Raw genomic sequence first — 56,494 nt, forward strand, 5'->3', positions numbered from 1 at the left:
GGGTTATCCAAAGCGGTCAACAGCTTTTTTTCACATCAGGGTCATTTTTCTTGCGCTGACCTGACATATCCCGCGTCTAGGCTTCCCGGCTCACCTCCACAGGGGGCTCCTCCTCCACCTGATCACTATAGTGACGCGCGAGCATAGCGCAGGCGATCAACTGGATCTGGTGGAAGAGCATGACGGGCAACAGGATGACGCCGACCTGCGCCGCCGGGAACAGGACGCCCGCCATCGGCACGCCCGAAGCCAGGCTCTTCTTCGATCCGCAAAATTGCAGGACGATCGCATCCGCACGGGGCAGTCGCATGAGACGCGCGATCCCGAGCGTCAGCATCAGCACCACACCCAGCAGCAACAGGCAGATCAGCAACAGCCGGCCAAGATCGCCCGGAGACACTCGCGTCCACAGTCCTTCGACCACTGCCGCACCAAAGGCGGTATAGACGACCAGCAGGATCGAGCCGCGATCGACCAGCGTCAGCATGGCCTTATGCCGCCCGACCAAGTCGCCAATCCAGGGACGTAGCAAATGGCCGATGACGAACGGCGCGAGCAATTGCAGCACGATCCCTTCGACCGATGCGAGCGATATGCCGCCGCTGCCGTTCCCCTGCATCAGCACCGCAACGAAAGCCGGCGTCACCACGATGCCGAGCAGGTTCGAAAAGGACGCGCTGCAAATAGCCGCCGCGACATTGCCCCGTGCGATCGCCGTGAACGCGATGGACGACTGGACGGTCGACGGTAGCAGAGTCAGAAAGAGGATGCCGGCCGCCATAGACGGGTCGACACCGGGCAGTCGCGACAGGCCCAGCCCGAGCATCGGAAACAGACCGAACGTTACCGCCAACACCGCCAGGTGCAGCGGCCAATTGCGCACCCCCTGCCAAATCGCCTCGCGGGAGAGCTTGGCGCCATGCAGGAAGAACAGGAGTATGATGCCCGCATCCGCCATATAGCCGGCGAACACCGCAAAGCTGCCGCGCGCCGGGAAGAGGGTCGCCAGCAGCACGGTGCCCAACAGGCTCAGAACGAAAGGCTCGAAAACGGAAAACAGGCGCTTCAGCATCGGCGCTCCTATGACGGTGGAGCATGGGGTCAGACGGCCAGGCCGTTATCCCAGCAATCCGCGCCAGATAGGGTAGATTCGCTCGCCCTGCCATCCGCGATGGCTTGTGTTCGCCGTTGGAGCGCGAAGAAGCCGTTATTGGGATAAAAGCTATCGCCGCTGCAACGAACAGCACGAATCAAAACGGGGGGAGCGATGCCCGTATCGCTCAACCCCCGTCCCGATCGTCCGCCGGTGCCGGTCTTTCCGGCGGCTTCCACTCCCGATTATTGATTCGTCTTTATATTGGCTGACGACGTCTGCATTCCGTAGGGGAAATCAGGGCCAAAAAAAAGGCCGGTCTTGCGACCGGCCGGAAGTTTTTAGGAGAGGATGCCTGAAAGGCTCGTTCCTTTTGCGCCGCAGCAACGATTGATGCAATTGCAAGCTCGGCAAATGCACTTGCAGAAACTGCAATCACGTGCGTTCTCAGGGCGCAATCCGGCATGGCAGGGGAATGGCGGTGCTGTGCTTGATCTCTTCCATCGCAAACGCCGCGCTGACATCGACCAGTCGGACGCGGTCGATCAGCCGCTTATAGACCCGGTCATAGGCCTTGATGTCGGCCACACGGATCTTGAGCAAATAATCGATCTCGCCCGCCATCCGATAGAATTCAACGACCTCTGGCATATCGCTGACGGCACGGGCGAATTCGTCGAGCCAAGCGGCGCTATGCTCGGCGGTGCGGACACTGACGAAGACCGTCATACCGGCCTCCAGCTTTTCCGGGTCGAGCAGCGCAACGCGGCGCAGGATGATACCCTCTTCCTCCAACCGTCGGATGCGTCGCCAACAGGCATTCTGCGAGAGGTTCACGCGCGCGGCAATCTCCGCGACCGACAGATCGGCGTCGGTTTGCAGCTGAGCCAGAATCGCCATGTCAATTTTATCGATCATAAGCCGATATTATGGTATTTTTCCTCATACACCACCCGATATCACACCAGCTTTGGTATGATTTACCGTCATGGATGGCATATCCTTCGCTTGAGAAGGGATTTTATCATGATGGCGATCGCACCGGCACGGCCAAGCGAACAATCTGCGAGCCAGGCTTTGGGTATTACCGTGGCAGATCGCCCCGTCGATTACGGGTTCGTCGCCACCGCCCTCGCCGTGCTCGATCGTGATCGTCGCCGTTGCCCGGAAACGCCGCTGCTGACCCTGGCCCTGCCGGCTGCGCCGATGGTCGACCTTTATATGAAGGACGAGTCCGCGCATCCGACCGGCAGCCTGAAGCACCGCCTGGCGCGCTCTTTGTTCACCAGCGGGATCGTCGCCGGCGTGATCCGGCAGGGCCGGCCGCTGGTCGAAGCGTCATCGGGGTCGACGGCGGTGTCGGAGGCCTATTTCGCGCGGCTGCTCGCCCTGCCCTTCCATGCGGTCATGCCGGCCACCACCGCACGCGCGAAGATCCACGCGATCGAGGCGCAGGGCGGCCAATGTCATCTGGTCGAGCCCCATCGGCTTTATGACGAAGCCCGCGATCTCGCCGATGCACTGGGCGGCGTGTATCTCGACCAGTTCACCAATGCCTCCCCCGCGACCGACTGGCGCTGCGACAATATCGCCTCGGCCATCCTGGCGCAGATGGCGGGCGAGCCGCATGCGATACCCGAATGGATCGTGGCGGGTGCCGGGACCGGCGGGACCGCCGCGACGATCGGCCGGCATTGTCGTTATCGCGGGGTCGCCACCCGGCTTTGCGTTGCCGATGTCGAGTATAGCGCCTTTTACCAGGGCTATCGCGACAATGATGCCGCGGCGCGCTGCCCCCTCCCCTCGCGGATCGAAGGCGTCGGGCGGCCCCGCGTCGAGCCGTCCTTCCTGCCGGGTACGATCGACCGGATGATGAAGCTGCCCGATGCGGTGTCGATCGCGGGAATGCGCGTGGCCAGCGATCTGCTGGGCCGGCCGGTCGGGCCGTCGACGGGCGCGAATTTCGTCGCCGCCGCGCTGCTCGCGCTCGACATGACGGCCGAAGACCGGGCCGGATCGATCGCCACGCTGATCTGCGATCACGGTGCACGCTATGCCGATTGCCACCATGATCGGCGCTGGCTGACCGCACAGGGGCTTGCCGAAAGCGTCGACGTTGCCGAGATGAGGCTGCGAACCATGTTGCTCAAGGACGCCGAATGACGACCAATCCCCTTCTGGCTGATACCGACCTTCCCGATTTTGCCGCCGTTCGGCCCGAACATCTGGTACCCGCGGTCGAGACGCTGATCGCCGACGCACGCGCCGCCGCCGATCGCATCGGCGGATCGAACGCCAGCGATTTTGAGAGTGTCGTGCTGGCCAGCGAGCGCGCCGGCTTTGCAATCGCGCGCGGCTGGTCGCCGGCCAGCCATCTCCATTCGGTCGCCGACACCCCCGAACTCCGCGCCGCCTATGCCCAGGCGCAGGCGATGCTCGCCGAATATGGCATGGAGGCCGGACAGGATCCGCGCATGTTCGCCGCCTTCAACGGCGTCGATCTGGCGCCCTTGAGCGAAGCCGAGGCGCGTAGCGTCGCGCTGACCCGCCGCGATTTCCGCCTGTCAGGCGTGGCGCTGGATGAGGAGGCCAAGGCCCGCTTCCGCGCGATCGGGGTCGAGCTCAATCGCCTGTCCACCGAATTCGGCAATGCCGTGCTCGATTCGACCGAAGCCTGGAGCGAGCATATCACCGACGAGGCGATGCTTGCCGGGCTGACCGACAATGCCAAGGCGATCCTGGCCACCTATGCCGCCGAAAAGGAATTGGAGGGCTGGCTGGTCACGCTGCGCGAGCCCAGCGTTCAGGCGATCCTGACCCAGGCGGACAATCGCGAGCTGCGTGCCCGCGTCGCGCGCGCCTATGCCACTCGCGCCTCCGACCAGGCCGCCGATCCGCAGCATGACAATTCGGCGCGGATCGAACAGATTTTGGCGCTGCGTCACGAGGCCGCGCAGTTGCTCGGCTTCTCCGACGCCGCCGCGCGTTCGGTCGAGACCAAGATGGCGCAGTCGGCGGACGAGGCCCTGGCCTTCCTGTCGGACTTGGCGACCCGTGCGCGTCCGCTGGCCGAGCGCGAGATCGAGGACGCCACCGCCTATGCCAGCGCCAAGTTCGGCATCGCCAAGCTGGAACCCTGGGACATGGGCTACGTCGCCGAGCATATGCGGCGCGAGCGCTTCGGCGTCGATCGCGAGGCGATCCGCGCCTACTTCCCCCTGCCCCGCGTGATGGAGGGCACGGTCGCGCTGATCGAGCGCCTTTATGGCGTGCGGCTGGTCGAGCGAGCGGACGTGTCGGTGTGGAATGCCGATGTCCGCTATTATGATGTGCAGGACAAGGACGGCGCGGTCATCGCCGGCGTCTATTGCGACTTCCATGCCCGGGCCGGCAAGCGGGGCGGCGCCTGGATGGATGTCTGCCGTCCGCGCTTCCGCGATGCGGATCGCTTCCATCGGCCCATCGCCTATCTGGTCTGCAATTTCCCCCCGGTGACGGGCGACAAGCCTGCGCTGCTGTCGCACAGCGATGTCGTCACGCTGCTGCACGAGTTCGGCCATGTGCTGCATCATCTGCTGACCGAGGTCGATCTGCCCTCGATCGGCGGGATTTCGGGCGTCGAGTGGGATGCGGTCGAGCTGCCCAGCCAGTTCATGGAGAATTTTGCCTGGGATCGCGACACGCTGACCGCGTTGTCGGCGCATGTCGACACCGGCGAGCCGCTGCCCGAGGCCCTGTTCGCCAAGATGCTGGCTGCACGCCGCTTCCAGGCCGGCTTGTTCCTGCTCCGTCAGATCGAATTCGCGACCTTCGATCTGAAGTTGCACCGCGATTTCGATCCGGCACAGGGCAGCCGCGTCATGGACGTCCTGAACGCGGTTCGCGCCGAAGTGGCGGTCATCCACCCGCCGGCATGGAATCGCTTCCCGCACAGCTTCAGCCATATCTTCGCCGGTGGCTATTCGGCGGGCTATTACAGCTATTTGTGGGCCGAACTTCTGTCTGCCGATGCCTTTGCCGCCTTCGCGGAAGAAGGCCAGGCGGCGGGCGATCGTTTCCGTCGCGAGGTTCTGGCACGCGGGGCCAGCCGTCCGGCGGCAGAGAATTTCCAGGCCTTCCGTGGTCGCGCGCCCAAGCCGGATGCGCTGTTGCGCCATCACGGCCTGGCAGCCTGATGATTCCGTCGGATGGAGCTTCACGGCTCCATCCGACAGGGACGGCGCAAGCTAAGAACAAAATATTCCTTATTATAACCCAGTTTATACAGAAAGACGGCCGCCGACTTCCCTTCTGTACCAGCCATTAACTCTCCCTGGCCCATCTGGACCGCAGGAGGATGAGCCGTGAGCGGATCGGAACAGATTGATTTTGAACAGAGACTGGCCGCGTTCGACTATAGCGCGCAAAGCTATGTCACCTTCCCGATGGTTAAGCGGGCCATTGAGCGCCATGCCCCCGCCGCACTGACCGCACTGTATCGCCATATTGCCGGTACATCGCAGATCCGCGGCCTGTTCGCCTCGCAGGCGCGGATGGATCATGCCCGCGACAAGCAGATGGAGCATTGGCGCAAGCTGTTCTCGCGCCCGCTCGACCGCGACTATGCCGCCGCCTCGACCCATATCGGTCAGATCCATGCCAAGATCGGCTTGGCACCGACCTGGTATATCAGCGGCTATGCGCGGATGCTGGAATATGTCCTGCCCAAGCTGATCCTGGGGCGATTGCTCTGGCCCTTCGGTGGCCGCCGCCGGGCGCGTGCCGCGACCGCGCTGGTCAAGGCGTCGCTGATCGACATGGACATCGCGCTGGCCGCCTATTTCGAGGCCGAACAGGCCGGCCGCCGCGCCGTGATCCAGCGGTGCGAGGCGGTGTTCGACCGTATGGCCCAGGGCGACCTCACCGCCTCGCTCGACGGCCTGCCCGCCGAATATCAGGCGCTGGCCGACAGTTTCGAGGCGATGCGCACCCAGATGTGCGCGACGCTGGGCGTGGTGACCCATTCGGGGGAGCAGATTCGCGTCGGCTCGGGCGATATCCGCCAGGCCTCCGACGATCTATCGGACCGCACCAAGCAGCAGGCCGCTTCGCTCGAGGAAACCGCCGCCGCCATGCAGCAGATCACGACCACCGTTCGCCAGACCGCCGATGGCGCGTCACAGGCCAATCGGATTGTCGGCGAGGCCCGCAACGAGGCCGAGGAATCGGGCGAGATCGTCCGCCGCGCAGTCGAGGCGATGAGCGGGATCGAACGCGCCTCCACGGAGATCAGCGAGATCATCTCGGTCATCGACGGGATTTCGTTCCAGACCAATCTCCTGGCGCTGAACGCCGGGGTGGAGGCCGCTCGCGCCGGTGAGGCCGGCAAGGGCTTCGCCGTGGTGGCGAGCGAAGTGCGTGCGCTGGCGCAGCGGTCGGCGGAAGCTGCCAAGGACGTGAAGACGCGGATCATGGCCTCGTCCGATCAGGTCGCCGCCGGCGTCGAGCTGGTCAACGAGACCGGGGAGGCGCTGCAGCGGATCATCGGCCGGATCGGCGAGATCAGCGATCTGGTTTCGCGCATCGCCGCCTCCGCCGGCCAGCAGTCGATCGGGTTGCAGCAGGTCAATACCGCCATGTCCGAGATGGACAGCGTGACCCAACGCAACGCCGCGATGGTCGAACAGGCCACCGCCGCCGCCCGCAGCCTGGCGCAGGAAGCCGAGGTGCTGGCCCGTGAAGTGGCGCGATTCCAATTGGCTGACAGAGGCGGTGATCCGGGCAATCCGGTCCATCGCCTGCAAAGACGCCTCGCCGCCGCCTGAGCCATGCCAGCCATGCCGCGCCCCGGTGAAAGCCGGGGCGTTTGGCATTTATCGCTTCCTGGAGGACCACGTTCACTATTCCTCCCCTGGCAAGGGGAGTGGCAGGTCGAAGGCCAGACGGAGGAGTGTCACGGCTGGCGATCCAAGGTCTCGATCACGCCTAGCCGATCATGGTCCCGCCCCGCAAAGGATAGAGCCTCAGGCAGGATACGCAAAAATCCGCCCACCGGCATGGCCGTGGCGGTCGTGACATCATCGCTATCGAAAGGATGGTGGAGCCGAGGGGGATCGAACCCCTGACCTTCGCAATGCCATTGCGACGCTCTCCCAGCTGAGCTACGGCCCCATCGATATAAGCGAGACTCCGGCGGGAGCGGGTCTGGCTGCCAGCGTATCAGATCACGCTGCATGTCCGGCGGAATGGTGGAGCCGAGGGGGATCGAACCCCTGACCTTCGCAATGCCATTGCGACGCTCTCCCAGCTGAGCTACGGCCCCATTCCGCTGTGGAGGCAGCCCAGTAGCGGGGCCGCCGGGGCTCGGCAAGCACTTTTTTCAAGCGCCTGCCGAACCCCGTCAGACGATCAGTGCTCGTCTTCCTCGCTGGACGTTTCCACGCCCAGATCGTCGTCGCCACCCAGATCGACTTCATCGTCGGGCGAGGGTTCTTCGTCCTCACCGGTGATGTCCAGATCTTCGTCGTCACCGCCCGCCAGATCGCTGTCGGCTTCCTTGTTCTCGGGCTTGTTCTGCTCGAAGGGCAGAGGCTGCTTCGACTTCAGGATGGGTTCGGGCTCCCACTGCGTCCCGCAATTGATGCAGGTGACGGGGTCGTCCTTTTCGAGGTCGTAAAAGCGCGTCGCGCATTTCGGGCACGTACGCTTCGTGCCCCATTCCGGCTTGATCATGCCGTTCATCACCTTTCGGATTGGGTTTTCCGCCGGAGCGAAAAGTGGGCGCGCCTTGCCACAGCGCAAGCCCCCTGTCAAAAGCCCGCGCCATCTATGGCGCATTCCCTTCCCCAGCCTCGCACCGTGCGAGCCGCCGCCGCTCTTCGCGGCACCATCGTCGTTCCCGGCGACAAATCGATCAGCCACCGCTCGCTGATGCTCTCCGCGCTCGCGGTCGGTGAAAGCCGCGTCGAGGGGCTGCTGGAGGGCGAGGACGTACTCGCCACCGCCGCCGCGATGCGTGCGATGGGTGCCGACATCGTCCGGCAGGATGATGGCGTATGGGTCATCCACGGCGTCGGCGTGGGCGGACTGCTCCAGCCCGAGACCGCGCTCGACATGGGCAATTCCGGCACCTCGACGCGTCTTTTGATGGGCCTGGTCGCCAGCCACCCGATTACCGCGACCTTTATCGGCGACGCCTCGCTGTCCAAGCGCCCGATGGGCCGTGTCATCGAACCGCTGTCGCAAATGGGCGCGCAGTTCCAGGATACGCCGGGCGGCCGCCTGCCGCTGATGGTGCGCGGGATCAGCCCGGCGGTGCCGATCCGCTACACCCTGCCCGTTGCCTCGGCGCAGGTGAAGTCGGCGATCCTGCTGGCGGGCCTCAACACGCCGGGCGAGACGACCGTCATCGAGCCCATCGCGACACGTGACCATAGCGAGCGGATGCTGGCGGGCTTCGGCGCCGACCTGACCGTCACCCCCTCCCCCGAAGGTCGGATCATCACGATTCGCGGTGAGGCCGAGTTGAAATCGCAGAATATCATTGTGCCGGGCGATCCCTCCTCGGCCGCCTTTTGGCTGGTCGCCGGCTCTATCGTGCCGGGTGCGGATGTGACCATCACCAATGTCGGCATGAACCCGACCCGCACCGGCATCATCGCCGCGCTGAAGATGATGGGCGCCGACATCACCGAACTCGATTCGCGGATCGTCGGTGGCGAGCCGGTTGCCGACCTACGCGTCCGCCACGCCCTCCTCTCGGCGATCGAGGTTCCGCCCGAACTGACACCGAGCATGATCGACGAATATCCCGTGCTGTTCGTCGCGGCGGCCTATGCCAGCGGCACGACCATCGCGCGGGGCGCGGAGGAACTGCGCGTCAAGGAATCGGACCGCATCACCGCCATGGCGGAGGCGCTCGGCGCGTGTGGCGTCCCCTGCCAGGAATATGAGGACGGCATGGCCGTCACCGGCACCGGCGGCGAACCCATTCCTGGCGGTGCGACCATCGCCACCCTCCTCGACCACCGCATCGCCATGAGCATGACCATCGCCGCACTCCACGCGCGCGAGCCCATCACGCTGGACGATGCAGCCCCGGTCGCGACCAGCTATCCGGTCTTCTTCGACACGCTCGAGAAGCTGGGAGCTTTCGCATGATCATCGCGGTCGACGGCCCGGCGGCGAGCGGCAAGGGCACCATCGCCCGCGCGCTCGCCCGGCATTATGGGCTGCCGCATCTCGACACCGGCCTCCTCTATCGCGCGGTCGCAGCGACGGTCCGCCAGATGCATCTTGACCCCACCAAAGAGGCCGATGCCGTCGCGGCGTGCAGCTTCGACGATAGCCTGCTCGCCGATCCGGCCCTGCGCGATGACGAGACGGGCAAGCTCGCCTCGGTCGTCTCGGCGCATCCGCTGGTCCGCGCGGCGCTGCTCCAGCGGCAGAAGCGTTTCGCCAACCAGCCGGGCGGCGCGATCCTCGACGGGCGGGACATCGGCACGGTCATCGCCCCCGATGCCGATGCCAAGCTGTTCGTGAAGGCCAGCCCGCAGGTCCGCGCCCGGCGGCGGCATAACGAACTGGCGGCCAACGGTTCGACCGTGACCTTCGAACAGGTGCTCGCCGATATCCGCGCCCGCGACGAACGCGACAGCGGGCGGGCGACAGCGCCCCTGACCCAGGCAGCGGATGCCGCGGCGCTGGACACCTCCAGCCTGACGATCGACGCGGCGGTCGCCCGCGCGATCCAGTTCGTCGATGCGCAAGTGGCGGCAAAGGCGCGTCCCTAAGATTCCTCCCCTTGCAGGGGAGGAATAGTCAGCGCCTCCCTTACCTTGCGCAAAACCGCCTTTTCCGCTATAGAGCCCCCGCTCGCGGACCCTGTTCCGCGGAGAGGCTGACGCGCGGGCCCATTCCCTCGCGTCCTTTCCGCATTTGTGCGGACCGCCGCTTTTCCGTGTTTCAGTCACATCTTCGAGCCTGGTGGCGTCGACATGGGGTCGGCGCGGCCATCGACGAAGGCGGAGCCGAATATCCGACCGGAGGCGAAAAACTCTCAGGAACTTAACCCTTTTATGGCAACCAACCCCCAGCCCACGCGCGACGATTTCGCGGCGATGCTCGATGACATGTTCGGCGGTGCCGACAGCTTCGAGGGTCGCGTCGTGCATGGCACCGTCACCGCGATCGAAAACGACATGGCCGTCATCGACGTCGGTCTGAAGTCGGAAGGCCGTGTGCCCCTCCGCGAATTCGCTGCCCCCGGCCAGAAGGCCGACCTGAAGGTCGGTGACGAGGTCGAGGTCTATGTCGACCGCGTCGAGAACATGCACGGCGAAGCGATGCTCAGCCGCGACCGCGCGCGCCGCGAGGCCGCCTGGGACAAGCTGGAGCTCGAATTCTCGAAGTCGGCCCGCGTCGAAGGCGTGATCTTCGGCCGCGTGAAGGGTGGCTTCACCGTCGACCTGAACGGCGCCGTGGCGTTCCTGCCCGGCTCGCAGGTCGATATCCGCCCCGTCCGCGACGTCACCCCGCTGATGGACATCCCGCAGCCGTTCCAGATCCTGAAGATGGACCGCAAGCGCGGCAACATCGTCGTGTCGCGTCGCGCGGTCCTGGAAGAGACCCGCGCCGAGCAGCGTTCGGGCCTGATCCAGAGCCTGGCCGAGGGTCAGATCATCGATGGCGTCGTCAAGAACATCACCGATTACGGCGCGTTCGTTGACCTGGGCGGCATCGACGGCCTGCTGCACGTCACCGACCTGTCGTACAAGCGCGTCAATCATCCATCGGAGATGATCGCGATCGGCGACACCGTGCGCGTCCAGATCATCCGCATCAACAAGGACACGCAGCGCATCTCGCTCGGCATGAAGCAGCTCGAGAGCGATCCGTGGGATGGCGCCGGCGCCAAGTACCCGGTCGGAGCCAAGCTGTCGGGCCGCGTCACGAACATCACCGAGTACGGTGCGTTCGTCGAGCTGGAGCCGGGCATCGAAGGCCTGGTCCACGTGTCGGAAATGTCCTGGACCAAGAAGAACGTCCATCCGGGCAAGATCGTCTCGACCTCGCAGGAAGTCGATGTCGTGGTCTTGGAAGTCGATCAGGAAAAGCGCCGCATCAGCCTCGGCCTCAAGCAGGCTCAGGCCAATCCGTGGGAAGCGTTCGCCGCTGCCCATCCGATCGGCTCGACCGTCGAGGGCGAAGTCAAGAACGCGACCGAGTTCGGCCTGTTCATCGGCCTGGACAACGATGTCGACGGCATGGTCCACATGTCGGACATCGCCTGGGGCGTGTCGGGTGAGGATGCCCTCAACCTGCACCGCAAGGGCGAAGTCGTTCAGGCCGTGGTTCTGGACATCGACCCCGAGAAGGAGCGTATCTCGCTCGGCATGAAGCAGCTCGAGCGCGGCGGCCCCGTCGCCGGCGGCGTGGCTGCGGCTGGCGATCGCCTGAACAAGAACCAGGTCGTCACCGTGACCGTCCTCGAAGTCCGCGACGCTGGCCTCGAAGTCCAGGCGGGCGACGATGGTGCGACCGGCTTCATCAAGCGCACCGATCTGGGTCGCGACCGTGACGAGCAGCGCCCCGAGCGCTTCCAGGTCGGCCAGAAGTTCGACGCGATGGTCACCGGCTTCGATCGTTCGAAGAAGCCGACCTTCTCGGTCAAGGCGATGCAGATCGCCGAAGAGAAGCAGGCGGTGGCTCAGTATGGTTCGTCCGATTCGGGCGCATCGCTGGGCGACATTCTGGGCGAGGCGCTGAAGGCCCGCACGCAGAAGTAAGGTCCTGGAACCGGGGCATGTTTTTCGCTGACATGTCCCGGTTCTGTCCATATTGGGCTGACAGAAGCTTGATCGTATAATAAAACTACTTTCAGCAGCGAGAAACACAGGTTAGGAACGGCAGGTCTATAGCTTGGGACTAGACGATGATCCGTTCGGAACTGGTGCAAAAAATTGGTCAGCATAATCCGGGGCTTAACCCGCGTGAGATCGAGCTGATCGTCACGATCTTCTTTGACGAAATCACCAAGCGACTGGCGGCGAACGGCCGCGTCGAACTTCGCGGTTTTGGTGCCTTTTCCACCCGCGCCCGCGACGCCCGTACGGGCCGCAATCCGCGCACCGGCGAGACGGTCGACGTCGTTGCCAAGCGCGTTCCCTATTTCAAGCCCGGCAAGGAAATGCGTGCGCGCCTGAACGTCGAGGGCTGACGTACCAGTCCTTTGGCACAGGAAAGTGCGACGTCCGCCTTGTGACGGGGCAGCAAGATCGCTCTTTGCTTGACCTTCGCGGCATCCTCGTCTCTTCCTGTCCTCGTGCGCGGACGTGGCGAAACCGGTAGACGCTGCCGACTTAAAATCGGCTTCCTATGGAGTGCGGGTTCGAGTCCCGCCGTCCGCACCATCCTGCTCGGTACCGCCCTGCTTTCCGTTGCGGCCTGCGGGCGACGGGCCGATACGGGCCCGGTCGTCGTCAGCGCCGTCGAGCAAGGCGATCCGGCACCGCGCATGGTGGGCGCAATGCCGGGGCCGGGCGATGGCGACGTGCCGCACCGGCTGTTGCGTGACTCCCTTGCACAAGGGTTGGTCCGCTTCGATGCCAGCGGCCAGATCGAACCGGGCCTGGCCGAACGCTGGATCGTCATTGATGACGGCGGCAGCTATATTTTCCGACTGCGCGACACCAAGTGGAATGACGGGACACCCGTCACGGCCGAGCAGGTGGTCGCTATTCTTCGTCGGATGGTGTCCAACCGATCGGGCAATCCACTGGCGCTATTTCTGACGGCGATCGATGAGATCGTCGTCATGACGCCGCAGGTGATCGAAGTACGTCTGTCGCGCCCTCGACCCGACCTGCTGAAACTGTTCGCCCAGCCCGAAATGGCGATCATTGATCGCACCCGCCATGGTACGGGGCCGTTCCGGATCATCCGCTCGGGGCCGCCGCTGATGCTGCGGCCCATTCCCGATCCCCGCCGCGCCGACCCCGATGAGGACGCCGGGCCGTCGCCGGAAGAGGATGTCGCGCTCTTTTCCGAGCCGGCGGCGCGCGCCCTGCTCCGCTTTTCGCGTGGCCGATCCGACGCGATGCTGGGCGGCCGGTTCGCCAACTGGCCGCTGCTCGACCCATTGAAGATCAGCCCCGCGGCGATCCGCGTCGATCCCGCCGCCGGCCTGTTCGGTTTCGCGATCGCCAATCGCGAGGGTTTTCTGAGCGACCCTGCCAACCGTCAGGCTCTGTCGGCGCTGTTCGATCGACAGGCGATCCTGAACGCCATTGCACCCAATTGGGACGCGACCGACCGGCTGCTGCCCGATACGCTCGATTCGGATGCGCCGCCTCAGGTGCCCAACTGGGCTTTGCTGACCCTGGACGCGCGGCGTGCAGCGGCTCGGGCTCGCGTCGTCACCTGGGGTCAGCCAGTCGTGATGCGCATCGCCCTGCCGCGCGGACCGGGCGCGAACCTGCTCTATGGCCAGATCGGCGCGGCGTTGATGTCCGTCGGGATCATCCCGGAACGCGTTGCGATGGATGCCCCCGCCGACCTGCGCCTGGTCGATGCCGTCGCGCCCTTCGACAGTGCCCGCTGGTATCTGGCGATGGCCTGCGCCCCTTGCGGTGACGACGCCCACGCGGCGATCGACAAGGCGAGACTGGCCCCCACGCTGGCCGAACGCAGCGCCGCCATCGCCGCCGCCGATGCGGCGGTCAACAGCGACGTCCCCTTCATCCCGCTCGCTCGGCCCTTGCGCTGGTCGCTCGTCACCAACCGGCTGCGGCAATATCAGGCGAACAGCCGGGCGTGGCATCCATTGAACCGGCTGCGCACCGACACCAATTGATCGGGATGGCAAAGGCATCCCCTATCGATCCCACGGCGTTCGACGCGTTACCGCTCGACAAGAGCATCGCCGCCAGCCGTCAGCGGATCGAGGCGATGGAAAAGCTGCTCGAAGGCGTGGTCGTTCTGCCCGGCATCAACCGTCCGATCGGGCTGGACGTCATGCTGGGGTTGATCCCCATTGTCGGCGACATCGCGGCGGCGGCGCTGGGCAGCTATATCATCTGGGAAGCGCGCAATCTGGGCCTGTCCAAATTCCATATGGCGCGGATGATGGCCAATGTCGGCTTCGACGCGGTGCTGGGCTTCATCCCGCTCGTGGGAGACGCGGCCGACATCATGTTCCGGTCCAACACCCGCAACCTGCGGATCATCCGCAAGCATCTCGACAAGCATCACCCTTCCACCGTGACGGTGGAGGGATAATCCACCGCGATCAGCGACCGCCGCGCCAGATCTTGATCGGCGCGTTCGGCTGAAGCCCACCCTGATGCGCCGGGCAGCGGGTGTAGCGGAACGCCTTGTTGAGGCAGATCCAGATTTCGTCGAGCCAGTCCTCGCGCGTCGCCGTCACGCGCATCATGTCCGCGCTCATGCCCCGGTTTGCTGCTGCGATGGCGCCCGCCAGATCGGCCGCGGTCAAGCCATGGCGGCGCGACAGAGCATTCATGTCGGGAAAGCGCAGGCCATGATACAGGGCATTGGACTGCCGGAAGTAGCGCCCCGGGCTATAGCCGGGCATGCAGGTGCCATGCTTGGCCCATTCATGCTGCATCAACTGTGCGGACGGCGTGGCGCACATATGACGGCGGACCACGGCGGCGGGCAGGATGCCGGTCGGTTTGCAATATTGCGGCCAGTCCTTTCCCTCGCCATCGGGCCATAACCCGTGCAGGGTGAAGCCGAAACGATTACCGGTGCCGCACTGGAAACGGCTATCCCCCTTGGGATCGCGGCAATATTGCGGGCTCCAGGTGATCGCCAGTGTGTAGCTGCCGATCGGCAGCACGCGCGTCGGCTGGCTGGCGCTAGGCAGGTCGGGGCGGATCCTCGGGATGGCGCCGGGCGCCCGGCATTCCAGGGTCTGCGCACCCGCCAGTTGCGGCGCGGCCAGCATCGCCAGCCCGATCAACACCGTCTTCATGCTTCGTCCACCTCCGCCATCGCACGATACCAGGCCAGTGCGTTGGGCCGCATCAGCATGACCACGGCGACCAGCGACGCCGCCGCCTGCACCGCCGTCAATACGCCGAACAGTCCCTCGGCCACCGCGCCGACCGAAATCTGATACAGGAACCCGCTGAGGTTCAACACGGTCATTACGACCAGCAGCCCCAGACCCAAGCGGCTCGCCCGCCGCGTCGTCAGCAGCGTGGCGAGCAGGAACAGACCGATCAACAGGCCATTGGCGAACACCGCCACGCCCACCCCGGCCTGCGCTACCGTGTCGCCCCAGCCCAGCACCGCCAGTATCACCAGCAGGACGATGGCGAACAGCGACAGGCGCTCGCCCAGGATCACCGATTTCGGTCGCACGCGTGCCTTCCCCTCTGTCTTCAAAACCCGTCGCCGCTCAGGCGGTGGCGAAATCCAGTCCGATATCCGCCGCCGGCGCCGACTGGGTCAAGCGGCCGACACTGACATAGGTCACGCCCACCTCGGCGATCGCGCGAATGGTATCGAGCCGAACGCCGCCTGACGCCTCGGTCGGCACGCGACCGGCGACCAGCGCCACGCCCTCGGCCAGCCGCGCCGGGCCCATATTGTCGAGCAGCAAATGCGTCGCACCGGCAGCCAGCGCCGGTTCGATCTGATCGAGCGAATCCACCTCGACGATGATGCGGGCGATGCCGGCCGCCTTAGCCGCTGCAACCGCAGGGCCGATACCGCCTGCGACCGCGACATGATTGTCCTTGATCATCGCCGCATCCCACAGGCCCATGCGGTGGTTCTGCGCCCCGCCCATGCGGGTGGCGTATTTCTCCAGCAGGCGAAGACCGGGGATCGTCTTGCGGGTATCGAGCAGGGTCGCCCCCGTCCCAGCAATCGCCGCGACATAGGCCGCTGTCATCGTCGCGATGCCCGACAGATGCTGCACGGTGTTGAGCGCGGACCGCTCGGCGGTCAGCATCGCGCGCGCCTGGCCCGACAGGCGGAGCAATTCGGTGCCTGCCGGAACACTCGCCCCGTCCTCGACCAGACGTTCGATCACGACATCCGGATCGAGCCGGCGGAAGAACGCGTCGGCGATGGGCAGCCCGGCGACGGTGATCGCATCGCGGCTGGCCATGGTGCCGACGAAGCGCGCCTCAACCGGGATCACGGCCGCCGAGGTGATGTCCCCGCCCGGCCCCAGATCCTCGGCCAGCGTCGCGGTGACGAAGGCGTCGAGGTCGAAGCCCTGGATCACGCGCGCACTGGGCCCAAATCGCCCTTGCCGACCGTGGCGCTCGCCAGCGTCAGCATGGCGTCGAGGCTCTTCTTGGCCTGAAGCCGCAAGCCTTCCTCGATCTCGACGCGCGGGGTCAGATCGCGGAGCGCCAGATACAGCTTCTCCATCGTGTTCAGCGCCATGTACGGACAGATGTTGCAGTTGCAGTTACCGTCCGCACCGGGGGCGCCGATGAAGGTCTTGCCGGGCATCGCCTTTTGCATCTGGTGGATGATGTGCGGCTCGGTCGCGACGATCAGCGTGTCGCCGGGAACGGTCTGCGCGAACTCCAGGATGCCGCGGGTCGATCCGACATAATCGGCATGATCCAAGATCACCGCCGGGCATTCGGGATGCGCGGCGATCGGCGCATCAGGATGCTGGGCGCGCAGCTTGAGCAACTCGGTCTCGCTGAACGCCTCGTGCACGATGCACACGCCCGGCCACAACAGCATGTCGCGACCGGTCTTGCGCAACAGATAGCCGCCCAGATTGCGGTCGGGGCCGAAGATGATCTTCTGCGCGGGGTCGATCTGCGCCAGGATCTGCTCGGCCGACGAGGAGGTGACGATGATGTCGGACAGTGCCTTCACCTCGGTCGAGCAGTTGATGTACGTCAGCGCGATGTGATCCGGGTGCTGGGCGCGGAACTCGGCGAATTGCTCAGGCGGGCAGCTATCCTCCAGACTGCATCCGGCGGCCATGTCGGGCAGCACGACGATCTTGTCCGGCGACAGGATCTTCGCCGTCTCCGCCATGAAGCGCACGCCGCAAAAGGCGATGACGTCGGCATCGGTCGCCTGCGCCTTGCGGCTGAGGTCCAGGCTATCGCCGACGAAATCGGCCAGATCCTGAATCTCGGGCTTCTGATAATAATGGGCGAGGATGACGGCGTTGCGTTCCTTGCGGAGCCGATCGATCTCAGCGCGCAGGTCGAGGCCCGTCAGATTCGTCTGGATGGTCATGATCCCTCCCCTAGGGGCAAGGCGATGCCCCGACAATCGGGGACATGCCTATGGACGCGGCAATACGCCTAGCCCGCGTTGCCCAAAACCTCATCGACGCGACGGGTCGTGTCCCAACGTTCGTCATCGGCCGCCTCGTCGGCGAAGCGGACCTTGACTGTCGCCTCCACGCCGACCGCGCGCAGCGGCATGGCGAAGCTGCGTTCGACCGCGCGGCGCGTCGCATCGCGCGCCAGCTTCATCGGGGCGGGCGCGCGGGCCTGGCGCAACAACTCCACCTGGCCGGCCGACCGGTTGGCGGCGTCCAGCCGCTGCTCGGCATCGGTGAAGGTCGTCAGGACGCCGCCCGAACCATATTCGCGGATCGCGGCCAGATCGACTTGCGGCCCATCGATCTCGACCGGCGGCAGCGTGACCGACAGCGTGTGATTGGCCGCGTCCCAGCGCACATCCTGCTGGCGCAGCTTGGCCAGATCGACCTCATAGCGGACCATGCCGGGCATGATCAGCGTGCGTTCGGTGGAGAAGCCGAGCTGCGACTGGCGCGAGGTGACGACGGCGACATAGCGCGCGGCGAAGGCCGACAGGCGGTTCTGCTCGCGCAGCCCCTCCAGGCTGGCGCGTGCGATCGTCGTGGGATCGGGGGTCAGCCGATCGGCGACATAGCGCTGGACACCCCAGACGACGATCAGCCCGGCGAGCACCAGCAGGATCAGGACACCTGCCGCCTTGGCCATGAACAGCCCGAAGCCGCCACGCCGTGTCTCGACCGGCGGGGTCACGCCACGCTCGTCCATGATGCTCCCTCCTCGCGGACCAGCCCGCGCGTTCGCAGGTCATAAAGATGCGCCAGCACCGAGCGTTCCGCCGCTGGCAGCAATTGGGGGTTGAGCCCGACATACATGCGCGCGGTCATCGTCGGCACATCGCATGGACCGCTGCCGCCCAGCAATCGCAAGATCTGCCCCTCACGCTGCTTGCGATGGCCCAGCATCCCGCGTACCAGCCGGAGGGGATTGTCCACCGCTTCGCCATGCCCCGGATAATAGACCCGGTCGTCGCGCTCCGTCAGCTTTTCCAGACTGGCCATATAGGCGCCCATATCGCCATCGGGTGGCGAGACGATGCTGGTGGACCAGCCCATGACATGATCGCCAGAAAACAGCGCCTGGGTCTCGGCCAGTGCGAAGGCGAGATGGTTGGAGGTATGACCCGGCGTCGCGACGGCGCTGAGCGTCCAACCGCTCCCTGCTACGCTCTCCCCTTCGGCCAATACGCGATCGGGGGCATAGTCGCGGTCGAACGCCGCATCCGACTGGCCACCTTCATAATCGGGCGCGAAGGGCGCGGCGCCCACGATGGGCGCACCGCTCGATCGGCTGAGCGGGCGGCTGGCAGGACTATGATCACGGTGATGATGGGTGATCAGGATGGCACGCACCGGTCGGCCGGCAATGGCTCGGTCCAGCGCAGCCAGATGGGTGGCGTCATCGGGACCGGGATCGATGACGGCGACGTCGGTATCCCCCACGACATAGCTTTGCGTTCCCGTGAACGTAAAGGGCGAGGGATTGGGAGCGAGCACGCGGGTGACCAGCGGCTCAAGCAGGATCGGAATGCCGGTCGGGTGCTCAGCCATTGTGGAGCATGTGGGCAAGCCGCGAGCAAAGGGCAACCCCTGCACCCGCTGACGGGTGCTGGGGTCGAGTTTGGGGTAAAGTCGTGATCGCGTCAGTCGCGTTCGGCGTCCGCCATCTCCGCCCTCAGTTCGGCGGTCGCCTGATCCAGGCCGCTGAGTGCTTCGCGACGGGCTTCCTCTGACAGGTTGCGATTGTTGTCGATCGTGCGGCGGGCCATGGCGATGCTGGACAGGGCGATTCGCATGTTCGACTTGGCCATATGCTCGGCATCGACGGCGGAAAGCGCCGCGGTGCGCGCCGCCCGTTCGATCCGATCGGTACAGATGATCGTCACCTGCTGGCGGGTCTTGCCCTCGACCTTGGTATAGCTGGTGCGCATGTCGGAGTTGGCGGTACCGCAAGTCTCCGACCGGACCAGGGGCATCGGCGGCATGACAGGCATGTCGCGCATCCGTACCATCCGTATGCCGTGCGGTGCGTCGATCCGCATCGTCTTTCCGTTGCGCAGGGTCACGGTATAGGGCGGCACCGGAGGCGCGGGTGGCGCAGCCGGAACGTCCGCCACCTGCCGTGCCATGGGAGCGACAGGCGCCGAAGGCGCGATCGGAGCCGTGGGGGCCGTGGGCTCGACCGCCTCTTGCGCTGCCACCGGAACAGCCGATGCATGGGGTGCGACCGGCACCTCGGGCATGGTTTCCACCGCCGCAACCGCCGGCAGGATCGGCTCCGCACTGGTCAGGTCGACGCCGATGGTCCGCTCGACCTTCTTGGTCAGCGCCGCCGCCGCCGGGGTGCCCGATGCGGTCACGCCCAGTCCTCCCAGCACCAGCAGCGATACGGTCGCCCCGCCCATCGCGAGCTGGCGACGCGATTTCGGAGAAGTGGTCAACATCTTCAGCCTCCCTTTCAAATCGTCGATGGTATGGAGATGGCATGCGCCCGACAACGCCCGGCCATGCGCGGCCTTCACGATGGCGCAGGCATAGACATGCCGGTCGGCGCGGCTGCGCCCCTTCAGGACGCGGGCGTCATTGGCGAGCTCCTGGTCGGCGCGAAAGGCGCGGAAAGCCCGCCAGGCGATGGGATTGAACCAGTGGAGCGCCAGCACGGTGAGCGCGATCCAGTTGGCGATCAGATCGCCGCGTTCATGATGGCCCAGCTCATGCGCCAGCGCCAGATCGCGCTCATCGGCGTCGTAGCGTTCGTCGAAATCGCGGGGAAACGCGACATAGCGGTGCCAGATGCCGAAGGCGAGCGGCCCTGGCGCGCCGTCGCTGGCGACGACCCACACGCCCTTTACCGCCTCCAGCGTGTCCGCCGAGGCGAGCAGCCGGGTGCGGAACCGCCAGTGCCGGAAAAGCTGAAAGCCCAGAAATCCCGCCGCCCCGATCATCCAGAACAGCGCGATACCCTGCCCCACCATCGGCCAGATGCTCGGCGCGGCGAGCGGCGTGGCGAGCTGTTCGGTGACCGGCACCATCACATAAGTGGCGAAACGCTCGCTTGCGGCCGCCAGCGGCGGGGTCGCCTGCTCGGACAGCCCGCGCGGCAGCGGCGGCAGGATCAGCCGAAGCAGCGGCAAGGCCCAGAGCGCATAGGCGATCTGAGGTCCGAAAGCCTCGCGAACACGGCGGCGGGCAAGCAGCACCAGCGCCATCAGCAGGGTGGAGGCGATCATCGCTTCCACCGCCCAGCCGAGTTGCGCGCCGCTCATGCCTTCAACTCCTTGAGCAGTGCCTCGATCTCGGAGATGTCCTGCGCGGTCAGTTCGTCCCGCTCGGCAAGATGCGCCACCAGCGGGGTCAGACGACCGCCGAACAAACGATCGATCAGGCGACGCGATTCGCCGACGACATAATCGTCCCGGGCGACCAGCGGGCGATAGAGATAGCGACGCCCCTGCTCCTCATGCGCGATCGCATTCTTGGCAAGCAAACGACCGAGCAACGTCTTGACGGTGTTGGTGCTCCATCCACGCTCGGGATCGACACGCTCGGCGACATCCTGCGCGGTCAGCGGTGCGTCCTCCCACAGGACCTCCATCACCGCATGCTCGGCATCGCTGATCCGCTCGGCCATCGACTCGACTCCCCTTAAGACTACAGACGTAATCCTAATTCGATTACAGACGTAGTCAATGGGGCTCAAATCTTTCCTCGCCTGCAAGGGGAGGGGACCATCCGAAGGATGGTAGAGGGGTGTCCCCGCTGGCCGTGGTACCCCTCCGTCAGCGCTGCACGCTGCCACCTCCCCTGCAAGGGGAGGAATGAAAAAGGAGGCCGGATCGAAACCCGGCCTCCCTCATTTCTCATGCCTAAAGATTGATGATCAGGCCGTCTTCACGTCCTGCACCAGTTCGGCCAGTTCGCCGCTCTCATACATCTCCATCATGATGTCCGATCCGCCGACGAACTCGCCATTGACGTAGAGCTGCGGAATGGTCGGCCAGTCGGAATAGGCCTTTATGCCCTGACGGATCCCCTGGTCCTGAAGCACGTCGACGCTCTCGAACGGCACGTCGAGATGGTTGAGGATCGCCACGGCGCGGCTGGAAAAGCCGCACTGCGGGAACAGGGGCGTGCCCTTCATGAACAGCAGGACAGGGTTGGCCTTCACCAGCGCATCGATCCGCGCATTCGTATCGTCGGTCATATCGGTCTTCCTTGGAAAGGGATCAGGCGGTGGCCGCGTCGGCCGGTACCGCGGTGGTCAATTGCAGGGCGTGAAGCTCACCCCCCATGCGCCCGCCGAGCGCGGCATAGACGGCGCGAGTCCGTGCGACCCGGCTCATCCCCGCAAAGCTGGCGGCGGTAACGTGCGCGGCATAGTGATCGCCGTCCCCGGCCAGGTCGGTGATCTCGACCGTGGCGTCCGGAATGGCGGCGCGGATCATCGCGGCGATATCGTCGGCGGCCATCGGCATGTCAGCGGCTCTCCATCAACTGGCGGCGCGCCTCGACCATCTGCTCGTCAAGCGCGCGGCGAACCTCGGCCTCGTCGACATCGATACCGGCGGCGGTCAGGTCACCCAGCAGCTTGCGGATGACATCCTCATCGCCCGCTTCCTCGAAATCGGCCTGAACGACGGCCTTGGCATAGGCATCAGTTTCGGCGGGGGTCAGCTTCATGCGCTCGGCCGCCCATTGCGCAACCAGCCGATTGCGGCGCGCCGTGATGCGGAACACCATGTCCTGGTCGGCCACGAACTTGGCCTCAAATCCGCGCCTGCGCTCGTCAAAACTATCCATCGATCCGCCATCCCCCTGCCCGCTCACGGGCATATGAACATTGGCCTGAGATAGGCATGGCCGGCCACGCACGCAACCGATCCGCGCCACCAAGCCGCCAGCCACGCTTTCCGCCTGTGAACGCGACCGGAACGAAATGGCATGTGAAACGTAATGTAAGTGAAATGACAGCAGGCGGAACACCGGCTCAACCGGGATCAAACCGCCCAACTTTAGGAGAGAGTGTTATGCGTGACCCTCTGCCCATTCCGCCCCGCGACGAGCCGCGGCAATCGCCCCCGATGACGGGGATCGTCAACGGCATGATCGGATCGCTGGCCATCTGGGCGGTCATCGCCGGCGTCGTCGCCGTCGCGCACTGATCGATCATTACATCGAACGGCGCCCCGATCTCTCGGAGCGCCGTTCGTGGTTCAGTCCAATCGTAACCGGCGCAATAATCGCGCGCCTGAGAGTCTTACGATAGCGTTTGGCCCAGCCGCGCACGGCCCTCGATCCAAGGCCGCCCCTGTGTCATCTCGCCTTCATAACTGGCAATGGCATCGCCACGCTCGAGCGTAAGGCCGATCTCGTCGAGGCCATTCATCAGGCACTCGCGCCGAAACGGATCCAGCTCGAACGCAAAGCGATCCTGAAACGGCGTTGTGACGGTCATCGTCTCCAGATCAACCGTGATCGGCTGATCCTGTGCGACCTCGACCAAACGATCGATCGCCTCTTGCGGAAGGACGACCGGGACGATGCCGTTCTTGAAAGCGTTACCCGAGAAGATATCCGAAAAGCTCGGCGCGATGACCGCCTGGATCCCCATATCGGCCAGCGCCCAGGCAGCATGTTCGCGACTGGACCCGCAGCCGAAATTGTCGCCCGCGATCAGGATCGGCGCACCGGCATAGCGCGGGTCGTCAAAGATATTGCCTGGCTGCGCCCGTACCGTCTCGAACGCGCCTCGTCCCAGGCCAACACGCGTGATCGTCTTCAACCAATGCGCCGGGATGATGACGTCGGTGTCGATATTCTTGGCACCCCAGGGATAGGCGGTGCCGGATACGGTCGTAACCGGGTTCATTCCAATTCCTGTCCTTCGACCCGCCGGACCGCCCGCTATCCCCGATAGCGACGACGACCAGGCCCAGGCCTTAGCGCGTGTGTTCGGCCGTGGCGGGGCGCGACGCGATCCCGGCGGCATAGGCAGCGGCACCGCACAGCACGGCGCCGGTTACGAGCAGAACCAATACATGCTTCATGATGCCATCACTCCCCTGTCTTCATGGCGGAAATCCTGGACCATCAACTCTCTAACGTCAGAAAGGCGCCCGGTCACGGCCGCAGCCGCCGCCATGGCTGGCGACAGGAGATGGGTCCGAGCGCCGGGCCCCTGACGCCCGACAAAGTTACGGTTGGAAGTGGAGGCGCAGCGCTCGCCTGCCGGCACCTTGTCCGGATTCATCGCCAGGCACATGGAACAGCCCGGCTCGCGCCATTCGAAGCCGGCCTGGAGAAACACCCGGTCGAGCCCCTCGGCCTCGGCCTGACGCTTGACGAGCCCCGATCCGGGGACGACCAGCGCGCGGACGCCGTCCGCCACCTTGCGGTCGCGCGCCACGGCAGCGGCGGCGCGCAGATCCTCGATGCGGCTGTTGGTGCAACTGCCGATGAAGACATGCTGGACGCCGATGTCCTGCATCGCAGTACCCGGCTCCAGCCCCATGTACTCCAGCGACTTGCGCGCCGCCGCTCGCTTGGAGGCATCGGCAAAGCTGTCGGGATCGGGCACGATGCCGGTGATCGGCACCACATCCTCGGGACTGGTGCCCCAGGTCAGGTTGGGCGCGATATCGGCCGCGTCGAGCGTGACAACCTTGTCGTAGACCGCAGCCGGATCGCTGGGCAGAGTCCGCCACCAAGCCACCGCCTTGTCCCAATCCTCGCCCTGTGGCGCCATTGGGCGGCCCTTCAGATAGGCGAAGGTCGTCTCGTCCGGCGCGATCAGGCCGGCGCGCGCACCGCCCTCGATCGACATGTTGGCGATGGTCAGGCGACCTTCGACCGATAGGTTGCGAATGACGCTGCCGGTGAACTCGATGACATGGCCGGTGCCGCCCGCCGCACCGATCTTGCCGATGATCGCCAACACCACGTCCTTGGCCGACACGCCATAACCCAGCGTGCCATCGACGCGCACTTCCATCGTCTTGGAGGGCGAGAGCAGCAAGGTCTGGGTGGCGAGCACATGCTCGACCTCCGACGTGCCGATGCCGAAGGCCAGCGCGCCCAATGCGCCATGCGCCGAGGTATGGCTGTCGCCACACACCAAGGTCGTGCCGGGCAAGGTAAAGCCCTGTTCCGGCCCGACGACATGGACGATGCCCTGCGCCGCCGCGGTCGCGTCGATATAGTCGATGCCGAATTCGGCGGTGTTGCGGCGAAGCGCCTCCAACTGCTGCGCGCTTTCCGGATCGGCGATGGGCAGCAGGCGGCCATTCGCGTCGACACGCGGCGTCGTGGGCAGATTATGGTCGGGCACCGCCAGCGTCAATTCTGGACGACGCACCTTGCGCCCGGCCGCACGAAGCCCCTCGAACGCCTGGGGGCTGGTCACCTCATGAACGAGATGGCGGTCGATATAGATGAGGCAGGTGCCATCGGGCCGCCGTTCGACAACGTGCGCGGCCCAGATCTTCTCGTACAGAGTCTGGGGTCGTTGGGCCATGATGCGGCGCTGTTATCCGAAAAGGTGCGAAACGCAAAGGCTTTGCGCAATGTTATTTCGATTTGACGAGGGTTTCCCTTGGCCTTCGAATTCGCTTAGGCTGCACGGAACGGGGGAAGTGGCCTTCTACAACCTCCGTTCAGCCTGAGCGAAGTCGAAGGCCACGTCCCGCACTCATCCCTTCGTGCGGTAGTCCGCCACTACAACCCCACATTCGGCCAGTTCCGCCTCATGGCCCGCCTCGCGCCACGTCTCCGCCAGCGCCTGGGCCTCCCAATCCTTCACCGCCGGATGCACCAGAACCGTCTCGACCCAGGTCGCGCCCGCCGCCCCGACATCGATGCCATAGGTCCGCACCCGAAACGCCACCGGTGCGAAGAACGCATCCACTGCGCAGAAGCGCTCGCCCGCGAGCCAGGGCCCACCGAAGCGCGACAGCCCCTCGCCCCACAATTCCGCCAGCCGGGCGACATCGCGCTCCAACCGGGGCGATGGCGGCGTGGCGTCGACCCGCACACCGACATTCATCGTCCGCTCGGCCCGCAGCGCTGCGAAGCCGCCATGCATCTCCGTCACCGCGCACATCGCCCAGGCGCGCGCCGCTTCATCCTCCGGCCAGACACCGGCATGCCGCTCGGCCAAATAGAGCGCAATGCCCAACGAATCCCACACCGTCCGCTCGCCGTCGAGCAGCACCGGCACCTGCCCCGTCGGGGAGAAGGCGCGGAACGCCTCGTAATTTTCCACCGCCTGGAACGGATCGATCCGATCGCTGAAATCGATCCCCAGCGCCTTCATCAACAGCCAGGGACGCAGTGACCAACTGGAATAATTCCGGTTCGCGGTGATGAGGGTATAGGCCATCAGCGTTCGAACTTCGCCGTGGTCTTGGCGGCGATCTCGTCCGCCGTCACGCCCGGCGCACACTCGATCAGGCGGAAGGCGCTGTCATGATCGGGACGCTGGAACACCGCCAGATCGGTGACGATCATGTCGACGACGTTGCGCCCGGTCAGCGGCAGGGTGCATTCGGAGATGAACTTAGGGCTGCCGTCCTTGGCGTTGTGCTCCATCACCACGATGATCTTCTTGACGCCCGCGACAAGATCCATCGCGCCGCCCATGCCCTTGATCATCTTGCCGGGGATCATCCAGTTGGCGATGTCGCCGCCTTCGGACACTTCCATCGCGCCCAGCACGGTCAGGTCGATATGCCCGCCCCGGATCATCGCGAAGCTGTCGGCCGACGAGAAATAGACCGAGTGCGGCAGTTCGCTGATCGTCTGCTTGCCCGCGTTGATGAGGTCGGGATCGACTTCGTCGTCATAGGGGAACGGCCCGATGCCGAGCATCCCGTTTTCGGATTGCAGCGTGACCTCAACCCCTGGCGGGATATGGTTGGCGACCAGCGTCGGGATACCGATGCCGAGATTGACGTAGAAACCATCCTTCAGTTCCTTGGCCGCACGGGCGGCCATTTCGTCGCGGGTCCAGGCCATCACTGCTCTCCTGTCGGATGCCACCGCCGGTCGGCGGGGAAGATGTCGTCGGCACTGCCCTTCAGCGCCTTGCCGTAGACGGGGTTCGGAAAGACGAACCAGCCGCGCCCCCACAGCGCCGCGATGCGCGGGCCGTCGGCGCGGGCGCGACGTTGCGCCACCGTAGCCGACGTGTTGAACAACTCGCTGAAATCGCCCAGCTGGTCACCGCCCATGGCGATCACGCAATAGCGCTGTGCGATCTGCCAGCGGCGCGGGTCCTTATTGTCGCCGTTGCCGGTGTCGGGGCGCACGAACAGCGTGTCGCCATGTACCGCCGGGCCCAGCCCGGCCGCATCAATCACGCGCGCTGCCCCGGCAGGATCGTCGCGATTGGTGTTGAAGATCACGGTCACGCCCATCGCGCGCAGATCGGCGATGGCCGCCACCGCGCCGGGCGTCGGCAGGACGGCATGGCCGTCGCTCTGCTCCCAGGCACGCCAACGGCCGGAGAAGTCGCGGTCGGAACGGCCGGTCAGATCGTCATATTCAAAACCGAGATTCAGGAGCACCGTCTCGTCGACGTCGAAGACCGCCGCCGGGCGCTTGCCCGCGCAAGGGACGAAGCGGGGGCTTTCGAGGCTCGAACCCTGCGCCAACACGACGCTGTCGGCTTGCGGCCGGCGCACTCGGTCGGCGGCATAGGAGACGAGCGCGTTCCAGGCTTGGCGCGAGATCGCATCGGCCTCTACCGAGCCATAAAGATACTGCATCCCAGCCAGCTTGGTGTTGGCGGCGGCAGGCGATAAGGACGCAGGGCTGTTGTTGCCGACCGCGACGACGCAACCGGACAGCGAAAGCCCGGCGGCGACCGCCGTCACGCCGGCAACCCAACCGCGCACTCCGAACCTATGAACCTTCGCCATGTCTTCCCCCCATGTCAGCGGCAGGATTTGACGCCATCCGAACAGAAAAGGGGGCGCTGCCGCAAAGCCCCCTCCCCATGCCCTCAAGCCCGCTCGCGAACCGTGCGGAACTCGATCTTCTTGTCATACGGCGCCCCGACGATCATCCGCTTCACATAAATGCCGGGCAGATGGATCTGATCGGGATCGAGCGAGCCGACCGGCACCACCTCTTCCACTTCGGCGACGCAGATGCGGCCCGCGGTCGCCATCGGCTGGTTGAAGTTGCGCGCGGTCTTGCGGAAGATCAGGTTCCCGGCCTCATCGGCCTTCCACCCCTTGATGATCGACAGGTCGGCGCGGATACCGCGTTCGAGGATATAATCTTCGCCGTCGAAGCTCTTCACTTCCTTGCCCTCGGCCACCTTGGTCCCGACGCCGGTCTTGGTGTAGAAGCCGGGAATGCCGGCGCCCCCCGCGCGGCAACGCTCGGCAAGCGTCCCCTGCGGGCAGAACTCGACCTCCAGCTCGCCGGACAGATATTGCCGCTCGAACTCCTTGTTCTCACCGACATAGGAAGAGATCATCTTCTTCACCTGATGCGAGCGGAGCAGCTTGCCCAGGCCGACGCCGTCGATCCCGGCATTGTTGCTGGCGATGGTCAGGTCCCTGGTGCCCGCCGCCTCGATCGCGTCGATCAGGCGCTCGGGAATACCGCACAGGCCGAACCCGCCCGCGCAGATCGTCATGCCGTCATGGAGCAGACCGTCGAGCGCGGCGGCCGCGTCGGGATAAAGCTTCTGCATGGGCGTCCTCCCTGAATTTGCCCGAGCGTTAGGCGGAGGCATGGAGCCGGGTCAACCCGGCGTTTGCGCTTTGCAACAAAGCGCGGCTAGGCTTGGCGCCATGAGCTTGAAAACCGGCGGACGCCTGCTTGTCGATGCGCTTCTCGAACAGGGGTGCGACCGTATCTTCACCGTGCCGGGGGAGAGCTTCCTGGCGGTGCTCGACGCGCTGCACGACACGCCGGATATCGATCTGGTGACCTGTCGGCAGGAAGGCGGCGTGACCTTCATGGCGTGCGCCGACGGGACGTTGACCGGGCGGCCGGGCGTGGCCTTCGTCACGCGCGGTCCGGGCGCCACCAACGCGGCGATCGGCGTGCATGTCGCGCGACAGGATTCGCAACCGATGATCCTGTTCATCGGCGATGTCGACCGGGGTACGCGCGATCGCGAGGCGTTCCAGGAAGTCGATTTCCAGGCGATGTTCGCACCGCTGACCAAATGGGCCGCGCGGATCGACGATGCCAAGCGAATCCCCGAATATGTCGCCCGGGCCTACGCCACCGCCATGAGCGGGCGGCCGGGCCCTGTGGTCCTCGCCTTGCCCGAGGATATGCTGTGCGACATGGTGGAGGGTACCCCCCGCCCCCGGATCGCGCGGCCATCGCAGGATACGCTGATTACGGATGCCATGGCGGTGCAGGACCTGATCCGCCAGGCCAAGCGCCCGGTCGCGATCATCGGCGGCGCCCATTGGAATGACGATGCTACCCGCATGGTCACCCAATGGGGCGAAACCGCCGGCATCCCGCTGGTGGCGGCGTTTCGACGGCAGGACGCCGTGTCCGCCGACTGTTCGGTCTATGCCGGCAATCTCGGCTATGGTCCCAACCCTGCCCTCGTCGCCCGAGTGCGCGAGGCCGATCTGCTGATCGTGCTGGGCGCGCGGCTGGGCGAGGCCACCACCGACGGCTATGGCTTGGTCACGCCCGACCATCCGGGGCAGAAGCTGGTCCATGTCCATCCGGACCCGGAAGAGCTGCACAGCGTCTATCGCACCGATGTCGCGATCTGCTCCGACATCCTCGAAGCGGCGACGAAGCTTCATGCGCTTGCCAAGGATTATGGCGCGACGCATTTCTCCGGGGCGGAGGCGCATGCGGAGTATCTCGCCTGGTCGGAACCGGCACCGCGCGAGGGCGTCGCGCTCGACCTCGGTCAATGCGTCGCCGCCATGCGCCAGACGCTTCCCGCCGCGACGATCATCTGCAACGGCGCGGGCAATTATTCGGGATGGTGGCATCGCTATTGGCGTTATGAGCCGGAATGCCAGTTGGCGCCGACCTGCGGCGCGATGGGCTATGGCGTGCCCGCCGCCACCGCCGCCGCGCTGCGCCATCCGGATCGCATGGTCGTCGCGCTGGCCGGCGATGGCTGCTTCCTGATGAACGGACAGGAACTGGCCACCGCCGTGCAGCATGGCGCGTCGATGCTGGTGATCGTCGTCGACAATGGCGGTTACGGCACGATCCGCATGCATCAGGAACGCGAATATCCCGGCCGGGTGGCAGGCACCGGGCTCGCCAATCCCGATTTCGCGGCGCTGGCGCGGGCCTATGGCTGCTGGAGCGAGACGGTGACGCGGACCGAGGAGTTCGCGCCCGCCCTCACCCGCGCGATGGCGGAGACGGGCGTGCGCCTGCTCCACCTGAAGACGGATATTAAGGTGATCACCCCCGCGACGACTCTGTCGCGAATCGCGGGCCGCTGACCTCCGCCTTGCGAGGATAATGACAGGTGGGCGGGCTGTCGTGCCGATGACGCACCATTATCCCCAGCGTTAGCGCCCCCCTCCGTCCCACGGATGGATCATCCTCCGCAACCGACAATGACAAGGCTATAGAGACGCTGGATAAATCAAAATCTTGCGCCGTTATAATAACGCTACCATAAATCTAGGTTCTCCGACCTGTTCCGCTCAGGCAAAAGAAAACCGCCCCGGCATGACCGGGGCGGCGAGTTCGTTGCTGATTGCTTTAGTCAGAAAGCGATTAGCAGGTTCAGATGTTGTCGCCAAGAGCGCCTTTGACGGAGCCCTTAAGCTGCTGGCCCTTGCCTTCAACCTGCTGAGCCTGGCCTTCCGCCTGCATGTCGGCGTCATGATTGTGCTCACCAAGCTTTTCCTTGGCCTTGCCAACCAGTTCGTTGACGTTGCCCTTGATCTTGTCGACGAGCTCACCCATAGCGGCCTCCATTTACTGGGGATCATCCGATCCCGTTGAACACTCGGATAAATAACGGTTCGTTACGCCCGGAGTTCCCTGAAATTAATTTCAGATAAGGCCGGCGAGCGGACTCGACGGATCGGCATAGCGGCGCTGGCCCATGCGCCCAGCGCGATAGGCCAGCCTGCCTGCCTCGACCCCGGCTTTCATCGCCTGGGCCATCATCACTGGGTCCTTCGCCTCGGCGATGGCGGTGTTCATCAGCACGCCATCGCAACCCAGCTCCATCGCCACCGCCGCCTCTGACGCGGTGCCGACACCCGCATCGACCAATACAGGGACCTTGGCGCCTTCCACGATCAGGCGAATCGTCACCTTGTTCTGAATGCCCAGCCCCGACCCGATCGGTGCGCCGAGCGGCATGATTGCGACCGCGCCGACATCCTCCAGCCGCTTGGCGGCGATGGGATCGTCGACGCAATAGACCATCGGCTTGAAACCTTCCTTGGCCAGGATTTCGGTCGCGCGCAGCGTCTCCACCATATCCGGGTAAAGCGTCCGCGCCTCGCCCAGCACCTCCAGCTTGACCAGGTCCCAGCCCCCGGCCTCACGCGCCAGCCGCAACGTACGGATCGCATCCTCAGCGGTGAAACAACCTGCGGTATTGGGCAGATAGGTGATCTTCTTGGGGTCGATATAGTCGGTCAGCATCGGCGCATTGCGGTCCGACACATTGACCCGGCGCACCGCCACCGTGACGATCTCCGCCCCCGCCGCCTCGACCGCAGCGGCGTTCTGCGCGAAATCCTTATACTTGCCGGTGCCGACGATCAGGCGCGAGCGGAAACGCTGCCCGGCAACTTCCCACGAATCGTCCGCCGTTACCGCCGCCGCGTGATCACCGCCGCCGACGAAATGCACGATCTCGATCTCGTCGCCATCCTCGACCTGCACCTGCGCCAGCGTCGAGCGCGGCACGACCTCCAGATTGCGCTCCACCGCCACCTTTTCGGGCACCAGACCCAACTGGCTCGCCAGATCGGCCAGCGACAGCCCGGCAGCGACTCGCTTATGCTCGCCATTCACGGTGATCGTCACGGTTCCATCGGTATGGGGCATATGTGTGTCACTTACCATGCAAGTCGCTGCCCGCTCGACGTGGGATAGGGCATGCGGTTAAGGAAGGCTCTCGATCTAGGCTCGGCCACCCCGAGCCGCAACCATGGGAGTGCGGATGCCCGCGACCGTCTATGTCCTCAACGGGCCGAACCTGAACCTGCTCGGCCTGCGCGAGCCGCATATCTATGGCCATGACACGCTGGACGATATTGCGGGGATGCTCGAGGATCGGGCACGCGAGCTCGATCTGGAGATCGACATGCGTCAATCCAACCATGAAGGCCATCTGATCGACTGGCTGCACGAGGCCCAGGCTTATGAGGCCAAGGCCGTGCTGCTCAATGCCGGGGGCTTCACCCACACCTCGATCGCGATCCATGACGCGATCAAGTCGGTGACGACGCCGGTGATCGAAGTTCACCTATCCAACCCTCATGCGCGGGAGTCTTTCCGTCATGAGAGCTATATCGGGCGTGCCGCGAAAGGCACAATCGCAGGCTTTGGCGCGCATTCCTATCTGCTCGCGCTTGAAGCGGCGGCCCGGTTCTGACAGGAGCGCGTCCCATGACCGAAAAGACTGAACAAGCGATGAAGGTCGATGTCGACCTCGTCCGTCAGCTCGCCGAGCTGCTCGACGCCACCGCCCTGACCGAGATCGAGGTCGAGCATGGCGACCGCAAGATTCGCGTCGCGCGCAAGGCGGCACCGGCCGCGCAGATGGCCTATGCGCCTGCGCCCGTCGCCGCCGCGCCGGCTCCGGCTGCTGCTGCCCCCGTCGCGGCGGCCGCTCCGGCGGAGGCCGCGGCACCGGCCGTCTCGGCCAATGCGGTGAAGTCGCCGATGGTCGGCACCGTCTATCTGGCGGCCGAACCGGGCGCCAAGCCCTTTGCGGGCGTGGGCCAGAAGGTATCGGCCGGCGACACGCTGCTGATCGTCGAGGCGATGAAGGTGATGAACCCGATCACCGCCACCGCCGCCGGCACCGTCACCGCCGTGCTGGTCGAAAATGGCCAGCCGGTCGAGTTCGACCAGCCCCTGATCGTCGTCGAGTAAGCCGCCTTGGCGCAGATCAAGAAACTCCTGATCGCCAATCGCGGCGAGATTGCGCTTCGCATCCACCGCGCCTGTCACGAGATGGGGATCGAGACCGTCGCCGTGCACTCCACGGCCGACGCCGATGCCATGCATGTGCGCCTCGCCGACCAGGCGGTGTGCATCGGTCCGCCCTCGGCGACCGACAGCTATCTCAACATCCCCAACATCATCTCGGCCGCCGAGATTTCGGGCGCCGACGCGATCCACCCCGGTTACGGCTTTCTGTCCGAGAATGCCAAGTTCGCCGAGATCGTCGAGGCGCACGGCCTGATCTTCGTCGGCCCGAAGCCCGAGCATATCCGGATCATGGGCGACAAGGTGGAGGCCAAGCGCACCGCCGGCGCACTCGGCCTGCCGCTGGTTCCCGGTTCCGACGGCGCGATCACGGATGTCGAGGAGGCCAAGGCGCTCGCGGCCGAGATCGGCTATCCCGTGCTCATCAAGGCGGCATCGGGCGGCGGCGGTCGCGGCATGAAGGTCGTGCCCTCCGAGGACCAGCTCGAAACGCTGATGCAGCAGGCGGGCTCGGAGGCAAAGGCCGCGTTCGGCGATGCGACCGTCTACATGGAAAAATATCTGGGCAACCCCCGGCATATCGAATTCCAGGTGTTCGGCGACGGCAACGGCCAGGCGATCCATCTGGGCGAGCGCGACTGCTCGCTCCAGCGCCGTCACCAGAAGGTGCTGGAGGAAGCCCCTTCGCCGATCATCACGGCCGAGGAGCGCGCGCGCATGGGCGGCGTGGTCGCCAAGGCGATGGCCGACATGGGCTATCGCGGTGCGGGCACGATCGAGTTCCTGTGGGAAAATGGCGAGTTCTATTTCATCGAAATGAACACCCGCCTGCAGGTCGAACATCCCGTCACAGAGATGATCACCGGCCTGGACCTGGTGCGCGAACAGATCCGCGTGGCCGAGGGTCATCCGCTGACGCTGCGACAGGAAGATGTGCAGTTCCGTGGCCACGCCATCGAGTGCCGCATCAACGCCGAAGACCCGCGCACCTTCGCCCCCTCGCCGGGCACGGTGAAGATGTATCATGCACCGGGCGGCATGCATGTCCGCGTCGATAGCGGGCTGTATCAGGGCTATAAGGTCCCGCCTTATTACGACAGCATGATCGCCAAGCTGATCGTGTACGGCACGACCCGCGAGGGCGCGCTGCGCCGTCTGCGCCGCGCGCTGGAAGAGTTCGTGATCGAAGGGATGAAGACCACCATCCCGCTGCACCAGGCACTGCTGGACGATCCGGAGTTCCTGAAGGGCGACTATACCATCAAGTGGCTGGAGGAATGGCTGGCCAAGCAAGGCGCCTGACCTCCAAAAACGTCCCATTGGCGTAAGCCGGGATCACGGATCATGAAAGAGCCCCCTTCCCAGCCGGGAGGGGGCTTTTTTATGGCCGATGACAGGGATTAACCCCTCCACAATCGCCGCCGTCCATGCCAAAAGCATCGGCGATGAAGGCAACGATCCTCCACAATCCGCGCTGTTCCAAATCCCGCGAGGCGCTGGCCCTGCTTCAAGATGCAGGCGCCGATGTGACGATCGTCGAATATCTGAAGACGCCCCCCTCGGCGGAGGAACTGGCCCGGCTCTACGCCAAGGGCGGACTCACGCCTCGCGATGGTTTGCGCAAGGCCGAAGCGGAGGCCAAGGCCTTGTCTGGCGCGGATGACGCGACGATCCTGGCCGCGATGGCCGTCAACCCGATCTTGATCGAGCGCCCGCTGGTCGAAACCGACAAGGGCGTCGTCATCGGTCGTCCGCCCGAGGCGGTTCGGGGCATATTGTGATTGCTGCCTGCAAATTGAGCAGCTTCCGCCATCATGCCCGCTTTTCAGGCGGAAATATGATCCATTTCTTACCCTCTCAGGAGGGACCGGCAATTGGCACGATCTCTGCAACGCGTGAGATCGGGCGAGGGTTCGAACACCATCGGGGACAGTCAGACTCGTGAAAAAGATTGAGGCGATCATCAAGCCCTTCAAGCTCGATGAGGTGAAGGAAGCGCTGCATGAGATCGGCGTGTCCGGCATCACCGTCACCGAGGCCAAGGGCTTCGGCCGCCAGAAGGGGCATACTGAGCTTTATCGCGGTGCCGAATATGTCGTCGACTTCCTGCCGAAGGTGAAGCTGGAGGTGGTGGTCGAAGACGGCCTGGCCGAACGCGTGGTGGAGGCGATCGCGGCGGCGGCCCAGACGGGACGCATCGGCGATGGCAAGATCTTCGTGATCCCGGTCGAGACGGCGCTACGCATCCGCACCGGCGAGCGCGACGACGCGGCGATCTGACGCACCCCGCCCCGAAAACGTCACCGGGCTGACACCCAGCCCGTCTAAAATCGTAAAACCGGCCCCGGTTTTCTTCCGGGTGGCGGCCACAAGCAGAGAGAGAACGGCACATGGCGAATACGGCCAGCGACATCCTGAAGAAGATCAAGGACGAGGAGATCGAGTGGATCGACCTGCGTTTCACCGATCCCAAGGGCAAGTGGCAGCACCTGACCATGGTCGCCTCGATCCTGGGTGAGGATGAACTGACCGACGGCCTGATGTTCGACGGTTCGTCGATCGAGGGCTGGAAGGCGATCAACGAGTCGGACATGGTCCTGAAGCCGGACCTCGACGCCGTTTACACCGATCCCTTCTCGGCGACCCCGATGCTGATCGTGTTCTGCGACGTGGTCGAGCCGTCGACCGGCGAGCTGTACGCCCGCGATCCGCGCTCGACCGCCAAGCGCGCCGAGGCGTTCGTGAAGACCACCGGCATCGGCGACACCGTCTATGTCGGCCCGGAAGCCGAATTCTTCATGTTCGACGACGTGCAGTTCGACACCAACTATTCGTCGTCCTACTTCAAGATCGACGATATCGAGCTGCCGACCAACACCGGCCGCGAATATGAAGGCGGCAATCTCGGCCACCGTCCCCGCGCCAAGGGCGGTTACTTCCCCGTCGCGCCGGTCGACTCTGCGGTCGATATCCGTGGCGAGATGGTCACCACCATGCTCGAAATGGGTCTGCCCTGCGACAAGCACCACCATGAGGTCGCCGCCGCGCAGCACGAGCTGGGCCTGACCTTCGGCACGCTGACCCAGACCGCCGACCGCATGCAGATCTACAAGTATGTCGTGCATCAGGTCGCCCATGCGTACGGCAAGACCGCGACCTTCATGCCCAAGCCGATCAAGGAAGATAATGGCTCGGGCATGCACACCCACTTCTCGATCTGGGAAGGCAAGACCCCGCTGTTCGCCGGCAACGGCTATGCGGGTCTGTCGGAAACCTGCCTGTACTTCATCGGCGGCATCATCAAGCATGCCAAGGCGGTGAACGCCTTCACCAACCCGACCACCAACAGCTACAAGCGTCTGGTCCCGGGTTACGAAGCGCCGGTGCTGCTCGCCTATTCGGCGCGCAACCGCTCGGCCTCGTGCCGCATTCCGTACGGCACCGGTCCGAAGTCGAAGCGCGTCGAAGTGCGCTTCCCCGACGCACTGGCCAACCCGTATCTCGCCTATGCCGCGCTGCTGATGGCGGGTCTGGACGGCATCCAGAACAAGATCCATCCGGGCGAAGCGATGGACAAGAACCTGTACGACCTGCCGCCCGCCGAACTGGCCCAGGTTCCGACCGTCGCCGGTTCGCTCCGTGAAGCGCTCGACTCGCTGGCCGCCGACCACGACTTCCTGCTGAAGGGCGACGTGTTCACCAAGGACCAGATCGAGAGCTATATCGAGCTGAAGATGAGCGAAGTGATGCGCTGGGAAATGACCCCCAGCCCGGTCGAATACGACATGTATTACAGCGGCTGATTTCAGCCCTGATCGATGTCACTACGGGAAAGGGGCCGCAAGGCCCCTTTCTTTTTGGGCAGCGCAGACCGTCATGATAGTAGGGAATGGAGGATCGGCATCGCGCTGATCGGATGCGCGGCCCATCGGCGCGCGCGCTGTTTCTGGTGTTTCCAAGAAAACGGTCACTTACGCCAACGCATGTCCATGCGCTTCGCCCACTAGTAGACCAATTTGCCTTGCCCCCGGTCGAGCGATATTCAGCCGATCCCTCGCGCGTCAAAGCAACAGATCGAAGGCCGGATCGGGATATCTCGGCCTCCAGCCATTCTTTCCACGCCAGCCTGAAGTAGGCGGTAGGAAATCGCCTTCTCTCGTCATCCCCCCAAGCGGGATGGCATTACGCAGCTTCGCCGGGTCAAACGAAGCGAGGCCACCCGGCGTCGCCCAGGATAGACATGCATTTTACAATTTGCGAAAACGTTTCCACCGCTCGCCATTTCATTACCAGTTTCATTTTTATATATGAAAAACGCAATGAATTTGACATAAGTCAGAACTAGGCGGCGCCCAAGGGCAATCAATGCCCGGGGGACCTTGCATGAAACTGACTGTTATCCGCGCCGCCGGGGCCGGCAGCGCGTGCCTGATGCTGTTCACGTCGCATATCGCCATCGCCCAGACGGCCGGCACGATCGCCGCCGAGGATCAGGCGCAAGAAGACATCGTCGTCACGGGCCAGAAAACGGTGACCACCGGTATCGAAATGTCCAACGCGCCCAAGGCACGGGCAGTCGTGACCCAGGATTATATCGAACATACCGTTCCCGGTCAGTCGATCTTCAATGCGATCAACCTCGTGCCCGGCGTCAACTATGTCGCCAGCGATCCCTATGGCGGCAATGGCGGCACGATCCGCATTCGCGGTTTCGACCAGTCGCGCATCGCCTTCACCTTCGACGGCCTGCCGCTGAACGACGCCGGCAACTATGCCATCTATTCCGCCCAGCAGGTCGACCCCGAACTGGTGCAGTCCGTCAATGTCAGCTTCGGCTCGACCGACGTCGACACGCCGACCGCGAGCGCCTCGGGCGGGACCGTCAACTATCGCACGATCATGCCGACCGAGAAGCTCAGCGCGATGGGGGTCTATTCGCACGGGCGGGGCAACATGAACCGCGTCTTCGGCCTGATCAACACGGGCAATCTGAACGAGAGCGGCACCCGCGCCTGGGTGTCGGCCAGCAATCAGCGTTACAATCTGTTCCCGTTCTCGATCGTGCGCAAAAGCCAGTATAATGCTCGCATTTACCAGCCGCTGGGGGCGGGCAAGGATTTCGTGTCGCTGGCCGGCTTTTTCTACCAGCATCGCAACACCGGCTATGGCAATCCATCGGTGGCGCAGATCAATACGATCCTGGGCGGCCCGCTTCCCCTCAAGACGGCGACCGCCGCCGATCCGGTTCGCGTCGATCTGAACCGAGCGCAATATGATCAGGTGCTGACGACGGGCGGCTTCTTCAACTCCAACGAATGCGCGCTCGCCTCCGCCCGCCCCGGCGCGGGTACGGTTCAGGACGATCGCCGGCTCTGCACCAATGTGCGCCAGATCAACATGAACCCGGTCGACACGGGCAATCTGCGCTTCAACAGCCTGTTCACGCTGAACGATCGGCTGACCTTCACAGCGGACGGCGGATACAGCTATACCCTGGCCAATGGCGGCGGCTCCAACGTCTTTGCCGAAAGCGATGCCAACGCCACGCAATCGGGTGTCTCGCGCCGCCAGTTCGGGCGGATGGGCGCAGGCCGCGCGGCCGGACGCGACCTGAACGGTGACGGCGATCTGCTCGACTATGTGCGGCTCTTCTATCCGTCCAATACGCAGACCCACCGTTTGATCGCGATCGCCGGTCTGCGCTACGATATTGACGCCGACAATCTGGTGCGCCTCGCCTATACCTGGGATCGAGCCCGTACCCGGCAGACCGGCGAAGCGGGTTTCCTTTATCCCGACGGCCGGCCCAAATCCTATTTCGGCGGACTCAGCGGCGACGCGGCGGCGCTGGACGCCGCCGGCCAGCCGCTCAGCAAGCGCAATCGCCTGACCTATTCGATCCTGCACCAGGTGTCGGGCGAATATCGCGGCCGCCCGATCGACGACAGCCTGTCGCTGACCATCGGCCTGCGCGCGGCCTTCTACCGCCGCAACATGAACAACGCCTGCTACACGGTCCCCGGAAGCGGCAGCGAGGCCTATTGCACCTCGCAATCCGCACAGCAGGTCGCCGCCGACAGCCGCACCGCCAAGTTCGGCCCGCCCTATGTTGGTCGTATCCGCGAATATCGCGCGTTCCTGCCCAATGTCGGGCTGGTGTGGCAGATCGATCCGGCGCTTAGCCTCTATGCGAGCTGGAATCGCGGCTTTTCGGCACCGAGCACCGACATTTACTCTTATGACGACAAGGTCATCTCGCGTAAGGATCAGGAAGCGATCCCCGAGCGCACCGACTCCTTCGACACGGGCCTGCGCTACACCACCGGCATCGTCCAGGCGCAACTGGGCGGATGGTACATCCGCTACGACAACCGGATCGTCAACACGACCGTACCGCTGGAGGGTGGCGGCACGATTGGCGCCAGCCGCAATGTCGGACGGGTCGACAGCAAGGGCGTCGATGCCACCCTGTCCCTCACCCCGACGCGGTGGCTCTCCCTCTATGGCTTCGGCTCCTATCTGAAGTCGACGCTGCGGGAAAATATCATGGGCCCCGACGGTGTGACGGTCTTGGTCGCGACCAAGGACAAGCAACTGGTCGACACCCCCAATTGGCAATATGGCACGCGCGCACAGATCACCCTGCCCAGCCTCGTCATGGGCGTCTCGGCCAAGCATGTCGGCGATCGCTTCATCACCGATGAGAATGATGCGGTCTCCGCCGGCTATACGTTGGTCGACCTCGACGCCCAGATCGGCCTGGGGGCCGTCGGCCTGCCCAGGACCTATTTCCAGCTCAATGTGACCAACCTGCTCGACAAGCGCTATTACAGCAATGTCTGGTCGGCCCCGCGGATCAGGAATGGCGGCTGGTTGAACTTCGGAAACGGCCGGACGGTGGTCGGCACGCTTCACTTCGAGTTCTGACCGGATGGGCGCGGCGGTGTGATGCCGTCGCGCCCGGCTTTTCGAGGCGCACTCGCCCGATATTATGGGGCCACGGCCACCCGCTTGGCCGAGAGGATCTTCACCGGCGCGGCCAGCATCTCGCCCTTGAACGGGCCCTTGGCGGGGTCGGCGGGCTGGTCGAGGATCTTGTGGATCACGTCCATCCCCTCGACGACATGGCCAAAGGCGGCATAGCCCAGATTGTCGCCCGGCTTGGACGGATCGGCATCGAGCGAGGGCTGATCCCCGACCATGATCGTGAAGTCGCCGCGCGCCGAGCCCGGCGCGAGCCGCGCGATCGAGATGGTACCGTTCAGATGCTTGATACCGGTCTTGGTCGTCGGTTCATGCGCGATCGGCGGCAGGATACGCTTGGGCTCGTTCTGGATACCGAACTGTACGAAACCGAAATCGGGCGCGACGCGGACCGAGCGATAGAAGGTCACGCCGTCCAGCCGGTGCTGATCGACATAGCGCAGGAAATTGGCGGTGGTGATCGGCGCATGGGTGCGGTCGAGATCGAGGACCACCGGGCCGAGGCTGGTCTGCATCGCCACGCGGACCATCACGGGCTTGGGGGCTTCGGTCGTTGCCAGTACCGGGGGTACGGCGAGCGCGGTCTGGGCGGTGAGCAGGGCGAGCGGGAGGAGCGCGATCATTCTGGTCTCCGGGTGCGGATTTCGATGTCAGGTTAGCGGGGTTTAGCGGCGGGGTGTATCCCTTGGGCTTCGACTTCGCTCAGGTTGAACGGCGTTGGTGGCTGGGTCCTTCCCAACTTGCGTTCAGGCTGAGCGAAGTCGAAGCTCACGCCCCCACCCTCACGGGATCAGCACCGTACTCCCCACCGTCTCGCCCGCCTCAATCGCGCGGTGCGCCTCGGCGGCATCGGTCAGGGGGAATTCCTGCCCGATCTCTGGTATGATCGCGCCCTTGGCCAGCATCGCGAACACCCGCTCGGCCAGTCGCCGCTTGTCCGCCGCCGTCAGCGCATAGTCGAACAGGGTCGGCCGGGTGACGAACAGCGATCCCTTGGCCGCCAATATGCCCAGATTGACGCCATCGACCGGCCCCGAGGCATTGCCGAAGCTGACCACCAACCCGCGCCGGGCCGCGCTGTTCAGCGAGGCTTCCCAGGTCGCCTTGCCGACCCCGTCGAGCACGACCGGGACCCCTGTCCCGCCAGTGATGTCCCGAACGCGCGCCGCCACATCCTCGGAACGGTTGAGGATGACGTGATCGGCTCCCGCCGCACGCGCGCGTTCGGCCTTGGCCTCGCTGCCCACCGTGCCGATCACGGTCGCGCCGATCGCCTTCAGCCAACCCACCGCCAGATGCCCGACCCCGCCAGCCGCCGCATGGACCAGCACCGTCCAGCCCGGCTGCACCTTGGCGCAATCCTCGATCAGGAAGGCGGTCGTCGTGCCCTTCAACAGGATCGCCGCCGCCGTGCGATCATCGACCTCCTCAGGAAGCGGCACCAAAAGATCGGCCGAGACATTGCGAGCCGTGGCATAGGCCCCGCGCGCCGGGCCGAAGACGCCCACCCGGTCGCCGACCTTGAAATCCGTCACCCCCTCACCGACTGCCTCGACGACGCCGGCCGCTTCCGATCCCAGGCCGCCCGGCAGATCGATCGGATACAGCCCGCTGCGATGATAGGTGTCGATATAGTTCAATCCGACCGCATGATGCCGCATCCGCACCTCGCCCGCACCGGGCGGCGGTAGCTCCGCGTCGCGCCACTGGATGACCTCCGGCCCACCGGTCCGTTCGATGAAGGCGGTCTTTTCCATGGTTATCGCTCCTTGTCGTTCGCGGGCTCGCGGGGCTGGCGCGCCAACGTCTCAATAGTCTTTCGATATCCGCACATTGACGCTCTGTCGCCCCAGGGTGGAGATGGTCGAGAGCAGCGACAGCCAACGCGTCACCTGAAACTCGACCTGGGTCGCGCTATAGCCCTGCCCGTCGGTGATGATCTCGGCATAGAGGCGGCGGGTGATATATTTGCCCGCCGCGACCGAGGTGCCGCGCCCCTGCTGCACATCGGCGGGTAGCACGCGCAGCCGGTCCAGCCCCGCCGCGCGCCGCACCGCGTTGATCGGGTTGAGGCCATTGCCGCCATCCTGAAGCGCGGCGACGGCGGCGGCCAGTTGCAACGCCTCTGGCGCGGACAGGCTGGCGATCGAGGTGCCGAACAGCAGCCGCGACAGCAGCTCGTCGTTGGGCAAGGCCGGGGTGCTTGAAAAACCAATTTCGGGCTTCAGCGCGGTGCCGGTCACGCGGATCGTCGCGCTAAGCCCCTGGACATTGGCGTTGGCGGCGATGTCGAGCGCGGGATTGGCGGGCACCTCTCCCCCAAAGCGGATGATCCCGCGCGACAGATCGAAGTCGCGGCCAGCGAACTCGAAATCGCCACGGATCAGGGTCGCCTGACCGGTAATCGCCGGATTGACCGGCTCGCCTCCGATCTTCAGATCGGCGGACCATTCGCTGTTGAGCCCGAGGCCGGTGACCAGCAATCCCCCCGGCGCCCGCGCGCGGATCGCCAGCGTCCAGGGCTTGCGCGGCACGTCATCCTCCTCGCCGCCACCGGGAATGTTGATCTCACGGATATTGAGCTGCGGCACCGCCGTCGCGGCCGTCGCGCGGCCCAGGCGATAGCGGCTGCTGTTGAGCACCACATCGCCCGAAATGGTCCCGCCCGAACCATCCGAATGGATCGCCAACGGCCCCGACACGGTCGCCGCGATATCGTCGCGGGCAATCATCGCGGCGCGATCGGCCTGAAGCGACAGGTCGAGGCCGATGCCATTGGCGGCGGCGAACTCGAACTGGCCGGTCCCGCTGACCCGCCCGTCCCGCCCGGCCTTGGCCGCAAAGCGATCGATGACGAGGCGCGATCCGCCAAAGCGCCCGGTCGCCTGGACATCCGTCAGCACGGTGCCGGTGGTCGCGCTCTCGATCCGCGCGCCCGTCGCGCGAACGGCCCCGCGAATGACCGGCGCGGCGAGCGTACCGCCAACGTCCGCGCCAATCGCCACCGGGCCGGACAGATCGAACATTTCCACACGGGTCAGCCGCCACAGCGTATCGGCCGGCCCCGCATAGCGAAGCTGTGCGATCAGCCGCCCGTTCTGCATCCGGCTGGCCCAGTCGCCCTGCCCCGATGGCTGGATCAGCGCCTGCGCCCGACCGATGGTCCGCCCGCCCGACGCCATGACCGCGCGCACGCCCAGTCGATCGGCGGAGAGCACCCCCGCCAAACCCATGTCGATCGGCCGCGACGTCAGCACCAGGCCGGCACGGGTCAGCCCGCGAATGGTCAGGTCGACCTTGCCGGTCGGCGCGCCCGTGGTCTGGCGGATGGTCAGGGTACCGCTCGCGCTGCCCCCCAGCCCCAGGCCAGGATAGCCGATATCCAGCACGGCCAGCGGCATCCGCGTCAACCCCGCCTCGATCTCGGTGCTGTCCGCGTCGAAATGCCCGGCGATCTTGGCCCCGCCGCCGGCAAAGCTCAACCGTGTCGGCGCCAGCGCCCAGCCATCCTCGCTGCGCGTGACGATGGCGGGCGACAACAACTGCAAGGGCCGGCCATCCAGCGTCCCTTGCGCGGCGATCGACAGTCGATCGGGCGTAACCTGGGTTACCGTCTGGATCGAGAAGGCCCGACCGCGCGAACCCGAAATGCCGGCACGCACTTCGCCCGTGCCGCCGCGCAACCGCGCCGTGCCGTTCAGCCGGGCGATGTTGAAGGCGCCGTGCCGCAAGCCCTGCGCCACGGCACTTCCCTCGATCGAGGCGCCGGCGGGATCGAGCAACGCGACCAGATCGATCCGTCCCTGTCGCACCGTCACGCCCGACAACTGCGCCTGCTGCGCCGCCAGATGGGCCTCGATCCGCTGAACATCGCTGACCGGGCGGAAGAGCAATTCGCCCGACAGCCCGCCGCCAGCGACGTCCAACCGCCCGGTAAAGCCACCCTCGCCGACCGTCAGCGCGCCCGTCGCGCGGGTGCCGGCAACCGCGATCGGCTGGAACTTGACCACCGCCTCCTGCCCCTTGGGCAACAGGATTGCGCCGCTCGCCTGGAACGGCCCCAGTCGCGAGCCGCCAGCGGCGCGGAAGGCAAAGCCCTGATCGGTCGGGTCGAGATGCGCGCGGACATCGGACAGGCCCATCGCCGCATTGGGCGCGGCCAGGATCAGGTCGAGCGTCGGGTGATCGATCCGCCCGTCCAGTACCATCTGCACCGGGCCATAACTCGCCTGCCGCCCGCCGCCGACGAAGCGGAACGTGCCGTCGGTCCGGCGGATCGCCTCCCCGGTCAGGCGGATCTTGGGGCCGGTCAGCACCAGCCGACGGAAATGGAAAATGCCGTCGGGCCCCCGCTCGATATCCGTCGCCAGATGCGGCAAACCACCCGCCAACGAGCGCAGGAAGCCGTTGTCGAGCCGCCGCACCTGCGCCTCGCCACGCCCGACGACGCGCGTGCCATGGCCATCAGTGCCCGGCACGGCGTTCAGCGTCGATCGGACATCGACGATCCCCAATCCTGGGATCAGGTAGCGCTGCAATGCGCCGTTGAGTCGTACGTCATAGCGCCCTGTCCGCAGATCGATGGTCAGCCCCAGCTGCCCCGACAGCTTGTCGGAATGCAGCGCCAGATTCTGCCCGATGATCGCCTGCGGCGTGATGCGCAGATGGCCCGCCGCACTCAGCCCGCGCAGGATGCCGCCCGCTGCGTCTCCAACGCCGGTCACGCGCGCGGCGGTGAAGCGGATTGGCAGGGTCAGCGGCCAGCCGCCTGTGAGCTGCCCCCGCCCCACCGCCTGCGCATTCTCAAACCCCGTCCGACCAAAGGCGAAGCGGTTCGCCGCCATGCGATAGTCAAAGGCCGCGCGGTCGAACGCCCCGTCCAGCCTGAGGCGCAAGTCGATAGCCTCACCGCTCATATTGACGAACAAGGCCTCGGGCCGGAGCAGCCGCGCATCGACGCGCAACCCCTCGAACCGGTTCTCGCCCAGATCGACCACACCGCGCGCGCGCAGACGCAGCGCGGACGAGCGCAGCGCCAGGGCACCGTTCAATCGGCGATCGCTGAAGTCCGCCTGCCCCGCCACGGTGACGCGCGGCGCGGTCATCCGCTGCAACCGTCCTTTCAGGAGTAGCGAGGGCGCGATCCGCCCCGCCAGCGCATAGCGGCCCGCGCGTGCCGACAGGGTCAGGTCGATCGCCTGTTGAGGACCAATCTGCCCACGGGCTCGTCCGTTCCATTGCGTCCAGCGCCCCGCCCCGGCGATCGCCAGCGAAACGGGCGCACGAGCCCCTATCGCACGCGCCAGCACGCCATCGGCACGGCCCCGCGCCTGAACATCCAGGTCGAACGTGTCGCGATCGGGCTGCGCGTCGAGTCGCAGGCGAAGCTGGTCGCTGCCGGCGACGAAACCATCGAGCCGCACCAGCGCCCGACCATCGCGGATGTCGGCGCGCCCATCGACCCGCGCCACCCGCTTCTGCCCCAGCACGGCCGGCGCCAGGATCAAGCGCTCGAGATGCAGCCGGTCGATGCGGATATCAAAATCGGGCAGGATCGGCCCATGCCGCCCGGTCGGGCGGGTGCGCGGCACATGATAGAGCATCGCCACCGGCGCCTCGACCCGCCGAATGTCGAGCGCGCCTTGTGCCCAGCGCCACGGCCGCCAGTCCAGCCGGGCGTGCGGCACCCGCACGAGCAGCCCGTCTAGGTCATAGACCCGCAAATCGGTCAGCCGCATGTCGGAATAAAGCGACCCCTCGATGCGTCCCACCGAAAAGCGCAGGCCATTGTCGGTCCGGATGGTGGCGATGCGATCCGCGACCCAGCGATGGCCGATCGGCGTATCGACGATCATCAGCGCCGCGACGAGGATCGCCACCAGCGCGGCCACGGCCATCGCCAGCCACCGCAGCCAGCGCCCGCGTCGCACCAGTGCGGCCGGCGGGGGCGCATCCCCCTCCATATCCGCCTCGACCGTCAAAAGGCCTGACCCAGCGAGACATAGACCGCGATCCGGCTGTCACCGCGCTGCGGATTGATCGGCGTACCCACGTCCAGGCGGATCGGCCCGAAATTGGAATAATAGCGCACACCCAGCCCCGTGCCGAACCGCAGACCCGTCAGGCGTGGCAGTGGCGAGGTCGAGATGTTGCCGGCGTCGAGGAAGGGCACCACCCCGAAATTGCCGAATGTTCGCACCCGTGCCTCGATCGAAAACTCCGCAAGGCTGCGTCCGCCGATCGGGTCGTTATTGGCATCGCGCGGCCCGATCGCCTGAAAGCCATAGCCGCGCACCGAGGCCCCGCCGCCGGCATAGAAGCGCCGCGATGGCGCGATCTGGTCACGCGGCGCCCCCAGGATGGTGCCTAGCCGCGTCCGTGCCGCGAGCACCACCCGGTCGCCAAAGGGATGATAGAGGCTGGCATCGATCTGCGTCCGCGCATAGCCGAAGGCCGCGCCCTGCAAGGACAATTCGGGGCTGAGCCGGCCGCCCAGCCGGAAGCCGCGAGTCGGATTCAACAGATCGTCCGACCCGTCATAGTTGAGGCTGGTCGGCAACGCCCCGATGAAGAAGGTGCGGCGCCGCGGCTGGCCGGTGGAGGCGATAACGTCCCGCTCGTCCGAGGTCAGCAATTCGGCCCCCAGCGACCAGGTCCAGGTCTTCTGGAAGAAGATATTGGTCTGCCGCTCCAAATTGCCCGATAGTGACAATGTCTTGGCGTCGAAGGCGTCGCGGATGATATGCGCGGCAGAGAATTGCGCGGTCAGGACGCGGTCGCGGCCGTTAAAATTGTTGCGGCGGAAGACGACCGCGCCGAGCTGCTCGCGCGTACCCAGCACGCTGCGCAAAGTCAGCGCACCTTCGGGGGGGAACAGATTGCGGTCGGTCCAACTGATCGCGGCACGCGCGCCCTCGCCGGTGCCATAGCCCAGTTCGCCCGCGATGGTGTGCTGCGGCGCCGGCTCCAAGGTGACGGCGACATTGACCGTCTCGGGCGTGTCGCCGGGCACCGGCTTGACCTCGACCGAGGACACCAGCCCCGTCTGCACCAGCGCACGGCGCAGATCGTCAAGGCCGGTGGCGTCATAGGGCTGGCCGGGCCGGAAACGTGCGATGTCTTGGATATGATGGGCGTCGAACACCCGGTCGTTGGTCGCGACGATCCGGCCATAGCGACGCTCGGTTCCCGGTTGCAGCGCCAGGTCGATCGTCGCGGTTCCGGTCGCATGGTCGACCACGATCTGCGGATCGCCGACCTTGGCGAAGGGAAAGCCCGCCTCGCCCACCGCGGATTTAAGCGCCGCCTGGCCGGCGACGATCTGGTCGGCATCGACCGGATCGCCAGGCTTGATCCCGAAGGCCTTGGTCAAGTCGCCCGCCTTGTCGCCTGCGGCCTTGACCCCGTCCAGCGTCACATCGGCGAAGCGATACATGTTGCCGGGCACCGCCTGTAACACCACGGTCGGCGTGTCACCGGGCTCGATCCGGGTGGAGACCTGCGCATCATAATAGCCCGCCCCCCGCAGCAAATTGGTGAGGAGCGCGGCATCCTCGCGCGCGCGGCGATCGAGCTGGGCGGCATTGGCGGGATCGCCGTCATTGGCCGCAAGCGTCGACAATTGGTCGAACCGCTGGCGCACCAGTTCGCCGGTGTCGCCAATGCCCTCGATCCGCCAGCGATAGCGCCGCTCGGCGGCCGCATCGACGGTCGCCGTCATGGTCGCGGTCGGATCGGCGGGCGCGGTGGCCAGATCGGGCCAGGCCACGCCGATTTCGGGCAGGGGGGCGAGCGGTGCCGAGGGGTCGAGCATCGTCGGATCGTCAAGCCCCTGACCGGTGGCTTGGGCGGGCAGCGACGGTTCGGCGGCCTGTCCCGCAGGCACGGCCTGGCCTCTGGCGGCGGCCATCCAGCCGACGCTGCCCCAAGTCATTGCCATGAAAACGATGACGACCGCACCGCGCGGCCGCCCGACGCGGACCATCATGGCCCGATCCCTAGCGGTGCAAGACGGTCCGCGACACCCCTAAGCGCGCTCGGTTGAACAGATTTGCCGCGCCGGCCGCCGCGAAGCATGGCGTCCTCGCAGCGCACGTCAGTGAACGGTGTCGAACGCCTCTTCCAGTGACAACAGCCCGATCAGCCGCTCGATCTGCCGCCAGCGGCAGAAATGGATGTGATTGCCCAGGTCGCGGCTGCGCCCGGCGCGCGCGGCCGCTTCGCCGCTGGCCGATTCGCCGAACGTCTCGATCATCTCGGCCGCCGTCGCGACGTCATTGTCCGTGACGAAGGGAACGACATAGTCTCCGCCATGATTGGGCATGAATTCTCCTGGACCGTGCCGTTTCGCGGAGTCCCACTAAGCCAGGACCGCCAATTTTACTAGCCCCGATCCGCTATCCCAAACGCCCCGCGCCGGGACGACTGGCCTGATGCGACCGGGCATGGCAGGACAGCGACCATGACCGATCCCGTCCCACCTCACCCGCCACGCCCGACATCCAGCGGCGGCGGTATCTTCATCGCCATCGGCATCGTCGGCGGGATCATCGTCGGGGTCGCCACCGGCGAAGTCACGGTGGCGGTGCTCGCCGGGCTGGGATTGGGCGTACTGGCTGCCTTGCTGCTCTGGTGGCGCAACCGCTGAGCCGAGGGGCGACGCACCAGTCATGCTTCGATCCAACACATCCGGCCTGATTGGGGAGGTGGCAGGGCCGCCGCAGGCCGATCAACCCTAGGCGGGTAATCGCATCTGCCAGACCACGCGCCCGACCACCGTCATTGGTCCTTCGGGCACTGGCGGCGCGGCGGGATTGTCGCTGGTCGCCACCAGCCCCTGCGGACCGGCGCAGACACGCTTGACCATCAGCACATCACCGATCCGGATGATATAGAGCCCACCGCGCGCATTGGGCCGCGTGTCGGTCTGGTCGACCACCAGATGGTCGCCATCCATCAGGCCAGGGGCCATCGAATCGCCGCGCACCCGAATGACCGAGGCGGTGCCATCGCTCAGCCCAAGCCGCCGCGCGAGTTGCCGGTCGATCGCCTCCACGCCGATCATCACATCGTCATCGACCGTCGCCCCCGGCCCGGCCGACGCCGCGACTGCCAGACGCGGCATCAATAGCGGCCCCGCCTCCTTCGCGGCACCCAGCCGGGTTTCCGGCACCCCGAAAAACTCCGCCAACTGGCGCCGATCGCCCTCCGCCAAGGCTCGGGGCGAGCCGCGATGGACGAACTGCTGGAGATAGGCCTCGTTGCGCCCGAGCATGCGCGACAGCGCCGCCAGACTGACGCCCGCCTGCTCCGCCAGCGCCTGAAGCGCGGCCCTGATCTCCTGTCCCGACATGCCTCGAATATAGGCATAGGATTTTTCCTAGACAAGTTGGAAAACAGAACAGATCAAGAACGTATTGGCGAGAATCGGACAATGGGAGCACGTCCATGGAATTGCTGAGGCGCATCGAGCGCTATCTGAAAACCAGCCATATGCCGGAAACCAAATTCGGCAGGCTGGCGGTGAACGATCCGCGACTGGTCGGCGACCTGCGGCGCGGGCGCGAGCCGGGGCCGGACATGGTCCGCCGGGTCGAGGCATTCATCGCGGAGCATCTGGCATGACCGCGATGGGACGGATCGAGCATGCACCCGCCCCAGCAACCCGGTGCCGCCCCCGCCCCGCCGATGGCGGTGGCCGACTGGCGCGTGTGCTGACGGCGCATGCCGCGCGTGCCGGATGCGCGGTGACGTTGGACATCCTCACGGTCGAGCCTTGGTCGTCCGCGACCTTCGCCGGTACCATCGCCACCCTGTCGCTGACCGCGTCGCCCGGTGCGGCCCTGTCACGCTGGCTGGCGGAACTGGCGGACGCCGACCTGCCGATGGGGCGCGACCTGATTGCCGATATCGCGGTCGAGGCCTTGCCGGACGGCCACCGCCTGCGGGTGCTAGTCTGCACCGATGCGATGGATGGATGACGACCATGTCACTTTTTGCTTGATATGATGTAACACTACGCTACGCACGGGGCTTCGCCAACCATCGGAGCCCCGTCTTGCTGAAGCCCGTCCTGCTGTCCGGCCTGTCCGCCGCCGCCCTTGCCATCCCGTTGAGCGCCGCCGCCGCGCAAACCGCGCCGCAGCCGACCAATCGTGGCCGCGAGATCGTCGTGACCGCGCCGGTTCTGCAGTCGGAGGCGGATGTGCTGTCGGGCACCTCGATCGTCACCGGCGACGAACTGCAACGCTCGATCCGCCCGACCATCGGCGAGACGCTGGCGCGCCAGCCGGGCGTGTCGGCCACGTCCTTCGGTCCGAACGCCTCGCGTCCGGTCCTGCGCGGTTTCCAGGGCGAACGTATCCGCGTGCTGACCGACGGCATCGGCTCGATCGACGTGTCGAACACCAGCGTCGACCATGCGGTGGTCATCAACCCGCTGCTCGCCGAACGCATCGAGGTGCTACGCGGCCCCTCGGCCCTGCTGTTCGGTTCGTCGGCGGTGGGCGGCGTGGTCAACGTCATCGACAACCGCATTCCGCGCACCGTGCCGGAGAATGGCTATCGCCTGTCGGGCATCGCCAGCTATGGCTCGGCCGCCAATGAGCGCTCGGTGGCGGGCGCGACCGACGTTGCGGTGGGCAAGCAGTTCGTCGTCCATGCCGATGGCTCCTACCTCAAGACCGATGACCTGAAGATCGGCGGCTATGTCCTGTCGCGTCGGGCGCGGGCCGAGGCGCTGGCCTCCGCTGGCCGGGCCCCCAATGATCCGCTCGATTTCGCGGGCGTCGCGAACCTGCGCGGTCGCCTGCCCAACACCGCCAGCGAGACCTGGACGGCGAGCGTCGGGGCTGCGTTCATCGCCGACAATGGTTCGCTTGGCGTCTCGTACAGCCATTATGACAGCCTGTACGGCGTGCCGATCCGCTATTCGCTCGAGCCCGGTGGCGAAGAGCCGGAAGCCCCACGCCTCAGCCTGGTCCAGAACCGCGTCGATCTTCGCGGCGAGATCGAGACCGGCGGCGGCTTCCTTGACCGTATCCGCCTGCGCGCCGGCATGGCCGATTATCGCCATTTCGAGCTGGAGGAGGATGGCGAGGTCGGCACCGCTTTCTACAACAAGGGCATCGAAGGCCGGCTGGAACTGGTCCAGGCCAAGCGCAATGGCTGGCAGGGCGCGTCGGGCGTGCAGTTCTTCAACCGCGACTTTGACGTTCAGGGCGACGAGGCGTTCCTGCCGCGCAACAACACGGCGCAGGTCGGCCTGTTCACGTTGCAACAGCTTGATCGCGGCGCGTTCAAGATGGAGGCCGGCGCGCGGTACGAACATACCACGCTGACCGCACGCACCGCCGTCACCGATGACCGCTTCTTCCGCGGGCAGCGGGACTTCAACGCCTTTTCAGGCTCGATCGGCGCGAGCTATGGCTTCGCGCCCGACTGGCGCGCCGGCCTGAACCTGTCGCGCACCGAGCGCGCGCCCTCGGCCGAGGAGCTGTTCGCCAACGGCCCCCATGCCGGGACCGAGGCCTATGAACTGGGCAATCCGGACTTCAAGAAGGAAGCCAGCTGGGGCATCGAAGCAACGCTGCACGGGCATGGCGAGGGCTATAGCTTCGACGCCTCGGCCTATTACAACCGCTTCTCCAATTACATCTATGACGCGCTGGTGCCGCAGGGTCCTTGCGTCGCCGCCGCGGCCCCCTCGGGTCGTGACGTCGACCTGCCCTGCTTCCAATATGCGCAGGCGGACGCGCGCTATTACGGCATCGAAGCGGAAGGATCGCTGCGGCTCGCCACCATCGGCCGCTATGCGATCAACGCCGACCTGCTGGGCGATTATGTCAACGCACAGATTCTCGGCACCGGTCCCGCGCCGCGCATCCCGCCGCTCCGTCTGCTCGGCGGGCTGGAGGCCCAGTCGGACACTGTGAACGCACGGGTCGAGGTCGAACGCAGCTTCAAGCAGACCCGCGTCCTGGGGCTGGAGACGCCGACCGATGGCTTCACGCTGGTCAACGCCTCGGTGCAACTCAAGCCCTGGGGCACGCTGAATCCGACGACGCTTACCCTGTCGGCGAACAATATTTTCGACGTCGATGCGCGCCGCCATGCCAGCGTGCTGAAGGATTTCGCCCCGCTGGCGGGCCGTGATCTGCGCGCGACGCTTAGCTTCAAGCTCTGACGCGCCCCCCTCGGTCTCGCGTCGGTACCTGGGCCCTTCCCACCACGGCGGGAGGGGCCTTTTTCTATGGACCCGGCGAGCCAATGCTTGCGCGGACGGAGCGCCATGATAGCCTTCCGCCCAGCATCCGAGGGGGCGCGAATGATGACGAAGACATGGTGGCTGGCGGCCATGGTACTGGGGGCAAGTGCGGGCGCGGCCGAGGCCAAGGATACGACACCCTGTCCCAAGGACCTGATCTGCGCCAGCGATCCCAACAGCGTGGGCGGCGCGATGATGCGCGCAGGCTATCAGGGCTTGGTCGACACCGATGGCGAGGGCGATCCGATGATCGTCAGTTCGGCCGCCGGCTATAAGTTCAACATCTATTTCTATGACTGCGAGGCGCACAAGCAATGCGCCTCGCTGCAATTCTCGATGCGGCTGACCCCGTCCGAGCGGCGCGACCTGAACTTCGTCAACAAATGGAACAGCGAGAAGCGGTTCGGCCAGCTCGCCTTGACCAAGGACGGCGACCTGCGCCTGACCCATGACATGTCGACGGTGGGCGGGATCACGCGCGCCAATTTCACCGATGTCGTCGAATGGTGGTCCTCGACGATGGGCACGCTGGAGACCTTCCTGAAGGCCAATCCGCCGGAAGAGCCCATGCGCACCGTGCCCGCGCCGCCGGTCAAGACGACGACTGATCGGACGGCCGGGGGTGGACAAAGCTCCCGGCCTTCCCGAGAAGCGGGGGCATAAGGAGAGAGACCAATGTCCCTGATGGGCAAGTTCGACTGGGCGGACCCGTTCCTGCTCGACGATCAGTTGACCGATGACGAGCGGATGATCCGCGACACCGCGCGCGCCTATGCCGAGGATCGGCTGGCCCCGCGCATCGTGGAAGCCTTTGCCAAGGAACATACCGATCCGGCGATTTTTCGCGAGATGGGCGAACTCGGCCTGCTGGGCCCCACCATTCCCGAGGAGTTTGGCGGCGTCGGCGCATCCTATGTCGCTTACGGCCTGATCGCCCGCGAGGTGGAGCGGATCGACAGCGGCTACCGCTCGATGATGAGCGTCCAGTCCAGCCTCGTCATGTATCCGATCCATGCTTACGGCTCGGACGAGCAGAAGCACCGTTACCTCCCCAAATTGGCGAGCGGCGAATGGATCGGCTGTTTCGGCCTGACCGAACCCGATGCGGGATCCGACCCCGGCGGCATGCGGACGACCGCCAAAAAGGTCGAGGGCGGCTATGTCCTGTCGGGGGCCAAGACCTGGATCTCCAATGCGCCAATCGCCGATGTCTTCGTCATCTGGGCCAAGTCGGAGGCACATGGCGGCGCGATCCGGGGCTTCGTGCTGGAAAAGGGCGTGAAGGGGCTGAGCGCGCCCAAGATCGAGAACAAGCTGTCCCTGCGCGCCTCGATCACCGGCATGGTGATGATGGACGAGGTCGCGGTGGGCGAGGAGGCGCTGTTGCCGCATGTCGAGGGGCTGAAGGGACCGTTCGGCTGCCTCAACCGCGCCCGCTATGGCATCAGCTGGGGCGCACTGGGCGCGGCGGAATTCTGCTTCCACGCCGCGCGCCAATATGGCCTCGACCGCAAGCAGTTCGATCGGCCGCTGGCCGCGACCCAGCTTTATCAGAAGAAGCTGGCCGATATGGAAACGGAGATCGCGCTGGGCCTGCAAGCGTCTTTGCGTGTGGGCCGGCTGATGGACGAGGGCCGGTTCGCGCCCGAGATGATCTCGATCGTCAAGCGCAACAATGTCGGCAAGGCGCTGGATATCGCGCGAGCCTCCCGCGACATGCATGGCGGCAACGGTATTTCGGGCGAATATCAGGTGATGCGCCACCTGATGAACCTAGAGACGGTCAACACCTATGAGGGCGCCGCCGACGTCCATGCCCTGATCCTGGGCCGCGCGATCACCGGCATCGCGGCGTTCTGACGGGGCGGGCGTGAGCAAAGCCGCTCCCCTGGCGGGCCTGAAGGTCGTCGAACTCGCGCGCATCCTCGCCGGACCCTGGGCTGGGCAGGTGCTGGCCGATCTCGGCGCGGAGGTGGTGAAGGTCGAAAGCCCCGACGGCGACGACACGCGCCGCTGGGGTCCGCCCTTCATCGCCAACCCGGACGGCAGCCAGGACGCGGCCTATTTCCACGCCGCCAATCGGGGAAAATCCTCGGTCGTCGCCGACTTCTCCACGACTGAAGGCCAAGCCAAGGTCCGCGATCTAATCGCCGATGCCGATGTCGTGATCGAGAATTTCAAGCTGGGCGGCCTCGCCCGCTATGGGCTCGACTATGACAGCCTGTCGGCGATCAATCCGCGCCTCGTCTATTGCTCGATCACCGGCTTCGGCCAAGACGGTCCCTATGCTGCCCGCGCCGGATACGACTTCATCGTGCAGGGGATGAGCGGCATCATGGACCTGACGGGCGAGCCCGGCGGGGCGCCACAGAAGATCGGGGTGGCACTCGCCGACATCATGACCGGGCTCTATGCCGTGATCGCCATCCAGGCCGCGCTCCATATGCGGGAGCGGACCGGGCGCGGCCAGCAGATCGACATGGCGCTGCTCGACACGATGACGGGCGTCCTCGCCAATCAGGCGATGAACTATCTGGCGTCCGGCACCACACCGACCCGGCTGGGCAATGCCCATCCCAATATCGTGCCCTATGCCGCCTTTCCCGCCAGCGATGGCTGGTTCATCCTGGCGGTGGGCAATGACGCGCAATTCCGCCGCTTCGCAGCGATCGTCGGCATCGATGGTGACGACCCCCGTTACACCACCAACGCCCTGCGCTGCCAGCATCGCGTCGTCCTAACCCAAGCGATCGAAGCCGCCACCGCGACATGGCCCCGCGACACGCTGCTCGCCCGGCTGGAGGAGGCCGGCGTTCCGGCCGGACCGATCAACACGGTCGAGCAGGCCTTTGCCGATCCGCAGATCGTCGCCCGACAGCTCGCCATCCACCCCGAACGCCCCGATGGATCACGCGTGTCCGGCGTGCGCACACCGATCCGCTTTTCCGACGCCGATCTGGTGCTCGACCGCGCTGCGCCGACACTCGGCCGGTAGCGGGCCGCCTCGGCATCGACTAAGCCCCGCCCCGCGATGACCAGCTTCACCGTCAACAACCAGCCCGTCCGCTATCGTCTGCCGCCCGATACGCCGCTCCTTTGGGCGCTGCGCGACGCATCGAATCTGACCGGCACCAAATATGGGTGCGGCACCGGCGATTGTGGGGCCTGTACGGTCGATATCGACGGGCGGGCGGTGCGCAGTTGCCAGATGCCGATCGGCCGGATCGAGGGCAGCGTAGTCACCACGATCGAGGGGTTGTCGCGCGATCGCTCGCATCCCGTGCAACAGGCCTTTCTCGCCGCCAATGTCAGCCAATGCGGCTATTGCGTCCCCGGCATGGTGATGGCGGCCGCCGTGCTGCTGCAAAAACATCCCGATCCCTCCGAAGAGCTGATCCGCGCGCAAATCACCAATTTGTGCCGCTGCGGCATCTATCCCCGCCTGGTCGAGGCGATCCAGCGCGCCGCTCGGGCACAGCGCGGCGAGGAGGCGATCCCGGCGGCGCCGTTGCCGGGTACCGACCCCGCTGACGCTGGGCGCGCCGTGCCAGCGTTGGTTCCGGGAGCCATGTCGCATGACACGCCGTGACGGAATTCTTTCATTGGGCTGACAGACGGGTTCAGCCTCCGCTCAACGCAGACGTGGCAATGTTCACCGCATGATCGGGGTCGGCATGTGCGCCGACGCATGGGGTTGGTGGATATGAAGAAGCATTGGATGGCGGTCCTGCTCGCGGCGACAGCGGCGGTCGGCCCTGGCCTCGCGTCGGCGCAGGACATCGTGATGGACCGTGGTCCGCGCGGCGGGCCGGAAAATCGCCCCGGTCCGGGCGGCCCCGGTGGCCTCCGCCCCGGGGGACAGCTAGAGCGCAGCGAAGGTCGGCCGATCTTCCACGACCGCGAATCCTTTCCCGAAAATCGCCCGGCCTATCGCCCCGACCATACCGAGGCGCCGCGACCGCCCGCGCCCCAGGCGGAGGAGCGTCGACCCGACGAGCCGCGCCGCTGGTCCAATCGCGGCGAAATGCGCCCCGAGGGCCCACGTCCGGACTCACCACGCCCCGGCCGGGACGATTGGGGCCGCGACGATCGGCGGCCGGATCAGTGGCGCGGCCAACCCTGGCGGGATCAGCAATGGCGAAATCAGCAGGCACAGGACCAGCGCTGGCGCGACGATGAACGCCGCCGGCGCGAAGAGCGCGATCGCTGGCGGCGCAACTATGGCGACTGGCGCGATCATGACGATCAGGCTTACGGCTTTGCCGAACGTCGCGCCTGGGCGAACCAGTGGAATCGCGGCTGGCGGCGGGATCGCCGTTACGACTGGATGGAATGGCGTTCGCTCAACCGAGGTGCCTATCACCTGCCGCGCTATTACGCGCCCTATGGCGGCCATGGCTATGAGCGGTTTTCCAGCGGCGTGATCCTGGAGCCGATGTTGTTCGGCCGGACCTATTGGCTGTCCGATCCTTATGCCTATCGCCTGCCACCGGCGTACGGCCCGTATCGCTGGGTCCGCTATTATAACGACGCCGTGCTGGTCGACACGCGCAGCGGGCTGGTCGTCGACATCGTCTACGACATCTTCTGGTGACGGGGTGGGAGGGGTTCGCCCCTCCCCTCTTGTCTTTACCCGCGCGTCGTCGCACATCCCGCCCATGTCGTTCTTTTCGAGGAAGCCCAAGGGCAACCCCGCCGCCTC

At 65.6% G+C, this 56,494-nt stretch carries 56 protein-coding genes and 3 tRNA genes (1 of these 59 cut by a window edge); 29 read left to right on the top strand and 30 right to left on the bottom strand.

What is annotated here, in order from left to right; all coding sequences use genetic code 11:
- Window positions 1-76: 76 nt before the first annotated feature.
- Both SP6_RS09720 and SP6_RS09725 read right to left on the bottom strand, forming a co-directional pair.
- A complete protein-coding gene (locus tag SP6_RS09720) occupies window positions 77-1,072 on the bottom strand; it encodes a bile acid:sodium symporter family protein (RefSeq protein ID WP_007405791.1) in 996 nt (331 codons plus the stop codon).
- Window positions 1,073-1,540: 468 nt separating this feature from the next.
- Window positions 1,541-2,011 (bottom strand): Lrp/AsnC family transcriptional regulator, encoded by a 471-nt coding sequence (locus SP6_RS09725; RefSeq protein WP_037569140.1) that lies wholly within the window; start codon window positions 2,009-2,011, stop codon window positions 1,541-1,543.
- 171 nt (window positions 2,012-2,182) lie between these two features.
- Here SP6_RS09725 and SP6_RS09730 point away from each other — a divergent pair, with 171 nt between their 5' ends.
- From SP6_RS09730 to SP6_RS09740, 3 genes are all read left to right on the top strand, one after another.
- The gene (locus SP6_RS09730) at window positions 2,183-3,256 is read left to right on the top strand and encodes a PLP-dependent cysteine synthase family protein (RefSeq protein ID WP_158005327.1); all 1,074 of its coding nucleotides are present in this window, start codon (window positions 2,183-2,185) and stop codon (window positions 3,254-3,256) included.
- On the top strand, window positions 3,253-5,268 hold the full coding sequence (locus tag SP6_RS09735) for a M3 family metallopeptidase (protein ID WP_007405841.1): 2,016 nt from the start codon (window positions 3,253-3,255) through the stop codon (window positions 5,266-5,268). The genes SP6_RS09730 and SP6_RS09735 overlap by 4 nt, the downstream gene beginning before the upstream one ends.
- Before the next feature lie 168 nt (window positions 5,269-5,436).
- Entirely contained in the window at window positions 5,437-6,897 is a 1,461-nt protein-coding gene (locus SP6_RS09740; RefSeq protein WP_007405852.1) for a globin-coupled sensor protein, read from the top strand.
- A 270-nt stretch (window positions 6,898-7,167) separates the two neighbouring features.
- Here SP6_RS09740 and SP6_RS09745 read toward each other — a convergent pair.
- The 3 genes from SP6_RS09745 to SP6_RS09755 all read right to left on the bottom strand — a co-directional run bounded on the left by SP6_RS09745 (window position 7,168) and on the right by SP6_RS09755 (window position 7,804).
- Window positions 7,168-7,243: transfer RNA gene (locus SP6_RS09745), tRNA-Ala, on the bottom strand.
- A gap of 75 nt (window positions 7,244-7,318) precedes the next feature.
- Window positions 7,319-7,394: transfer RNA gene (locus tag SP6_RS09750), tRNA-Ala, on the bottom strand.
- Between the two features lie 86 nt (window positions 7,395-7,480).
- Entirely contained in the window at window positions 7,481-7,804 is a 324-nt protein-coding gene (locus SP6_RS09755; RefSeq protein WP_037569181.1) for a TIGR02300 family protein, read from the bottom strand.
- A gap of 96 nt (window positions 7,805-7,900) precedes the next feature.
- Here SP6_RS09755 and aroA point away from each other — a divergent pair, with 96 nt between their 5' ends.
- The 7 genes from aroA (at window position 7,901) to SP6_RS09790 (ending at window position 14,350) form a co-directional block, all read left to right on the top strand.
- Window positions 7,901-9,232 carry a 3-phosphoshikimate 1-carboxyvinyltransferase gene (aroA, locus tag SP6_RS09760; RefSeq protein WP_042468914.1) on the top strand — a complete coding sequence of 444 codons (1,332 nt, stop codon included), beginning with the start codon at window positions 7,901-7,903 and terminating at the stop codon, window positions 9,230-9,232.
- Window positions 9,229-9,864, top strand: a complete 636-nt coding sequence (gene cmk / locus SP6_RS09765) for a (d)CMP kinase (RefSeq protein ID WP_007405853.1) — start codon at window positions 9,229-9,231, stop codon at window positions 9,862-9,864. The genes aroA and cmk overlap by 4 nt, the downstream gene beginning before the upstream one ends.
- 285 nt (window positions 9,865-10,149) lie before the next feature.
- A complete protein-coding gene (rpsA, locus tag SP6_RS09770) occupies window positions 10,150-11,859 on the top strand; it encodes a 30S ribosomal protein S1 (RefSeq protein ID WP_007405816.1) in 1,710 nt (569 codons plus the stop codon).
- A gap of 146 nt (window positions 11,860-12,005) precedes the next feature.
- Window positions 12,006-12,290 (top strand): integration host factor subunit beta, encoded by a 285-nt coding sequence (locus SP6_RS09775; RefSeq protein WP_007405814.1) that lies wholly within the window; start codon window positions 12,006-12,008, stop codon window positions 12,288-12,290.
- A gap of 109 nt (window positions 12,291-12,399) precedes the next feature.
- Window positions 12,400-12,483, top strand: a tRNA-Leu gene (locus tag SP6_RS09780).
- A 104-nt stretch (window positions 12,484-12,587) separates the two neighbouring features.
- On the top strand, window positions 12,588-13,925 hold the full coding sequence (locus tag SP6_RS20395; protein ID WP_082052472.1) for an ABC transporter substrate-binding protein: 1,338 nt from the start codon (window positions 12,588-12,590) through the stop codon (window positions 13,923-13,925).
- Between the two features lie 5 nt (window positions 13,926-13,930).
- Complete coding sequence (locus tag SP6_RS09790; RefSeq protein ID WP_007405842.1) at window positions 13,931-14,350, top strand: DUF4112 domain-containing protein; 420 nt, start codon at window positions 13,931-13,933, stop codon at window positions 14,348-14,350.
- Window positions 14,351-14,360: 10 nt separating this feature from the next.
- On the opposite strand, the gene SP6_RS09795 is transcribed toward SP6_RS09790, so the two are convergent.
- From SP6_RS09795 to SP6_RS09845, 11 genes are all read right to left on the bottom strand, one after another.
- Window positions 14,361-15,068, bottom strand: a complete 708-nt coding sequence (locus tag SP6_RS09795; RefSeq protein ID WP_007405826.1) for a ribonuclease T2 family protein — start codon at window positions 15,066-15,068, stop codon at window positions 14,361-14,363.
- Window positions 15,065-15,460, bottom strand: a complete 396-nt coding sequence (locus SP6_RS09800; protein WP_007405837.1) for a hypothetical protein — start codon at window positions 15,458-15,460, stop codon at window positions 15,065-15,067. Before SP6_RS09800 ends, SP6_RS09795 begins: the two co-directional genes overlap by 4 nt.
- 37 nt (window positions 15,461-15,497) lie before the next feature.
- A complete protein-coding gene (gene nadC / locus SP6_RS09805) occupies window positions 15,498-16,334 on the bottom strand; it encodes a carboxylating nicotinate-nucleotide diphosphorylase (protein WP_007405804.1) in 837 nt (278 codons plus the stop codon).
- The gene (gene nadA, locus SP6_RS09810; RefSeq protein WP_007405790.1) at window positions 16,331-17,320 is read right to left on the bottom strand and encodes a quinolinate synthase NadA; all 990 of its coding nucleotides are present in this window, start codon (window positions 17,318-17,320) and stop codon (window positions 16,331-16,333) included. The genes nadC and nadA overlap by 4 nt, the downstream gene beginning before the upstream one ends.
- Before the next feature lie 68 nt (window positions 17,321-17,388).
- A complete protein-coding gene (locus tag SP6_RS09815) occupies window positions 17,389-18,117 on the bottom strand; it encodes a DUF4230 domain-containing protein (RefSeq protein WP_007405755.1) in 729 nt (242 codons plus the stop codon).
- The gene (locus SP6_RS09820; protein ID WP_007405793.1) at window positions 18,099-18,959 is read right to left on the bottom strand and encodes an MBL fold metallo-hydrolase; all 861 of its coding nucleotides are present in this window, start codon (window positions 18,957-18,959) and stop codon (window positions 18,099-18,101) included. The genes SP6_RS09815 and SP6_RS09820 overlap by 19 nt, the downstream gene beginning before the upstream one ends.
- 92 nt (window positions 18,960-19,051) lie before the next feature.
- On the bottom strand, window positions 19,052-20,674 hold the full coding sequence (locus tag SP6_RS09825) for a M56 family metallopeptidase (protein WP_007405857.1): 1,623 nt from the start codon (window positions 20,672-20,674) through the stop codon (window positions 19,052-19,054).
- Window positions 20,671-21,039, bottom strand: a complete 369-nt coding sequence (locus tag SP6_RS09830; protein ID WP_007405819.1) for a BlaI/MecI/CopY family transcriptional regulator — start codon at window positions 21,037-21,039, stop codon at window positions 20,671-20,673. The genes SP6_RS09825 and SP6_RS09830 overlap by 4 nt, the downstream gene beginning before the upstream one ends.
- Before the next feature lie 249 nt (window positions 21,040-21,288).
- Window positions 21,289-21,612, bottom strand: coding sequence for a Grx4 family monothiol glutaredoxin (gene grxD, locus SP6_RS09835; RefSeq protein ID WP_007405766.1), 324 nt, complete (start codon window positions 21,610-21,612; stop codon window positions 21,289-21,291).
- Between the two features lie 22 nt (window positions 21,613-21,634).
- Window positions 21,635-21,883: a BolA/IbaG family iron-sulfur metabolism protein gene (locus SP6_RS09840; RefSeq protein ID WP_007405809.1), complete on the bottom strand. Its 249-nt coding sequence runs from the start codon at window positions 21,881-21,883 to the stop codon at window positions 21,635-21,637.
- A 1-nt stretch (window position 21,884) separates the two neighbouring features.
- Window positions 21,885-22,208 (bottom strand): DUF1476 domain-containing protein, encoded by a 324-nt coding sequence (locus tag SP6_RS09845; RefSeq protein WP_007405802.1) that lies wholly within the window; start codon window positions 22,206-22,208, stop codon window positions 21,885-21,887.
- A 227-nt stretch (window positions 22,209-22,435) separates the two neighbouring features.
- Here SP6_RS09845 and SP6_RS21620 point away from each other — a divergent pair, with 227 nt between their 5' ends.
- Window positions 22,436-22,570 carry a hypothetical protein gene (locus SP6_RS21620; RefSeq protein ID WP_007405782.1) on the top strand — a complete coding sequence of 45 codons (135 nt, stop codon included), beginning with the start codon at window positions 22,436-22,438 and terminating at the stop codon, window positions 22,568-22,570.
- A 95-nt stretch (window positions 22,571-22,665) separates the two neighbouring features.
- On the opposite strand, the gene leuD is transcribed toward SP6_RS21620, so the two are convergent.
- The 6 genes from leuD to SP6_RS09875 all read right to left on the bottom strand — a co-directional run bounded on the left by leuD (window position 22,666) and on the right by SP6_RS09875 (window position 28,110).
- Window positions 22,666-23,277, bottom strand: coding sequence for a 3-isopropylmalate dehydratase small subunit (leuD, locus tag SP6_RS09850; RefSeq protein ID WP_007405828.1), 612 nt, complete (start codon window positions 23,275-23,277; stop codon window positions 22,666-22,668).
- 174 nt (window positions 23,278-23,451) lie between these two features.
- Window positions 23,452-24,921, bottom strand: a complete 1,470-nt coding sequence (gene leuC, locus SP6_RS09855) for a 3-isopropylmalate dehydratase large subunit (RefSeq protein ID WP_007405780.1) — start codon at window positions 24,919-24,921, stop codon at window positions 23,452-23,454.
- Between the two features lie 174 nt (window positions 24,922-25,095).
- Window positions 25,096-25,785 (bottom strand): glutathione S-transferase family protein, encoded by a 690-nt coding sequence (locus SP6_RS09860; RefSeq protein WP_007405836.1) that lies wholly within the window; start codon window positions 25,783-25,785, stop codon window positions 25,096-25,098.
- Window positions 25,785-26,420, bottom strand: a complete 636-nt coding sequence (locus SP6_RS09865) for a CoA transferase subunit B (protein ID WP_007405764.1) — start codon at window positions 26,418-26,420, stop codon at window positions 25,785-25,787. Before SP6_RS09865 ends, SP6_RS09860 begins: the two co-directional genes overlap by 1 nt.
- Window positions 26,420-27,325 (bottom strand): HAD family acid phosphatase, encoded by a 906-nt coding sequence (locus SP6_RS09870; protein WP_007405824.1) that lies wholly within the window; start codon window positions 27,323-27,325, stop codon window positions 26,420-26,422. The genes SP6_RS09865 and SP6_RS09870 overlap by 1 nt, the downstream gene beginning before the upstream one ends.
- A gap of 83 nt (window positions 27,326-27,408) precedes the next feature.
- The gene (locus SP6_RS09875) at window positions 27,409-28,110 is read right to left on the bottom strand and encodes a CoA transferase subunit A (protein WP_007405821.1); all 702 of its coding nucleotides are present in this window, start codon (window positions 28,108-28,110) and stop codon (window positions 27,409-27,411) included.
- A 100-nt stretch (window positions 28,111-28,210) separates the two neighbouring features.
- Here SP6_RS09875 and SP6_RS09880 point away from each other — a divergent pair, with 100 nt between their 5' ends.
- The gene (locus SP6_RS09880) at window positions 28,211-29,860 is read left to right on the top strand and encodes a thiamine pyrophosphate-binding protein (protein ID WP_007405772.1); all 1,650 of its coding nucleotides are present in this window, start codon (window positions 28,211-28,213) and stop codon (window positions 29,858-29,860) included.
- Between the two features lie 289 nt (window positions 29,861-30,149).
- On the opposite strand, the gene SP6_RS09885 is transcribed toward SP6_RS09880, so the two are convergent.
- Complete coding sequence (locus tag SP6_RS09885) at window positions 30,150-30,332, bottom strand: CsbD family protein (RefSeq protein WP_037569146.1); 183 nt, start codon at window positions 30,330-30,332, stop codon at window positions 30,150-30,152.
- 90 nt (window positions 30,333-30,422) lie between these two features.
- Window positions 30,423-31,433 carry a sulfur carrier protein ThiS gene (thiS, locus tag SP6_RS09890; protein ID WP_082052473.1) on the bottom strand — a complete coding sequence of 337 codons (1,011 nt, stop codon included), beginning with the start codon at window positions 31,431-31,433 and terminating at the stop codon, window positions 30,423-30,425.
- Between the two features lie 115 nt (window positions 31,434-31,548).
- On the opposite strand from thiS, the gene aroQ reads away from it, so the two are divergent.
- The 7 genes from aroQ to SP6_RS09925 all read left to right on the top strand — a co-directional run bounded on the left by aroQ (window position 31,549) and on the right by SP6_RS09925 (window position 39,470).
- On the top strand, window positions 31,549-31,983 hold the full coding sequence (gene aroQ, locus SP6_RS09895) for a type II 3-dehydroquinate dehydratase (RefSeq protein WP_007405851.1): 435 nt from the start codon (window positions 31,549-31,551) through the stop codon (window positions 31,981-31,983).
- Between the two features lie 14 nt (window positions 31,984-31,997).
- Window positions 31,998-32,486, top strand: a complete 489-nt coding sequence (gene accB / locus SP6_RS09900; protein WP_007405762.1) for an acetyl-CoA carboxylase biotin carboxyl carrier protein — start codon at window positions 31,998-32,000, stop codon at window positions 32,484-32,486.
- Between the two features lie 6 nt (window positions 32,487-32,492).
- A complete protein-coding gene (gene accC, locus SP6_RS09905; protein WP_007405803.1) occupies window positions 32,493-33,845 on the top strand; it encodes an acetyl-CoA carboxylase biotin carboxylase subunit in 1,353 nt (450 codons plus the stop codon).
- Between the two features lie 143 nt (window positions 33,846-33,988).
- Window positions 33,989-34,324, top strand: coding sequence for an arsenate reductase (glutaredoxin) (gene arsC / locus SP6_RS09910; protein ID WP_007405756.1), 336 nt, complete (start codon window positions 33,989-33,991; stop codon window positions 34,322-34,324).
- A gap of 160 nt (window positions 34,325-34,484) precedes the next feature.
- A complete protein-coding gene (locus tag SP6_RS09915) occupies window positions 34,485-34,823 on the top strand; it encodes a P-II family nitrogen regulator (RefSeq protein WP_007405799.1) in 339 nt (112 codons plus the stop codon).
- 110 nt (window positions 34,824-34,933) lie between these two features.
- Window positions 34,934-36,346, top strand: a complete 1,413-nt coding sequence (gene glnA / locus SP6_RS09920) for a type I glutamate--ammonia ligase (RefSeq protein ID WP_007405807.1) — start codon at window positions 34,934-34,936, stop codon at window positions 36,344-36,346.
- Between the two features lie 580 nt (window positions 36,347-36,926).
- On the top strand, window positions 36,927-39,470 hold the full coding sequence (locus tag SP6_RS09925; RefSeq protein WP_037569149.1) for a TonB-dependent receptor: 2,544 nt from the start codon (window positions 36,927-36,929) through the stop codon (window positions 39,468-39,470).
- Between the two features lie 62 nt (window positions 39,471-39,532).
- On the opposite strand, the gene SP6_RS09930 is transcribed toward SP6_RS09925, so the two are convergent.
- From SP6_RS09930 to SP6_RS09950, 5 genes are all read right to left on the bottom strand, one after another.
- Entirely contained in the window at window positions 39,533-40,150 is a 618-nt protein-coding gene (locus SP6_RS09930) for a peptidylprolyl isomerase (protein ID WP_007405839.1), read from the bottom strand.
- A 159-nt stretch (window positions 40,151-40,309) separates the two neighbouring features.
- Window positions 40,310-41,284, bottom strand: coding sequence for a quinone oxidoreductase family protein (locus tag SP6_RS09935; protein WP_007405850.1), 975 nt, complete (start codon window positions 41,282-41,284; stop codon window positions 40,310-40,312).
- A 51-nt stretch (window positions 41,285-41,335) separates the two neighbouring features.
- Window positions 41,336-45,490: a translocation/assembly module TamB domain-containing protein gene (locus SP6_RS09940; RefSeq protein WP_170170927.1), complete on the bottom strand. Its 4,155-nt coding sequence runs from the start codon at window positions 45,488-45,490 to the stop codon at window positions 41,336-41,338.
- 14 nt (window positions 45,491-45,504) lie between these two features.
- A complete protein-coding gene (locus SP6_RS09945; RefSeq protein WP_007405770.1) occupies window positions 45,505-47,514 on the bottom strand; it encodes an autotransporter assembly complex protein TamA in 2,010 nt (669 codons plus the stop codon).
- A gap of 108 nt (window positions 47,515-47,622) precedes the next feature.
- Window positions 47,623-47,850, bottom strand: a complete 228-nt coding sequence (locus SP6_RS09950; protein ID WP_007405856.1) for a hypothetical protein — start codon at window positions 47,848-47,850, stop codon at window positions 47,623-47,625.
- 138 nt (window positions 47,851-47,988) lie between these two features.
- Here SP6_RS09950 and SP6_RS09955 point away from each other — a divergent pair, with 138 nt between their 5' ends.
- The gene (locus SP6_RS09955; RefSeq protein ID WP_007405813.1) at window positions 47,989-48,174 is read left to right on the top strand and encodes a hypothetical protein; all 186 of its coding nucleotides are present in this window, start codon (window positions 47,989-47,991) and stop codon (window positions 48,172-48,174) included.
- An 87-nt stretch (window positions 48,175-48,261) separates the two neighbouring features.
- On the opposite strand, the gene SP6_RS09960 is transcribed toward SP6_RS09955, so the two are convergent.
- Window positions 48,262-48,879 carry a S24 family peptidase gene (locus tag SP6_RS09960; protein ID WP_042468919.1) on the bottom strand — a complete coding sequence of 206 codons (618 nt, stop codon included), beginning with the start codon at window positions 48,877-48,879 and terminating at the stop codon, window positions 48,262-48,264.
- Window positions 48,880-48,974: 95 nt separating this feature from the next.
- Here SP6_RS09960 and SP6_RS21245 point away from each other — a divergent pair, with 95 nt between their 5' ends.
- The 9 genes from SP6_RS21245 to SP6_RS10000 form a co-directional block, all read left to right on the top strand.
- Window positions 48,975-49,151: a hypothetical protein gene (locus SP6_RS21245; protein WP_007405815.1), complete on the top strand. Its 177-nt coding sequence runs from the start codon at window positions 48,975-48,977 to the stop codon at window positions 49,149-49,151.
- Window positions 49,148-49,507, top strand: a complete 360-nt coding sequence (locus tag SP6_RS20065) for a hypothetical protein (RefSeq protein ID WP_007405788.1) — start codon at window positions 49,148-49,150, stop codon at window positions 49,505-49,507. The genes SP6_RS21245 and SP6_RS20065 overlap by 4 nt, the downstream gene beginning before the upstream one ends.
- A gap of 77 nt (window positions 49,508-49,584) precedes the next feature.
- A complete protein-coding gene (locus tag SP6_RS09970) occupies window positions 49,585-51,711 on the top strand; it encodes a TonB-dependent receptor (RefSeq protein WP_007405822.1) in 2,127 nt (708 codons plus the stop codon).
- Between the two features lie 144 nt (window positions 51,712-51,855).
- Window positions 51,856-52,455, top strand: coding sequence for a YbjN domain-containing protein (locus SP6_RS09975; RefSeq protein ID WP_161797735.1), 600 nt, complete (start codon window positions 51,856-51,858; stop codon window positions 52,453-52,455).
- 12 nt (window positions 52,456-52,467) lie between these two features.
- The gene (locus SP6_RS09980) at window positions 52,468-53,652 is read left to right on the top strand and encodes an acyl-CoA dehydrogenase (protein ID WP_037569151.1); all 1,185 of its coding nucleotides are present in this window, start codon (window positions 52,468-52,470) and stop codon (window positions 53,650-53,652) included.
- Between the two features lie 10 nt (window positions 53,653-53,662).
- Complete coding sequence (locus SP6_RS09985; RefSeq protein WP_007405827.1) at window positions 53,663-54,787, top strand: CaiB/BaiF CoA transferase family protein; 1,125 nt, start codon at window positions 53,663-53,665, stop codon at window positions 54,785-54,787.
- 36 nt (window positions 54,788-54,823) lie between these two features.
- Window positions 54,824-55,381, top strand: a complete 558-nt coding sequence (locus SP6_RS09990) for a (2Fe-2S)-binding protein (protein ID WP_007405759.1) — start codon at window positions 54,824-54,826, stop codon at window positions 55,379-55,381.
- Window positions 55,382-55,495: 114 nt separating this feature from the next.
- Window positions 55,496-56,386 (top strand): RcnB family protein, encoded by an 891-nt coding sequence (locus tag SP6_RS09995; protein ID WP_042469012.1) that lies wholly within the window; start codon window positions 55,496-55,498, stop codon window positions 56,384-56,386.
- Between the two features lie 64 nt (window positions 56,387-56,450).
- Window positions 56,451-56,494: the 5' portion of a prolyl hydroxylase family protein gene (locus SP6_RS10000; RefSeq protein ID WP_007405820.1), read on the top strand. Its footprint extends 643 nt past the window's final position; the window shows 44 of its 687 coding nt (coding positions 1-44); it begins with the start codon at window positions 56,451-56,453; its stop codon lies beyond the right edge, outside the window.

Source organism: Sphingomonas paucimobilis NBRC 13935 (assembly GCF_000739895.2).
Lineage (GTDB): Bacteria > Pseudomonadota > Alphaproteobacteria > Sphingomonadales > Sphingomonadaceae > Sphingomonas > Sphingomonas paucimobilis.

Coding starts and splice junctions, on each gene's coding strand:
- SP6_RS09830 (WP_007405819.1), bottom strand. CDS start 21,039: ATGGCCGAGCGGATCAGCGATGCCGAGCATGCGGTGATGGAGGTCCTG.
- SP6_RS20065 (WP_007405788.1), top strand. CDS start 49,148: ATGACCGCGATGGGACGGATCGAGCATGCACCCGCCCCAGCAACCCGG.
- rpsA (WP_007405816.1), top strand. CDS start 10,150: ATGGCAACCAACCCCCAGCCCACGCGCGACGATTTCGCGGCGATGCTC.
- SP6_RS09825 (WP_007405857.1), bottom strand. CDS start 20,674: ATGAGCGGCGCGCAACTCGGCTGGGCGGTGGAAGCGATGATCGCCTCC.
- SP6_RS09875 (WP_007405821.1), bottom strand. CDS start 28,110: ATGCAGAAGCTTTATCCCGACGCGGCCGCCGCGCTCGACGGTCTGCTC.
- SP6_RS09950 (WP_007405856.1), bottom strand. CDS start 47,850: ATGCCCAATCATGGCGGAGACTATGTCGTTCCCTTCGTCACGGACAAT.
- SP6_RS09845 (WP_007405802.1), bottom strand. CDS start 22,208: ATGGATAGTTTTGACGAGCGCAGGCGCGGATTTGAGGCCAAGTTCGTG.
- aroA (WP_042468914.1), top strand. CDS start 7,901: ATGGCGCATTCCCTTCCCCAGCCTCGCACCGTGCGAGCCGCCGCCGCT.
- SP6_RS20395 (WP_082052472.1), top strand. CDS start 12,588: ATGGTGGGCGCAATGCCGGGGCCGGGCGATGGCGACGTGCCGCACCGG.
- SP6_RS21245 (WP_007405815.1), top strand. CDS start 48,975: ATGGAATTGCTGAGGCGCATCGAGCGCTATCTGAAAACCAGCCATATG.
- SP6_RS09940 (WP_170170927.1), bottom strand. CDS start 45,490: ATGGAGGGGGATGCGCCCCCGCCGGCCGCACTGGTGCGACGCGGGCGC.
- nadA (WP_007405790.1), bottom strand. CDS start 17,320: ATGACCATCCAGACGAATCTGACGGGCCTCGACCTGCGCGCTGAGATC.
- SP6_RS09885 (WP_037569146.1), bottom strand. CDS start 30,332: ATGGGTGAGCTCGTCGACAAGATCAAGGGCAACGTCAACGAACTGGTT.
- SP6_RS09925 (WP_037569149.1), top strand. CDS start 36,927: ATGAAACTGACTGTTATCCGCGCCGCCGGGGCCGGCAGCGCGTGCCTG.
- leuC (WP_007405780.1), bottom strand. CDS start 24,921: ATGGCCCAACGACCCCAGACTCTGTACGAGAAGATCTGGGCCGCGCAC.
- SP6_RS09865 (WP_007405764.1), bottom strand. CDS start 26,420: ATGGCCTGGACCCGCGACGAAATGGCCGCCCGTGCGGCCAAGGAACTG.
- SP6_RS21620 (WP_007405782.1), top strand. CDS start 22,436: ATGCGTGACCCTCTGCCCATTCCGCCCCGCGACGAGCCGCGGCAATCG.
- arsC (WP_007405756.1), top strand. CDS start 33,989: ATGAAGGCAACGATCCTCCACAATCCGCGCTGTTCCAAATCCCGCGAG.
- cmk (WP_007405853.1), top strand. CDS start 9,229: ATGATCATCGCGGTCGACGGCCCGGCGGCGAGCGGCAAGGGCACCATC.
- SP6_RS09720 (WP_007405791.1), bottom strand. CDS start 1,072: ATGCTGAAGCGCCTGTTTTCCGTTTTCGAGCCTTTCGTTCTGAGCCTG.
- SP6_RS09945 (WP_007405770.1), bottom strand. CDS start 47,514: ATGATGGTCCGCGTCGGGCGGCCGCGCGGTGCGGTCGTCATCGTTTTC.
- leuD (WP_007405828.1), bottom strand. CDS start 23,277: ATGAACCCGGTTACGACCGTATCCGGCACCGCCTATCCCTGGGGTGCC.
- SP6_RS09775 (WP_007405814.1), top strand. CDS start 12,006: ATGATCCGTTCGGAACTGGTGCAAAAAATTGGTCAGCATAATCCGGGG.
- SP6_RS09960 (WP_042468919.1), bottom strand. CDS start 48,879: ATGTCGGGACAGGAGATCAGGGCCGCGCTTCAGGCGCTGGCGGAGCAG.
- SP6_RS09820 (WP_007405793.1), bottom strand. CDS start 18,959: ATGGCTGAGCACCCGACCGGCATTCCGATCCTGCTTGAGCCGCTGGTC.
- accB (WP_007405762.1), top strand. CDS start 31,998: ATGACCGAAAAGACTGAACAAGCGATGAAGGTCGATGTCGACCTCGTC.
- SP6_RS09995 (WP_042469012.1), top strand. CDS start 55,496: ATGAAGAAGCATTGGATGGCGGTCCTGCTCGCGGCGACAGCGGCGGTC.
- SP6_RS09930 (WP_007405839.1), bottom strand. CDS start 40,150: ATGATCGCGCTCCTCCCGCTCGCCCTGCTCACCGCCCAGACCGCGCTC.
- SP6_RS09870 (WP_007405824.1), bottom strand. CDS start 27,325: ATGGCGAAGGTTCATAGGTTCGGAGTGCGCGGTTGGGTTGCCGGCGTG.
- SP6_RS09980 (WP_037569151.1), top strand. CDS start 52,468: ATGTCCCTGATGGGCAAGTTCGACTGGGCGGACCCGTTCCTGCTCGAC.
- SP6_RS09990 (WP_007405759.1), top strand. CDS start 54,824: ATGACCAGCTTCACCGTCAACAACCAGCCCGTCCGCTATCGTCTGCCG.
- aroQ (WP_007405851.1), top strand. CDS start 31,549: ATGCCCGCGACCGTCTATGTCCTCAACGGGCCGAACCTGAACCTGCTC.
- SP6_RS09880 (WP_007405772.1), top strand. CDS start 28,211: ATGAGCTTGAAAACCGGCGGACGCCTGCTTGTCGATGCGCTTCTCGAA.
- SP6_RS09935 (WP_007405850.1), bottom strand. CDS start 41,284: ATGGAAAAGACCGCCTTCATCGAACGGACCGGTGGGCCGGAGGTCATC.
- SP6_RS09815 (WP_007405755.1), bottom strand. CDS start 18,117: ATGGACGAGCGTGGCGTGACCCCGCCGGTCGAGACACGGCGTGGCGGC.
- SP6_RS09795 (WP_007405826.1), bottom strand. CDS start 15,068: ATGAAGACGGTGTTGATCGGGCTGGCGATGCTGGCCGCGCCGCAACTG.
- SP6_RS09955 (WP_007405813.1), top strand. CDS start 47,989: ATGACCGATCCCGTCCCACCTCACCCGCCACGCCCGACATCCAGCGGC.
- SP6_RS09860 (WP_007405836.1), bottom strand. CDS start 25,785: ATGGCCTATACCCTCATCACCGCGAACCGGAATTATTCCAGTTGGTCA.
- SP6_RS09790 (WP_007405842.1), top strand. CDS start 13,931: ATGGCAAAGGCATCCCCTATCGATCCCACGGCGTTCGACGCGTTACCG.
- SP6_RS09975 (WP_161797735.1), top strand. CDS start 51,856: ATGACGAAGACATGGTGGCTGGCGGCCATGGTACTGGGGGCAAGTGCG.
- grxD (WP_007405766.1), bottom strand. CDS start 21,612: ATGACCGACGATACGAATGCGCGGATCGATGCGCTGGTGAAGGCCAAC.
- SP6_RS09840 (WP_007405809.1), bottom strand. CDS start 21,883: ATGCCGATGGCCGCCGACGATATCGCCGCGATGATCCGCGCCGCCATT.
- glnA (WP_007405807.1), top strand. CDS start 34,934: ATGGCGAATACGGCCAGCGACATCCTGAAGAAGATCAAGGACGAGGAG.
- SP6_RS09735 (WP_007405841.1), top strand. CDS start 3,253: ATGACGACCAATCCCCTTCTGGCTGATACCGACCTTCCCGATTTTGCC.
- thiS (WP_082052473.1), bottom strand. CDS start 31,433: ATGCCCCATACCGATGGAACCGTGACGATCACCGTGAATGGCGAGCAT.
- SP6_RS09755 (WP_037569181.1), bottom strand. CDS start 7,804: ATGATCAAGCCGGAATGGGGCACGAAGCGTACGTGCCCGAAATGCGCG.
- SP6_RS09725 (WP_037569140.1), bottom strand. CDS start 2,011: ATGATCGATAAAATTGACATGGCGATTCTGGCTCAGCTGCAAACCGAC.